The sequence below is a fragment of the Streptomyces sp. NPDC050504 genome (assembly GCF_044458065.1).
Lineage (GTDB): Bacteria > Actinomycetota > Actinomycetes > Streptomycetales > Streptomycetaceae > Streptomyces.
The window spans coordinates 295,123-350,939 of sequence record NZ_JBITHO010000001.1 but is presented as its reverse complement, the minus strand read 5'-3'; the positions used below and the strand labels follow the sequence as shown (position 1 = coordinate 350,939).

At 71.9% G+C, this 55,817-nt stretch carries 52 protein-coding genes (2 of these 52 only partly in view); 21 read left to right on the top strand and 31 right to left on the bottom strand.

Annotation, left to right across the window (positions count from 1 at the left end; all coding sequences use genetic code 11):
- From ACIBNE_RS01525 to ACIBNE_RS01490, 8 genes are all read left to right on the top strand, one after another.
- Positions 1-43, top strand: the 3' portion of a protein-coding gene (locus ACIBNE_RS01525) for an SsgA family sporulation/cell division regulator (RefSeq protein WP_399268272.1). It extends 374 nt beyond the left edge of the window; only the last 43 of its 417 coding nucleotides appear in the window; its start codon lies off the left edge, out of view; the stop codon is at positions 41-43.
- Between the two features lie 278 nt (positions 44-321).
- The gene (locus ACIBNE_RS01520) at positions 322-1,965 is read left to right on the top strand and encodes an ABC-F family ATP-binding cassette domain-containing protein (protein WP_399268270.1); all 1,644 of its coding nucleotides are present in this window, start codon (positions 322-324) and stop codon (positions 1,963-1,965) included.
- A 91-nt stretch (positions 1,966-2,056) separates the two neighbouring features.
- Entirely contained in the window at positions 2,057-4,366 is a 2,310-nt protein-coding gene (locus ACIBNE_RS01515; protein WP_399268268.1) for an ATP-binding cassette domain-containing protein, read from the top strand.
- A 46-nt stretch (positions 4,367-4,412) separates the two neighbouring features.
- Positions 4,413-5,189, top strand: coding sequence for a dimethylargininase (ddaH, locus tag ACIBNE_RS01510; RefSeq protein WP_399268266.1), 777 nt, complete (start codon positions 4,413-4,415; stop codon positions 5,187-5,189).
- 76 nt (positions 5,190-5,265) lie between these two features.
- Entirely contained in the window at positions 5,266-5,496 is a 231-nt protein-coding gene (locus ACIBNE_RS01505) for a hypothetical protein (RefSeq protein WP_399268264.1), read from the top strand.
- Between the two features lie 272 nt (positions 5,497-5,768).
- Positions 5,769-5,906, top strand: coding sequence for a hypothetical protein (locus tag ACIBNE_RS01500; protein WP_399268262.1), 138 nt, complete (start codon positions 5,769-5,771; stop codon positions 5,904-5,906).
- A 130-nt stretch (positions 5,907-6,036) separates the two neighbouring features.
- Positions 6,037-6,216, top strand: a complete 180-nt coding sequence (locus ACIBNE_RS01495; RefSeq protein ID WP_399268259.1) for a hypothetical protein — start codon at positions 6,037-6,039, stop codon at positions 6,214-6,216.
- A 339-nt stretch (positions 6,217-6,555) separates the two neighbouring features.
- Positions 6,556-7,530 carry an acyl-ACP desaturase gene (locus ACIBNE_RS01490; protein WP_399268257.1) on the top strand — a complete coding sequence of 325 codons (975 nt, stop codon included), beginning with the start codon at positions 6,556-6,558 and terminating at the stop codon, positions 7,528-7,530.
- Positions 7,531-7,627: 97 nt separating this feature from the next.
- Here the strand turns inward: ACIBNE_RS01490 and ACIBNE_RS01485 are convergent, their stop codons facing one another.
- From ACIBNE_RS01485 to ACIBNE_RS01475, 3 genes are all read right to left on the bottom strand, one after another.
- Entirely contained in the window at positions 7,628-9,196 is a 1,569-nt protein-coding gene (locus tag ACIBNE_RS01485) for a GMC family oxidoreductase (RefSeq protein WP_399268255.1), read from the bottom strand.
- A 7-nt stretch (positions 9,197-9,203) separates the two neighbouring features.
- On the bottom strand, positions 9,204-9,482 hold the full coding sequence (locus ACIBNE_RS01480; protein ID WP_399268253.1) for a WhiB family transcriptional regulator: 279 nt from the start codon (positions 9,480-9,482) through the stop codon (positions 9,204-9,206).
- A 165-nt stretch (positions 9,483-9,647) separates the two neighbouring features.
- Complete coding sequence (locus ACIBNE_RS01475) at positions 9,648-11,102, bottom strand: phytoene desaturase family protein (RefSeq protein WP_399268251.1); 1,455 nt, start codon at positions 11,100-11,102, stop codon at positions 9,648-9,650.
- Between the two features lie 172 nt (positions 11,103-11,274).
- Between ACIBNE_RS01475 and ACIBNE_RS01470 the strand changes: the two genes are divergently transcribed.
- Entirely contained in the window at positions 11,275-12,273 is a 999-nt protein-coding gene (locus ACIBNE_RS01470) for a hypothetical protein (RefSeq protein ID WP_399268249.1), read from the top strand.
- Here the strand turns inward: ACIBNE_RS01470 and ACIBNE_RS01465 are convergent.
- Complete coding sequence (locus tag ACIBNE_RS01465) at positions 12,224-13,192, bottom strand: multicopper oxidase domain-containing protein (protein ID WP_399268247.1); 969 nt, start codon at positions 13,190-13,192, stop codon at positions 12,224-12,226. The genes ACIBNE_RS01470 and ACIBNE_RS01465 overlap by 50 nt on opposite strands.
- Positions 13,193-13,415: 223 nt before the next feature.
- Between ACIBNE_RS01465 and ACIBNE_RS01460 the strand changes: the two genes are divergently transcribed.
- Positions 13,416-15,878 carry a ThuA domain-containing protein gene (locus ACIBNE_RS01460; protein ID WP_399268245.1) on the top strand — a complete coding sequence of 821 codons (2,463 nt, stop codon included), beginning with the start codon at positions 13,416-13,418 and terminating at the stop codon, positions 15,876-15,878.
- A gap of 2 nt (positions 15,879-15,880) precedes the next feature.
- Positions 15,881-18,073, top strand: coding sequence for an OmpL47-type beta-barrel domain-containing protein (locus tag ACIBNE_RS01455; RefSeq protein ID WP_399268243.1), 2,193 nt, complete (start codon positions 15,881-15,883; stop codon positions 18,071-18,073).
- 81 nt (positions 18,074-18,154) lie between these two features.
- On the opposite strand, the gene ACIBNE_RS01450 is transcribed toward ACIBNE_RS01455, so the two are convergent.
- Entirely contained in the window at positions 18,155-18,505 is a 351-nt protein-coding gene (locus tag ACIBNE_RS01450) for a hypothetical protein (protein ID WP_399268241.1), read from the bottom strand.
- 101 nt (positions 18,506-18,606) lie between these two features.
- Here ACIBNE_RS01450 and legP point away from each other — a divergent pair, with 101 nt between their 5' ends.
- Entirely contained in the window at positions 18,607-20,466 is a 1,860-nt protein-coding gene (legP, locus tag ACIBNE_RS01445) for a Dot/Icm T4SS effector Zinc-dependent metalloprotease LegP (protein ID WP_399268239.1), read from the top strand.
- A 22-nt stretch (positions 20,467-20,488) separates the two neighbouring features.
- Here legP and ligD read toward each other — a convergent pair whose 3' ends face one another.
- Entirely contained in the window at positions 20,489-21,508 is a 1,020-nt protein-coding gene (gene ligD / locus ACIBNE_RS01440) for a non-homologous end-joining DNA ligase (protein ID WP_399268237.1), read from the bottom strand.
- A gap of 65 nt (positions 21,509-21,573) precedes the next feature.
- Here ligD and ACIBNE_RS01435 point away from each other — a divergent pair, with 65 nt between their 5' ends.
- Positions 21,574-22,638, top strand: a complete 1,065-nt coding sequence (locus ACIBNE_RS01435; protein ID WP_399268235.1) for an ATP-dependent DNA ligase — start codon at positions 21,574-21,576, stop codon at positions 22,636-22,638.
- A 61-nt stretch (positions 22,639-22,699) separates the two neighbouring features.
- Here ACIBNE_RS01435 and ACIBNE_RS01430 read toward each other — a convergent pair whose 3' ends face one another.
- The 3 genes from ACIBNE_RS01430 to ACIBNE_RS01420 are packed head-to-tail and all read right to left on the bottom strand — an operon-like array spanning position 22,700 to position 24,304.
- Positions 22,700-23,548 carry a helix-turn-helix domain-containing protein gene (locus ACIBNE_RS01430; protein ID WP_399268233.1) on the bottom strand — a complete coding sequence of 283 codons (849 nt, stop codon included), beginning with the start codon at positions 23,546-23,548 and terminating at the stop codon, positions 22,700-22,702.
- Between the two features lie 14 nt (positions 23,549-23,562).
- Positions 23,563-24,078 carry a DUF6879 family protein gene (locus tag ACIBNE_RS01425; protein WP_399268231.1) on the bottom strand — a complete coding sequence of 172 codons (516 nt, stop codon included), beginning with the start codon at positions 24,076-24,078 and terminating at the stop codon, positions 23,563-23,565.
- On the bottom strand, positions 24,050-24,304 hold the full coding sequence (locus tag ACIBNE_RS01420; protein ID WP_399268229.1) for a hypothetical protein: 255 nt from the start codon (positions 24,302-24,304) through the stop codon (positions 24,050-24,052). Before ACIBNE_RS01420 ends, ACIBNE_RS01425 begins: the two co-directional genes overlap by 29 nt.
- Before the next feature lie 187 nt (positions 24,305-24,491).
- Between ACIBNE_RS01420 and ACIBNE_RS01415 the strand changes: the two genes are divergently transcribed.
- Positions 24,492-24,698: a hypothetical protein gene (locus ACIBNE_RS01415; RefSeq protein WP_399268227.1), complete on the top strand. Its 207-nt coding sequence runs from the start codon at positions 24,492-24,494 to the stop codon at positions 24,696-24,698.
- A 32-nt stretch (positions 24,699-24,730) separates the two neighbouring features.
- The gene (locus ACIBNE_RS01410) at positions 24,731-24,925 is read left to right on the top strand and encodes a hypothetical protein (protein ID WP_399268225.1); all 195 of its coding nucleotides are present in this window, start codon (positions 24,731-24,733) and stop codon (positions 24,923-24,925) included.
- Here ACIBNE_RS01410 and ACIBNE_RS01405 read toward each other — a convergent pair.
- From ACIBNE_RS01405 to ACIBNE_RS01320, 18 genes are all read right to left on the bottom strand, one after another.
- Positions 24,902-25,462 carry a hypothetical protein gene (locus tag ACIBNE_RS01405; RefSeq protein ID WP_399268223.1) on the bottom strand — a complete coding sequence of 187 codons (561 nt, stop codon included), beginning with the start codon at positions 25,460-25,462 and terminating at the stop codon, positions 24,902-24,904. The two genes, ACIBNE_RS01410 and ACIBNE_RS01405, sit on opposite strands and share 24 nt — an antisense overlap.
- A 74-nt stretch (positions 25,463-25,536) precedes the next feature.
- Positions 25,537-26,871 (bottom strand): lytic transglycosylase domain-containing protein, encoded by a 1,335-nt coding sequence (locus ACIBNE_RS01400; protein WP_399268221.1) that lies wholly within the window; start codon positions 26,869-26,871, stop codon positions 25,537-25,539.
- 8 nt (positions 26,872-26,879) lie between these two features.
- Complete coding sequence (locus ACIBNE_RS01395) at positions 26,880-27,716, bottom strand: hypothetical protein (protein ID WP_399268219.1); 837 nt, start codon at positions 27,714-27,716, stop codon at positions 26,880-26,882.
- Between the two features lie 21 nt (positions 27,717-27,737).
- A complete protein-coding gene (locus ACIBNE_RS01390) occupies positions 27,738-28,262 on the bottom strand; it encodes a hypothetical protein (protein ID WP_399268217.1) in 525 nt (174 codons plus the stop codon).
- A gap of 14 nt (positions 28,263-28,276) precedes the next feature.
- A complete protein-coding gene (locus tag ACIBNE_RS01385; protein ID WP_399268215.1) occupies positions 28,277-28,948 on the bottom strand; it encodes a hypothetical protein in 672 nt (223 codons plus the stop codon).
- Positions 28,945-29,490 (bottom strand): hypothetical protein, encoded by a 546-nt coding sequence (locus ACIBNE_RS01380; RefSeq protein ID WP_399268213.1) that lies wholly within the window; start codon positions 29,488-29,490, stop codon positions 28,945-28,947. Before ACIBNE_RS01380 ends, ACIBNE_RS01385 begins: the two co-directional genes overlap by 4 nt.
- Entirely contained in the window at positions 29,487-30,722 is a 1,236-nt protein-coding gene (locus tag ACIBNE_RS01375) for an MCE family protein (protein WP_399268211.1), read from the bottom strand. Before ACIBNE_RS01375 ends, ACIBNE_RS01380 begins: the two co-directional genes overlap by 4 nt.
- Positions 30,722-31,972, bottom strand: a complete 1,251-nt coding sequence (locus tag ACIBNE_RS01370) for an MlaD family protein (RefSeq protein WP_399268209.1) — start codon at positions 31,970-31,972, stop codon at positions 30,722-30,724. The genes ACIBNE_RS01375 and ACIBNE_RS01370 overlap by 1 nt, the downstream gene beginning before the upstream one ends.
- Positions 31,969-33,090, bottom strand: coding sequence for an MCE family protein (locus ACIBNE_RS01365; RefSeq protein ID WP_399269999.1), 1,122 nt, complete (start codon positions 33,088-33,090; stop codon positions 31,969-31,971). Before ACIBNE_RS01365 ends, ACIBNE_RS01370 begins: the two co-directional genes overlap by 4 nt.
- Before the next feature lie 2 nt (positions 33,091-33,092).
- A complete protein-coding gene (locus ACIBNE_RS01360; RefSeq protein ID WP_399268207.1) occupies positions 33,093-34,124 on the bottom strand; it encodes an MCE family protein in 1,032 nt (343 codons plus the stop codon).
- A complete protein-coding gene (locus ACIBNE_RS01355; RefSeq protein ID WP_399268205.1) occupies positions 34,121-35,152 on the bottom strand; it encodes an MCE family protein in 1,032 nt (343 codons plus the stop codon). Before ACIBNE_RS01355 ends, ACIBNE_RS01360 begins: the two co-directional genes overlap by 4 nt.
- Complete coding sequence (locus ACIBNE_RS01350) at positions 35,149-36,396, bottom strand: MCE family protein (protein WP_399268203.1); 1,248 nt, start codon at positions 36,394-36,396, stop codon at positions 35,149-35,151. Before ACIBNE_RS01350 ends, ACIBNE_RS01355 begins: the two co-directional genes overlap by 4 nt.
- Positions 36,396-37,199, bottom strand: a complete 804-nt coding sequence (locus ACIBNE_RS01345; RefSeq protein ID WP_399268201.1) for an MlaE family ABC transporter permease — start codon at positions 37,197-37,199, stop codon at positions 36,396-36,398. Before ACIBNE_RS01345 ends, ACIBNE_RS01350 begins: the two co-directional genes overlap by 1 nt.
- A 3-nt stretch (positions 37,200-37,202) precedes the next feature.
- A complete protein-coding gene (locus ACIBNE_RS01340) occupies positions 37,203-38,090 on the bottom strand; it encodes an MlaE family ABC transporter permease (protein WP_399269997.1) in 888 nt (295 codons plus the stop codon).
- Positions 38,091-38,305: 215 nt separating this feature from the next.
- Positions 38,306-39,313, bottom strand: coding sequence for an ABC transporter ATP-binding protein (locus ACIBNE_RS01335; RefSeq protein ID WP_399268199.1), 1,008 nt, complete (start codon positions 39,311-39,313; stop codon positions 38,306-38,308).
- Between the two features lie 525 nt (positions 39,314-39,838).
- Positions 39,839-40,822 carry a hypothetical protein gene (locus tag ACIBNE_RS01330; protein ID WP_399268196.1) on the bottom strand — a complete coding sequence of 328 codons (984 nt, stop codon included), beginning with the start codon at positions 40,820-40,822 and terminating at the stop codon, positions 39,839-39,841.
- A 66-nt stretch (positions 40,823-40,888) separates the two neighbouring features.
- Complete coding sequence (locus ACIBNE_RS01325) at positions 40,889-42,400, bottom strand: DUF6801 domain-containing protein (protein ID WP_399268193.1); 1,512 nt, start codon at positions 42,398-42,400, stop codon at positions 40,889-40,891.
- 142 nt (positions 42,401-42,542) lie between these two features.
- A complete protein-coding gene (locus tag ACIBNE_RS01320; protein ID WP_399268191.1) occupies positions 42,543-43,175 on the bottom strand; it encodes a hypothetical protein in 633 nt (210 codons plus the stop codon).
- 931 nt (positions 43,176-44,106) lie between these two features.
- On the opposite strand from ACIBNE_RS01320, the gene ACIBNE_RS01315 reads away from it, so the two are divergent.
- Positions 44,107-45,333, top strand: coding sequence for a helix-turn-helix domain-containing protein (locus ACIBNE_RS01315; RefSeq protein WP_399268189.1), 1,227 nt, complete (start codon positions 44,107-44,109; stop codon positions 45,331-45,333).
- Positions 45,334-45,437: 104 nt separating this feature from the next.
- Here ACIBNE_RS01315 and ACIBNE_RS01310 read toward each other — a convergent pair whose 3' ends face one another.
- A complete protein-coding gene (locus ACIBNE_RS01310; RefSeq protein ID WP_399268187.1) occupies positions 45,438-47,357 on the bottom strand; it encodes an AMP-dependent synthetase/ligase in 1,920 nt (639 codons plus the stop codon).
- 257 nt (positions 47,358-47,614) lie between these two features.
- Here ACIBNE_RS01310 and ACIBNE_RS01305 point away from each other — a divergent pair, with 257 nt between their 5' ends.
- The 3 genes from ACIBNE_RS01305 to ACIBNE_RS01295 are packed head-to-tail and all read left to right on the top strand — an operon-like array spanning position 47,615 to position 49,605.
- Positions 47,615-47,842, top strand: coding sequence for a hypothetical protein (locus ACIBNE_RS01305; RefSeq protein ID WP_399269995.1), 228 nt, complete (start codon positions 47,615-47,617; stop codon positions 47,840-47,842).
- Between the two features lie 42 nt (positions 47,843-47,884).
- Positions 47,885-48,349: an SCP2 sterol-binding domain-containing protein gene (locus tag ACIBNE_RS01300; RefSeq protein WP_399268185.1), complete on the top strand. Its 465-nt coding sequence runs from the start codon at positions 47,885-47,887 to the stop codon at positions 48,347-48,349.
- 5 nt (positions 48,350-48,354) lie between these two features.
- Positions 48,355-49,605, top strand: coding sequence for an acyl-CoA dehydrogenase family protein (locus ACIBNE_RS01295; RefSeq protein ID WP_399268183.1), 1,251 nt, complete (start codon positions 48,355-48,357; stop codon positions 49,603-49,605).
- 53 nt (positions 49,606-49,658) lie between these two features.
- Here ACIBNE_RS01295 and pip read toward each other — a convergent pair whose 3' ends face one another.
- On the bottom strand, positions 49,659-50,642 hold the full coding sequence (gene pip / locus ACIBNE_RS01290) for a prolyl aminopeptidase (RefSeq protein WP_399268181.1): 984 nt from the start codon (positions 50,640-50,642) through the stop codon (positions 49,659-49,661).
- Between the two features lie 67 nt (positions 50,643-50,709).
- Between pip and ACIBNE_RS01285 the strand changes: the two genes are divergently transcribed.
- Entirely contained in the window at positions 50,710-52,767 is a 2,058-nt protein-coding gene (locus ACIBNE_RS01285) for an MDR family MFS transporter (protein ID WP_399268179.1), read from the top strand.
- Between the two features lie 106 nt (positions 52,768-52,873).
- Here the strand turns inward: ACIBNE_RS01285 and ACIBNE_RS01280 are convergent, their stop codons facing one another.
- A complete protein-coding gene (locus ACIBNE_RS01280; protein WP_399268177.1) occupies positions 52,874-53,848 on the bottom strand; it encodes a 2-dehydropantoate 2-reductase in 975 nt (324 codons plus the stop codon).
- Positions 53,849-53,929: 81 nt separating this feature from the next.
- The gene (locus ACIBNE_RS01275) at positions 53,930-54,400 is read right to left on the bottom strand and encodes a YchJ family protein (RefSeq protein ID WP_399268175.1); all 471 of its coding nucleotides are present in this window, start codon (positions 54,398-54,400) and stop codon (positions 53,930-53,932) included.
- A gap of 125 nt (positions 54,401-54,525) precedes the next feature.
- Between ACIBNE_RS01275 and ACIBNE_RS01270 the strand changes: the two genes are divergently transcribed.
- Positions 54,526-55,817 carry the 5' portion of an FAD-dependent oxidoreductase gene (locus ACIBNE_RS01270; RefSeq protein ID WP_399268173.1) on the top strand. 490 nt of this gene lie beyond the right edge of the window, so the window shows 1,292 of its 1,782 coding nt (coding positions 1-1,292); its start codon is at positions 54,526-54,528; its stop codon lies beyond the right edge, outside the window.

Sequence of the window (55,817 nt, the reverse complement as noted above, 5' to 3'; positions counted from 1 at the left end):
CATCGACGAGAACCTGGCGGCGCTGCTCCGCGACGCGTACTGACCCTCCGCGCCCGCCCCTCACCACCGCCACCGCCACCGCGTCGGACAAATCACGTTGACCCGCGCCCACGGCGTTCCGTACGGTGTTCGACGTCCTGTTGTCGTCGATCGGAGACGGACGTTGCTCGTCTGAGGTCCTGAGACACCGTGCCGCACGGCCTTCGGCCGCGCGTTCCGTGTGTGACCTCGGCGTTCACTGCCGTCCTCTCCCGACCGGGATTCCGCGTCCGGTGTCTCTCCACGTTGCCCCCTCTTCCCTCCGCGCAACAGGAGACCGCCATGTCATCCACCGTCCCCGGACACCTCACCAGCACCGCCCTCTCCTTCTCCTGGCCCGACGGCACCGAGGTCTTCCACGACTTCCGGTTCGCCTTCGGCCAGGGCCGTACCGGCCTCGTCGGCGTCAACGGCTCCGGCAAGTCGACGCTGCTCAAGCTCATGGCCGGACAGCTCACGCCCACGTCCGGCAAGGTCACGGCCACCGGCGGGATCGGCCACCTCCCGCAGAACGTCGTGCTCGACACCTCGCTCCGGGTCGACCAGGCCCTCGGCATCGCCACCAGGCGGGCGGCCCTGCACGCCATCGAGGCGGGCGACGCGAGCGAGGAGAACTTCACCGCGATCGGCGACGACTGGGACGTCGAGGAGCGGGCCCGCGCCACCCTCGCCCAGCTCGGACTCGACGGCATCGGCCTCGACCGCACCATCGGCGAGGTGTCGGGCGGCGAGTCGGTGCTGCTGCGGCTCGCCGCGCTGCTGCTGGCCCGGCCCGACGTGCTGCTGCTCGACGAGCCGACCAACAACCTCGACCTGTACGCGCGCACCCGGCTGTACGCGGCGGTCGCGGCCTGGCCCGGGACGCTGGTCGTGGTCAGCCACGACCGCGAACTGCTCGACCTGATGGACCGGACCGCCGACCTGCACGACGGCGAACTGCACTGGTACGGCGGCAACTTCACCGCGTACGAGGAGGCGCTCGCCGTGGAGCAGGAGGCCGCGGAGCGCATGGTGCGGGCCGCCGAGGCCGATGTGCACCGGCAGAAGCGGGAACTCGCCGAGGCCAGGCTGAAGATCGCGCAGCGCAAGCGGCAGGGCCAGAAGGTACAGGACAGCGGGAGCCTGCCGAAGATCCTCGTGGGTGCCCGCAAGCGGTCCGCCCAGGTGTCGGCGGGCAAGCTGCGCACGCTGCACGAGGACCGGCTCGCGGAGGCGAAGGAGCGGCTGAACGAGGCGGCGGACGCGGTGCGCGACGACGCCGAGGTGCGGATCGAGCTGCCGCACACCAGGGTCCACCCGGGCCGCGAGGTGCTGCGCCTCACGGACCTGGAGCTGCTCCACGGGGCGCGGGTCGACGGCACGTTCGAGGTGCGCGGTCCCGAGCGGATCGCGCTGGTGGGGCGCAACGGCGCGGGCAAGTCGACGCTCCTGCGCACCCTGGCGGGCGAGATCGAGCCGGCGGCGGGCGAGGCCGGGGCGCAGGTGCCCCTGCGCTTCCTGCCGCAGCGCCTCGACCTGCTCGACGAGACCCTGAGCGTGGTGGACAACGTGGCGCGGTTCGCGCCCGGCGCGACCAACAACCACATCAGGGCCAGGCTCGCGCGCTTCCTCTTCCGGGGGGCCCGCGCGGACCAGCTCGTGGGGACGCTCTCGGGCGGCGAGCGGCTGCGCGCTGCGCTCGCCGCGCTGATGCTGGCACAGCCCGCTCCCCAGCTCCTGCTGCTCGACGAACCGACGAACAACCTGGACATCGCGTCGGTGCGGAAGCTGACGGCGGCCCTGGAGGCGTACGAGGGGGCGCTGGTCGTGGTCAGCCACGACCTGCCGTTCCTGGAGTCGATCGGGATCACCCGCTGGGTGCTGCTCGACGGGGAGCTGCGGGACACCTCGGCGGACGAGGTGCGCGCGGGGCTGCCCGCGCGGTGAGGCCGGCCCCGGACACGACGGGACGGGACGCGACGGGCCGCGACGGAAATACCGACAAGAGGTGTCCGGTATCCCTCCTAGCGTGCCCGTCATGGCTCAGCACATCACCATCACCGGCGCGCGCGAGAACAACCTCAAGGACGTCTCGCTCGCGGTCCCCAAGGGCGGCATCACCGTCTTCACCGGCGTCTCGGGCTCCGGCAAGTCGTCGGTGGTGTTCGACACCATCGCCGTGGAGTCGCAGCGCCAGCTGAACGAGACCTTCACCTGGTTCGTCAGGAACCGGCTGCCGAAGTACGAGCGGCCGCACGTCGACGCGATCGACGACCTGTCGGTGGCGATCGTCGTCGACCAGAAGCCCATCGGCGGCAACGTCCGCTCCACCGTGGGCACCATGACCGACATCCACGCCACGCTCCGGGTGCTCTTCTCGCGCTGCGGCACCCCGAGCGCGGGCCCGGCCGCCGCGTACTCCTTCAACGACCCGGCCGGGATGTGCCGGGTCTGCGACGGCGTCGGCCGCACCGTCAGGCTCGACCTGGACAAGGCCGTCGACCGGTCGCTGTCGTTGAACGGGGGCGCGCTGCGGCTGCCCGGCACGTCGGTGGGCAGCTGGCAGTGGAAGCTGTACGCGCACTCGGGGCTCTTCGACGCCGACAAGCCGGTCGGCGCGTACACGGAGGCCGAGCGGCGGACGCTGCTGCACGGCACGGGCGGCGCCGGGCTCAAGGTGCGCCTGGAGCTGAAGTCCGGCTCGGCCGACGTGGAGTTCGAGGGCCTGGTCGACCGGTTCGAGAGGCTGTACCTCAAGCGGGACACCGCCGGGCTCTCCGACTCCTACCAGGAGGCCGTGCGGCGCCTCACCCGGCAGGGGACCTGTGAGGCGTGCGGCGGGGCCCGGCTCAACGAGGCGGCGCTCGCCACCCGCGTCGGCGGTCTCTCGATCGCCGACTGCGCGCGCATGGAGGCCGCCGACCTGGTGGAGGTGCTGCGGCGGATCGACGACCCGGTGGCCGCGCCGATCGCGGCGGCCGCGCGCGAGCGCCTGGAGCGGATCGTCGGCATCGGGCTCGGGTACCTCTCGCTCGACCGGGAGACGACGACGCTCTCGGGCGGCGAGGGCCAGCGCCTGAAGATGGTGCGCCACCTCGGTTCTTCGCTGACCGGGCTGACGTTCGTCTTCGACGAGCCGAGCGTCGGGCTGCACCCGCGCGACGTGGGGCGGCTCAACGACCTGCTGCGGCGGCTGCGGGACCGGGGCAACACCGTGCTGGTCGTCGAGCACGACCCGGACGTCATGGCGATCGCGGACCACGTCGTGGACATGGGGCCCCGCGCGGGCAGGCACGGCGGGCGCGTGGTGTACGAGGGCCCGCCGGGGGCGCTGCGGGACGCGGACACGCCGACCGGGCGGGCGCTGCGGCGGCGCACGCCGCTGAAGGAGGTGCCGAGGACGCCGGGCGGCTGGCTGCCGGTGAAGGGCGCGGACCGGCACAACCTCAAGGGGGTGGACGTCCGCTTCCCGACCGGGGTGCTGACGGTGGTGACCGGGGTGGCGGGGTCGGGCAAGTCGACGCTGGTGGCGGGCGAGTTCACCGCCGCACACCCGGAGGCGGTGGTCGTCGACCAGGGGGCGATCACCGCTTCGGTGCGCTCCACCCCGGCCTCGTACCTGGGGATCATGGACGTCGTCCGCAAGGTCTTCGCCCGGGAGAACGGCGTCCCGGCCGGCCTGTTCAGCTTCAACTCGGCGGGCGCGTGCGCGAAGTGCGCGGGGCGCGGGTTCCTCCACACCGACCTGGCGTTCATGGATCCGGTGACCACGGTCTGCGACACGTGCGAGGGGCGGCGGTTCCAGGACTCGGTGCTGCGGCACCGGGTGCGCGGCAAGTCCATCGTGGACGTACTGGACATGACGGCCGATCAGGCACTGGAGCTGTTCGACGACGCGGGGGTGCTGCGCGGGCTGCGGACGCTCAACGAGGTCGGGCTGACGTACCTGACGCTGGGTCAGCCGCTGTCCACGCTCTCCGGCGGCGAGCGCCAGCGCATCAAGCTCGCCACCCAACTGCACCGCACCGGCAGCGTGTACGTGCTGGACGAGCCGACCACCGGACTGCACATGGCGGACGTGGGCACGCTCGTCGCGCTGCTCGACCGGCTGGTGGACGCGGGCAACAGCGTGGTCTGCGTGGAGCACAACCTGGACGTGGTGAAGCGCGCGGACTGGGTGATCGACCTCGGACCCGACGGCGGGAAGCACGGCGGCGAGGTGGTCTTCGAGGGGACGCCGGGACAACTGCTGTGCCACGACAGGTCGTTCACGGCCCAATACCTGCGCCGGGACCTCGATGTCCAGACCTCCGGCGGTCTGGAGGTGGGGCGGGCGGCCGGGTCATGATGGTCACCGCCCGTCCCGTCCGCCCCTCCTCGATCAGGAGTCGCCCGTGCCCAGCAGAAGAGCGCTGGTCCGCCGCCCGAGCCCGCGCCTGGCCGAAGGGATCGTGACCTTCGTGGAGCGCGTGCCGGTCGACGGGACGCTGGCGCTGCGGCAGTGGCAGGAGTACGTGGCGGCGCTGGAGGCGCACGGCTGGCGGACCGTGGAGGTGCCACCGGCCGACGACTGCCCGGACGCGGTGTTCGTCGAGGACACCGTGGTCGCCTTCCGCAACGTCGCGCTGATCACCCGGCCGGGGGCCGAGGCGCGGCGCCCCGAGACCGCCGCGGTCGAGGAGGCGGTGGCCGGGCTCGGCTGCTCGGTGAACTGGGTCTGGGAGCCGGGCACGCTGGACGGCGGCGACGTGCTCACGGTCGGCGACACGGTGTACGTGGGCCGGGGCGGGCGGACCAACGCGGCGGGCGTCCAGCAGCTGCGCGCGGCCTTCGAACCGCTCGGGGCGCGGGTGGTGGCGGTGCCGGTCTCGCGGGTGCTGCACCTGAAGTCGGCGGTGACCGCGCTGCCGGACGGGACGGTGATCGGCTTTCCGCCGCTGGTCGAGAACCCGTCGCTGTTCGGCCGCTTCCTGCCCGTGCCGGAGGAGACCGGGGCGCACGTCGTGGCGCTCGGCAGCGGGAAGCTGCTGGTGGCGGCGAGCGCGCCGAAGACGGCGGAGCTGTTCGCGGACCTGGGGTACGAGCCGGTGGTGGTGGACATCAGCGAGTTCGAGAAGATGGAGGGGTGCGTGACCTGCCTCTCGGTACGCCTGCGGGGCCTGTACGCGTAGCCCTGCGGCGGCCCCCTCCCGAACGGCACCTTCCGGCCGTACCGTGGGGCGCACGGCGAAGACACGGGGGTCGACCATGCGCACCGCGAAGAAGAAGAGGCTCGTCCACACGGCCTCGGCCGCCCTGCTGGCCGCGGCGGCGCTCGCGTTCACCGCGGGCCCGGCGTCGGCGATGGGCTGGATCCCCGACTATCCGAACGTCGAGAACGCCGCGCCCGCGACCGTGGAGTGGCCCGACTTCCTCCGGGGCGCGCCCGCCAACACCCCGGCGGCCGCAGCGCCGTTGGACGCCGTCTTCTGCTGCTGACGGTCCGGCAGGGCCCAGTGGATCATCGGTGCGAACCGTCTGGAAGAGTGACCGCATGGTCCTCACAGGCGATCTGCCCACACGCGTCCGCGGCCCGCGCCGCAAGAACCTCGTCCTGGCCGCGGCGGTCGCGGCGGCCGTGCTCGTCGCGGCCGCCTGGGCGCTCGTCTCGCGGTTCAACGACCACCCGGTGTGGTCCGGAGAACGTCGCCTACGAGGCCGGGTACTACCGGGGCCAGCAGGTCCGCAAGCTGGACCGCACGGGCGACAGGGTGCGGGAGGCGAAGGCCGGGGGCTGTGAGCGCTGGGCGGCCGACGGGGGCAAGAAGGCCGACGATTCGCCCGCCGCGTGGGTGCGCGGCTGCCTGGACGCGGTGAACGCCCGCCCCAGCAACCCGAACAACGCGTGACGCCGCGCGGGACGCACCGCCAACGGAGCACCACGGCTCGGTGACCGCGCCCCGGACACGGCCCTGTACTGCGGGGGATGTCACACCGCGACCGGCCGTGAACGCCGTGTAGGCCGCCTAAAATGGGCTCATGCCCTCAACTTCCGCTGACAGTAATGCCGCGCGCCCCATGGCGCCGCGCGCGGCTGCGGTGATCAACGAGGAGATCCGGGACCTCGTCGAGGGCGGGCGCGTGGGCAGCGAGGCGTACCTGGAGCTGCTGGTCGAATGGGCCGCCGCGGTGCGCACCGAGGTCGTCGAGGCGGCCTGACGCCTCCCGCCGCGTCCCGCACCCGGAGATCCACCGAAGATCACCGCTCCACCTCCGCCGCCCGCATCGCGGGCGGCTTTTTCTTTTGGTCATGTTTTGGGCACGTTACGTGCCGGTAGGGGCGCATTCCGTCGATGCCCAGGAGACATCCTTCCGGGACCGATCCATTGAATTCCCCCCAAACAATCACCAACTGATCTTGCGCGGCGCCCTCTTCCCGCCGCACCTCCCCGCTCCCCCGCTGGTCAGCGAGTGTTGCGACTTACCCCGCGCTTAACCTACGGTGTCGTAACCTACGTAGGCGTAGGTAGCCAATGCTTCCCGTCCCCAGGAGCCCCAGTGACGATCACCTCACCCAACCTCGGCAGTTCCGCGGCGTGGACCGACGCCAAGCTGCTGTACGCGCTGGAAGAGGTCGTGGAGAAGGAGCTCAACCGGCACCTCAAGGTGGCCAAGGACTGGATGCCGCACGAGTACGTGCCGTTCGGCGACGGGCGGAACTTCCCCGGGATCTTCGAGGACGGCGAGGCGTGGGAGCCGGGTCAGTCGAAGGTCACCGACATCGGCCGGATCGCGCTCGTCGTCAACCTGCTGACCGAGGACAACCTGCCCAGCTACCACCACGAGATCGCCAGCCTCTTCGGCCGCGACGGCGCCTGGGGCACCTGGGTGCACCGGTGGACCGCCGAGGAGGGGCGGCACGGCATCGTGATGCGCGACTACCTGCTGACGTCGCGGGCCGTGGACCCGGACAAGCTCGAACAGTTCCGCATGGAGCACATGAGCGAGGGCTTCGAGTCCGACAACCGGCACTCGATGCTGCACTCCGTGGCGTACGTCGCCTTCCAGGAGCTGGCCACCCGGATCTCGCACCGCAACACGGGGCACCAGTCGGGCGACCCGGTCTGCGACCGGATGCTCGCGCGGATCGCCACCGACGAGAACCTGCACATGGTCTTCTACCGGAACCTGCTGGGCGCCGCCTTCGAGATCGCGCCCGACCTCACCATGCAGGCCGTGCGCGACGTCGTCGTCAACTTCCGGATGCCCGGACACGGCATGCCCGGCTTCGAGCGCGCCGCCGCGCAGATGGCGATCGGCGAGATCTACAACCTGCGCATCCACCACGACGACGTGCTCCAGCCCGTGCTCCGCTTCCTGAAGGTCCTGGACATCGACGGGCTCGGCCCCGAAGGCCTCCAGGCCCAGGAGGAGTTGGGGATGTACATGGGCGGACTCGACGCGGAGGCGGCCAAGTTCGACGTGAAGCTGGCGGCCCGCAAGGCCCGGATCGCCGCGCGGGCCCAGGCCTGACCAAACCGCGGCGCCGCCTGACCGACCCGCGGCGCCGCCGCAGGGGCGACCCGCACCGCGCCGCCGCCGGGGCTACCCGGCGGCGGCGCGACGGCGTTCACGCCTCCGTGATCAGCTCCACGGCCCGCTCCGCGATCGCCACCGTGGGCGCGTGAGTGTGGCCGCGGGTGATCCTCGGCATCACCGAGGCGTCCACCACCCGCAGCCCCTCGACGCCCCGCACCCGCAGCGCGGGGTCCGTCACCGAGGCCCCGTCCGTGCCCATCCGGCAGGTGCCGACGGGGTGGTAGAGGGTCTGGGAGGACCGCCGGACCGAATCGGCCAGCGCCTCGTCGTCCGTGACGCCCGGGTACGGGCCCAGCGGGCCCGCCGTGCAGGCCGCCAGCGGGCCCGTCGCGAACAGTTCCTCGGCCCGCCGGACCCCCGCCAGGAGGCGCGGGAGGTCGGCGTCGGCCGTGAGGTACGCCGGGTCGATGCGCGGGCCGCCGCCCTCGCCGGGCGCGGGCAGGGTGATCCGGCCCTCGCTCTCCGGCTGGAGCAGGATCACGCCGATCGTCAGCCCGTGCTCGGTCGGTGCCTCCAGGCCGTGGTCGACGAACGGCACGGGCGCGAAGATGAGTTCGATGTCGGGCGCGGCCAGCTCGGGCGAACTGCGCAGGAAGGCCACCGCCTCGCCCACGTTGGACGTCAGCGGGCCGCGCCGCGCCAGGAGGAAGCGGGCGAGGTTGGGCAGGGTGTCGGCCCCGGTGAGCGTGACCGGGTCGGGGCAGCGCATCACCACCGCGTACGACAGGTGGTCCTGGAGGTGGCGGCCCACGTCGGGGGAGGCGGCGACGACCTCGACGCCCGCCGCCCGCAGGTCGTCCGGCGCCCCGATCCCCGACTGGAGGAGCAGCTGCGGCGAGCCGACGGCCCCCGCGCTGAGGATCACCTCGCGGCGGGCCCGCAGCACCCCCGGCCGGCCTTCGGCGCGCACGCCGGTCGCCCGCACTCCGTCGAACTCGACCCGGCTCACCCGGACTCCGGTGAGCACGTCGAGGTTGGGGCGCCGCTTCAGCGGCTTGAGGTAGGCGTCGGCCGCGCTCCAGCGGCGCCCGCGCCGCTGGTTCACCGGGGTGAGCGCGCAGCCCTGAGGCTCGGGGACGTTCAGCTCGGGGAGCCAGGGCAGCCCCGACTCGCGGCACGCGCGCACGAACGCGGCCGTGACGCGGTGCGGCGAGCGCGGCGGCGAGATGGTGAGCGGCCCCGCGGTGCCGTACACGGAGTCGGGGCCGCGCTCGCCCGTCCAGCCCTCCGCCCTGCGGAAGTACGGTTCGAGCGCGTCGTACGACCAGCCGGGCCCCGCCGCCTCGCCCCACGCGTCGTAGTCCGCGCGGTGGCCGCGCACCCACATCATCGCGTTGAGCGAGGACGAGCCGCCCAGGGTGTGGCCCCGCGGCCAGAAGAGTTCGCGCCGGGCGAGGCCGGGCTGTTTCACCGTGGAGTACGCCCAGTCGTAGGGCGACTTGAAGAGTTTCGGGAACGCCGCCGGGATCGCGATCTCCGGCTTGCGGTCGGGTCCGCCCGACTCGACCAGCGCGACCCGCACCGAGGGGTCGGCGGAGAGTCCCGCGGCGAGCACACAGCCCGCGGACCCCGCGCCCACTACGACGTAGTCGTACTCCATATATGGATCAGCCCCTTCTCAGCTGCTGCCTCTCCTTCTCCGAGAGGCCTCCCCAGACTCCGAACCGCTCGTCGTTGGCGAGCGCGTACTCCAGGCAGGCGCGCCTGCCCTCGCATGCTCCGCAGAGCTGCTTGGCCTCGCGGGTGGAACTCCCGGGAGCCGGAAAGAAGAACTCCGGCCCGGCCTGCGCGCACAGCGCCGTCTCCTGCCAGGAGAGGTCGGTCGCGGCGCCGTCCTGGACGGTGGTGCGGGTGATGCCGGTGATCGAGGTGGTGGTGATCGACATGACGGACACGCTCCCCCATGGCGATAAACACCAGCTCAACGAAAGGTCAATGGGGCGTTTTCGTGACGAACCATCACGTTCGGTGACGACGCATGGCGGTCGCGGACCCGCTTCCACTGCCTCACGGATACCAGTGTGCCCGCTGTTCGCCCGTCGCGTGGGCCGTTACCGATAAGTACGCGAGGTGCTCGACGCGCGCGCGATGCCGCGCAGCGCGGACTTCGCGGCGTTGTGCCCGCACATGCCGTGCACGCCCGTCCCCGGCGGGGTCGCGGCCGAGCAGAGGTACACACCGGGGATGCCGGTGCTGTACGGGTCGAGGGCGGGGCGCGGGCGGACCGCGAGCTGGAACGGCGTGCAGGCCCCGGTGATGATGTCGCCGCCGACGTAGTTGGCGTTGTACAGCGGCAGTTGGGCGGTGGTGCGCACCGCCTTCGCGACGACCCGCTCGCGCGTCCCCGGCGCGAACCGCTCGAACTGGTCCAGCACGGCCTCGGTGGCGTCGCCCCGGTAGCCGTGCGGGACGTGGGCGTAGGCGTACACCGGGTGGACGTCGCCGCGCGAGCGGCCGGGGTCGGCGAGGTACTGCTGGGCGACGAGGACGAACGGGCGCTCGGGCATCCGGCCCCGGCCGATCTCCCGCTCGGTGCGGGCGACTTCCTCGGCGCTCCCGCCCAGGTGCACGGTCCCGGCCGAGCGGCACGCCGCGTCGCGCCAGGGCACGCCGCCCTCGACGGCGAGGTCGACCTTGAACGCGCCGGGGGCGTGCCGGAAGCGCGCGTACGCCCGGCGGACCCGGGGCGGCATCCGGTCGCCCGCGATGCGGACGGCGGCGCCGGGCGCGACGTCGAGCAGGACGGCGTCGCAGGGCGGGAGTTGGCCGAGGTCGTCGATCCGCACGCCGGTCTCGACCGTGCCGCCGCGCTCCTTGAGCGCCAGCACCAGCGCGTCGGTGACGGCCTGCGAGCCGCCGCGGGCGACGGGCCAGCCGTGCCGGTGCCCCGCCGCGATGAGCATGAGGGCGATCGCGCTGGTCAGCGGGGCGTGCTGGGGGTGGAAGCCGTGCGCGGCGACGCCCGCGAAGAGCGCGCGGGCGGCCGGGGTGCGCCAGCGGCGCAGCTGCACGGAGGCGGGGACGGCGGCACGGAGCCCGTATCCGGCGAGCCGCAGCGGATGGCTGGGCAGGTGGGCCAACGGGCGCATGAGGTCGGTCATCAGCGCGTCGAAGCCCTCGGTGAGCGGCCCGAACAAGCGGCGCCAGGCGGGGCCGTCGGGGCCCAGCCCGTCGGCCGTCGCGGCGAGCGAGCGCCGCATGACGCCGGGCGCTCCCGCGCCCGCGTCCAAGGGGTGGACGAGATCGACCTCGGGCCAGGCCCATTCGAGTCCGTACCGGCTAAGGTCGAGCGCACCCAGGAAAGGCGAGCCGACCCCCATGGCGTGCACCGCACAGCAGTGGTCGTGGACCAGGCCCGGGAGGGTGGCCTCGCCGCTGCGGCAGCCGCCGCCGATCGCGTCGGCGGCCTCCAGGACCGTGACCCGCACCCCCGCTTCGGCCAAGGTCACCGCCGCGGCAAGGCCGTTGGGGCCCGATCCCACGACCACCGCGTCCGCATCCACCATGGAGCCCACTCTAGAACGCGTTCAAATCCGTTGCGCCCGGGGCCTCCCTTCGGCAAAGATCGCCAGGCTCACCCGCGCGCACGGCCGCGCACGCGGGCGCATGCCCATCCAGGGAGTGTATCGAATATTCCTTACCTTCATAAATTTATGAACATTCAGTATTGTGAGCGTCATGCTGCCCCAGCTGAGTACGGACCTGCTGCTCGACCCGCGGCTGATCGTCGCCGTCGCCCTGATCGCGGTGATCGGTGACGCCCTGCTGCCGGTGCTGCCGAGCGGCACCCTCGTGCTGGCCGCGGCCGTGTGGGCGGCGCCCAGCTGGGCCGCCGTGCTCGTGTTCGGCTCCGCCGTGGCCCTCGCCTCGATGCTCGGGGACGTCGTCGTGCTGCGGCTCGCCCGGCGCCTGCACCGGCGCCACCCGGGGCTCGAAGCCGCGGCCCTGCGGCTGCGCGGGGCGCTGGCGGACCGGCTGGGGCGCACGACGGTCGCCGCGCGCTTCGTGCCGGGCGGGCGGCTGCTGGTCGGGCTCGCCGTCAGCGCGTCGACCGCGTCGCAGCGCCGCTACCTCTGCTGGTCGGCGCTGGCGGGCGCGGTGTGGTCGGGCTACCTGCTGGCGATCGCGACGCTGGGCAGCCTGTGGTTCGACTCGGGGTGGCTCGGCCTCGCCGTCTCCACTGCCGCCACCGTCACCATAGGCACCTGCCTCGCCAGGGCCCTGCGCAACCGCGAGGACCCGGCGACCGGGGCCGTCGGGGGCGGTCGCGAGCCGGTCCTTGAGTCGACCCAGGAGCCGGTCCTTGAGTCGGTCCGGTCGGCCCGGGAGCCGGTCCGGGAGTCGGCCCGGGGCGAACTCCGTGCGCGTACGGCCCCGCAGGTGCGGCCCGGACCGCGCGCGGCGGACCTTCGGGGCCCGTGGGTCCGGTCCGGGCCGCCGTCCCCGCAGGGGCGCGATCCGCGCCCGCGCGACGCGCGGCGCCCCGTCGAACGGCGCCCGCGGGCGCGTCGTCCCGCCCGGCGGCGGCCCCGCCGGGCGGGGGTGCGGACCGCGCGGGGCGCGGCGCCGGCCCGCGAACCGCCCGCGCGAACCGCGTCCGCCCTCCCGGACCCCGCCACCGGCCGCCTCAGTGGTGCGGGTCGTACCCCGGGATCGTCCCGTCCGGCTTCGCTATGAGCAGCAGCCCCGCCATTCCCATGTCGGAGTGGCTCTGGACGTGGCAGTGGTACATCCAGGCACCCGCGCCCGCCAGTTCGCCCGCGACGAACTGGAATCCGAAGGAGTCGGCCGGGCCCGTGATCTTGTTGTCGATCACCGGGCTCGGGTCGTCGGGCCCCGACAGCAGGCCCGTGCGGTTGTCCGCCCAGCGATGACCGTGAACGTGGAACGTGTGGTAGTACTCGCCGTGCGTGATCATGACGATCTCCAGCCGCTCCCCCACCGTCGCCTCGAAGTTCGGGCTCTGGTGCCCCGGTCTGTTGTTGATCGTCATGTCGTTGAAGACGATCGTGAACGTCCTGTCGGGCAGGACGTCGCCCTCGCGCCGCACGATCACCCCGCCGTACAGCCCCTTGCGGATGCCGCCCGTGCCGTGGTCCGTGCCCACCACGTGGTCGTGGTAGTGCCAGTAGCCCGCGCTGCCGGGGCGCCAGGTGCCGTCGGCCCGCCTGCCGGGCCGGTGCGTGCGCCAGGTGTACGTACGGGTGGCGCCGGGCTCGACGTGGCTGCGGTTCATGCGGGTGCCGTCGTTGGCGATGTCGTAGTCCAGGCCGTGCACGTGCAGGCTCGCCGCGACGTCCAGGGTGTTGGTGAACTCGATGTGCAGGGTGTCGCCCTCGTTGACCTCGATCAGCGGCCCGGGGACCGTCGCCTTCCCCGGTTCGAGCCCGTAGCCGAGCTGCCCGTCGGCCAACTTCTCGGCGTACATCCGCAGATGGCGCACGGCGCCGCCGGCCGGTGCGGTCTTCGGCGGGGTCGCCGCGGCCGGAACGCCCGCCGCCGCCACGGGCGGCAGAGCGGCCGCCGATAACGATGTCAGGCCCGCCGCGGCCGCGCCGCCCGCGAGCATCCGTCGGCTGAAGTGCCGCCTGTCCATGCCGAACTCCCCACTGCCGTACGGAGGATGACGGGTCGACCGAGGTGCGTGCGCCCTCTGACGCGGCCTCACGGTAGCCGCCGGGCACCTGTTTATCCACGCTCAGGACAAAGTTCATGGCATTCCGGTCATACCTATTGGCGAGCCGTCGAAAGAGGTCTAGCTTCAACCGCTGCGTGTGACGGAACCGAACCGAACTGCTCGATGAGGGGTGGGTGAACACATGCACCACATGCGCGCGGTGGCGGCGGCCCTGGGCTCGACCGCCCTGGCCGCATCCCTGCTCGGCGGCACCACGACGGCATCGGCCAGACCCTATCCGGACGGGCCCAATGCCCGATCGACAACGTTGTCCCTGCCGTCGCCGCCCGGCGGCGCGAACGTGAAGGTGCTGGTCTTCCACGCGTCGGCGACCGAGGAGCCGCCGACCGTCGACGCCGGGATCGCGGCCGTCGAGCAGATCGGCCTGACCGGACCGGCCGCGGGGCGGTTCAAGACCGTCGCCACCGACGACGCCGGGGTCTTCACCGACGCCCGGCGCCTGGGCACCTTCAACGCCGTGGTCTTCCTGACCGGCGGCGGCGACGTCCTCGACCCCGACCAGGAAGCGGGCCTGGAGGCCTACATGGAGGCCGGCGGCGGCTTCCTCGGCATCCACGACGCGGCGCGCACCGAGCCGTACTCCGACTGGTTCACCGGCCTCGTCGGCGCCCGCCCCGCCGCCTCGCCCGCCACCGCGCAGCGCGCGGTCGTCGAGGTCGGCGACCGGCGGCACCCCGCGACCAAGGGCCTCCCGCTCCAGTGGAAGCGCCCCGACAAGTGGCTGAACTGGGCCGAGAACCCGTCCGGTGACGTCCACACCGTCGCCCGCGTCCGGGAGTCGACGTACGAGCCCGGCGCCGGTGCGAACGGCTGGGACCACCCCGTCTCCTGGTGCCGCGACTACGACGGCGGCCGTTCCTTCTACACCGCGATGGGCGGCACCGCCTCCTCCTACGACGAGACCGACTTCCGCGACCACCTGCGCGGCGCCCTCGCCTGGACGACGCGGCTCTCGCAGGCCGACTGCCGGGCGACGATCACCGCCAACTACACCGCCGAGCGGGTCACCCGACCCAACAAGCCGGGCCTGAACGACCAGATCGGCGAGCCGCACGGACTGGTGACCGCCCCCGACGGGCGCGTGCTCTACATCGGGCGCGGCGGCGCCGACTCCTCCCGGCCCGTCGTCACCGACTGGAACGACCCCAACGTCGGCAAGGGCACCGGCGAGGTCCACGTCTACGACCCGAAGACCGGGCAGGTCACCTACGCGGGGGGCCTGAGCGTCTTCGGCAACAAGGGCGGCAGCGACGAGCTGACCAAGAACGAGGAGGGCCTGCTCGGCATCGAGCTGGACCCGGACTTCCTCTCCAACGGCTGGGTGTACCTGCACTACACGCCGCACTCCAGGATCAACCGCGAGACGCACACGGCCGAGCGGTACGTCTCCCGCTTCACCCTCGACCTCGCCACCGACAAGCTCGACCTGGCGAGCGAGAAGGTGCTGCTCAAGTGGCCGGTGCAGATCCACAGTTGCTGCCACGCGGGCGGCGGCATGGCGTGGGACTCGAAGCGGAACCTGTACATCGCGACCGGCGACAACAACTCCTCCGGATTCAGCGGGGGTTACTCCGGCAACAACCCGCAGCCGAACTTCAAGGGCCTCTCCTTCGCCGACGCCCGGCGCACCTCGGGCAACACCAACAACCTCAACGGCAAGATCCTGCGCATCCATCCGGAGGCCGACGGGACGTACACCCTCCCCGCGGGCAACCTCTTCACCGGCGAGGAAGCCGACGAGGGCGGCGGGAAGACCCGGGGCGAGATCTACGTGATGGGGGTGCGCAACCCGGCGAGGATCTTCGTCGACAAGTCGACCGACGTCCTGTACGCGGGATGGGTGGGCCCGGACGCCGGCGCCCCCTCGACCACGTGGGGTCCCGCGAAGTACGACACGTTCGCGGCGATCACCGGGCCGGGCAACCAGGGCTGGCCGTACTGCATGGGCAACAACCAGCCGTACCGCGACCGGAACCTCCCCGACCCGTCGAAGCCGCTGGGCTGGTACGACTGCGCCGCGCCGAAGAACGAGTCGCCCAACAACGACGGCCTGGTGAACCTGCCGCCCGTCACGCCCAACACCATCTGGTACTCCCCGCAGGGCGGCGGCCCCGACTTCCCGCGCGACGCGAACGGCGTGCCGAGCTACCGGCTCGACGAGCAGAAGCTGCTGCTGCCCTGGCTCAAGGGCGGCGGCCAGGCGACCATGAACGGCCCGGTCTACCGGTACGACGCGAACACGGCGGCGCCCGGCAAGTGGCCCGCCTACTGGGACGGCAAGTGGTTCGTCGGCGACTTCTACGACGGCGACCAGCCGCGCCACGCGGTGCTCACCGATCCCAGGACGGCCGGCAGGGGCGGGCTGCCGGTGCACGCCGAGTCGCTCAAGAGGATCGTTCCCGTGGGCGCGGGCGGCATCCGCAACCTCATGGACTGGAAGTTCGCGCCGGACGGCTCGCTCTACGTCCTGGACTACGGCCGCGGCTTCTTCACCTCGGACGCCGGGTCGGCGCTCTGGCACGTCACGTACAAGGGCGGCGGGCCGACCCCGGCGGCCGGTCAACTGGCCAGGAAGGGGGCGTGAGGATGCGCGGGCACGGACCCCTGACCCTGTGGACGGCGCTGACGGCCGCGCTGCTGCTGATGCTCGGGCCGACCTCGACCGCCGCGTACGGCCGGAGCGACGACCGGGTGGCACAGCAGGTGCTGACCTGGACGGCGGGCGATCCGATCGACCGCTACCTGACGTTCCCGACGACCGCGACGGCCGGGAAGACCACGATCGTCTTCGAGAACAGCACGGCGACGGGGAACACCACCTCGATGCCGCACACCCTGACGTTCGACGTCTCCGACCCCGAGTACAACAGCGACGTCCGGCTGAACGTGCTCGCCAACCCCGGTGACGACCAGGGCGGGAAGCACACCGCCGAGGTGACGCTCACCCCGGGCCGCTACCGCTTCCACTGCACGATCCCCGGGCACGGCGCGATGCAGGGCGTCCTGACGGTGACGGACGGCGGCGGCTCCGACACCACCGCTCCGGACACCTCGGTGAAGGTGGAGGGCGAGCGGGACGCGGACGGCGCGTACGTCGGCATGGCGCACGTGACCGTGACGGCGACCGACTCCGGTTCGGGCGTCGACCGGGTCGAGTACGCGCTGGACCAGGGTGCCTGGCAGCCGTACACCACGGCCGTGATGGTCCACCAGGTGGGCGCCCACACCGTGCGGTACCGGGCCACGGACAGGGCGGGCAACACCGCCGCCGAGAAGTCGGCGGCCTTCACCGTCGTCGCCCCGCCGACCGACGACCAGACGCCGCCGGAGACCTCGGCGACGGTCTCGGGAGAGCGCAACGACCAGGGCGAGTACGTCGGGGCGGCCACGGTCACCGTGAGCGCCTCCGACACCGGCTCGGGCGTCGACTCCGTCGAGTACGCGCTCGGTCCGGGAGCCTGGACGGCGTACACGAGTCCCGTGGCGGTACGTGAACCGGGCGCCCGCACCGTGCGGTACCGGGCCACGGACAGGGCGGGCAACACCGCCGCAGAGAAGTCGGCGGCCTTCACGGTCGTCGCCCCGCCCGTCGAGGACCGCACGCCGCCCGTGACCACGGCGGCGGTCACCGGGAGCAGGAACTCCGACGGCGCGTACGTCGGCGCCGCGAAGGTGACCGTCACGGCGTCCGACGCGGACTCGGGCGTGGCCGAGGTCGAGTACTCGCTGGACGGCGGCCCCTACCTCGCGTACACCGCCCCGCTCGTCGTGGACCGGACCGGCCACCACACGGTGGCACACCGGGCGACCGACAGGGCGGGCAACACCTCGGAGGCGAGGAAGGCGTCGTTCGCCGTCGCGCCCGGAGGTGGCGTACCGTCCCCCAACTGCCCTGAGTACGACGAGCGGTTGACGGTCTTCGTCGGTACGGTCGGCACGGGCGTGCCGAACCGGATGACCCGCTCGCGGTGCACGGTGAACGAGCTGATCGAGGACGAGAAGGACTGGTCGTCGCACGCGCTGTTCCTCAAGCACGTGGACGGCGTGCTCGACCGGCTCCTCGCCGAGGGCGTGCTGGACGCGCGCGAGGTGCGCGCGGTGTACCGGGCGGCCAAGGAGTCGGGCATCGGCAGGCCGGGGCAGACCACGGGCTACCGCGACCTGTTCGACGGCACTCCGGCGTCCTTCGCCAGGTGGAGCCACGTGGGCGGCGGTTCGTTCGCCCTCAACCCGGACGGGTCGATGACCAGCTCCACTTCGGTGCCCGGCATGGGCATGCTGTGGTTCCCGCAGCGCAAGTACGGCGACTTCTCGCTGAAGCTGCGCTGGCGGGACGACGCGCCGGGCACGGGCAACGCCAACGGCGGCGTCTTCGTGCGCTTCCCCCAGGTCCACGACCACCCGGAGGAGCCGCGCCCCGAGTGGGTCGCCGTCAAGTACGGCCACGAGCTGCAGATCCTGGACCGGCCCGACGGCGACGCGTACAAGTCGGGCTCGGTGTACGGCTTCGACCGCGTCGGCCTCGGGGGCGCGGGCGTCACGCCGAAGGGCACCTGGAACGAGTACGAGATCAGGGTGGTCGGCCAGCACTACTCGGTGCTGCGCAACGGCGTCCTGATCAACGAGTTCGACAACGCGGGCGGCCAGGAGTTCAGCCCGCCGCGCGCGGACGACCCGGGCACGGACGGGCGGCGGTACGCCTCCGGCTACCTCGGGCTCCAGGTGCACGGCACGACGGACGTGATCTCCTACCGGGACGTCCGGATCAAGGAGTTGTGACGTCGGGCGGGCGGGGCGGTGCCCGCGGGGCGCCGCCCCACCCGTTGCGGTACGCCGCCCCGCCCGTTGCGGTACGCCGCCTCACCCGTTGCGGTACGCCGCCGAGAGCTCCACCTCCACCGCGTCCCCGTGCCCGTGCGTCAGCACCGGGCACGCGCGCGTGGTCACCAGGTCCTCCCGCGCCACCGTCCCCGATCCGTCGAGGTCCGCGTGGACCCGCACGGTGTAGCGCGCCCGGGGGTCGGGCGGCGGCACCCGGAGCCGTAACACCGCCCCCGCGGCGAGGTCCGCGTCCCGTACCGAGGTCTGGGAGACCACCCTGGCCCTGGCGTCGGCCGCGGTGACCTCCTCCACCCGGGCCCGCAGGGTCACGGGCGCGCCGGGCACCGGGGCGCCCGGCGCGAGACGGACGGCGATTTCTACGTTGCGCATACGCTCACCGAGCCCTTGTTGCCCGTCGGTTCCCTCAGTACTTTCCGCAAAATAGCGCTCGCTCCGCGCGGGCGGAATCACCGGGACGAGGGGGAGTTCGCATGTCCGGAACAGAGTCCAGTGTTGCGGGTGAGGGGCACGGTGAATTCCGGTCCTCGCGCGAGGTGAGGACCGCGCTGATCGAGGGCGTCAGTTTCGCGGCCAAGCCCGTCCAGTACGTGGAGATCGACGGTCTCGCGATATTCGAGGGCGACATCGTGCTCGGAAAGACCGACCTGGTCGACGAGCGCACCAGGGAACTGCGCGCCGAGTCGGAGGGAAAGGTCCCGCAGTCGGCCGTGGCGATCTCGGGCAAGCAGTTCCGGTGGGCGGGCGCGCTGGTGCCGTACGAGATCGACGCGGGGCTGCCGAACCAGCAGCGGGTGACCGACGCCATCGCGCACTGGGAGGCCCGCACGCGGATGCGGTTCGTGCGCAGGACCCCGCAGAACTCGGCGCAGTTCCGCGACTTCGTGCGCTTCGTGCCGGGCGGCGGCTGCTCGTCGTTCGTGGGTCGTCAGGGCGGCGCGCAGAACATCACGCTGGGCCCCGGCTGTTCGACGGGCAACGCCGTCCACGAGATCGGCCACGCGGTCGGGCTGTGGCACGAACAGAGCCGCGAGGACCGCGACAGGTTCGTGACGGTCGTCTGGGCGAACATCACCGACGGCTTCGCGCACAACTTCGACCAGCACGTGTCGGACGGCGACGACATCGGCCCGTACGACTACGGCTCGATCATGCACTACCCGCGCGACGCCTTCTCCAAGAACGGCCAGGACACCCTCGTACCGACCGTGCAGGGCGTGACGATCGGCCAGCGCACGGGGCTGAGCACCGACGACATCGCCGCCGTGCACGCGCTGTACGGCCCGTCGGCCGCGTCGGGGCCCGCCGTGTCGTGGGAGTCCGACCGGCTCGACCTGTTCGGGATCGGGACGGACTCCGCGCTGCACCACAAGTGGTGGCAGGGCGCCTGGGGCCCCGGAGTCACGCAGTGGGAGTCGCTCGGCGGGACGTGCCTGAGCAGGCCGACCGCGCTGGCCTGGTCGCACGACCGGCTGGACGTGTTCGTGACGGGCACGGACTCGGCGCTGTTCCACAAGTGGTGGGACGGGAACGCCTGGGGTCCCGGCGTCAAGGACTGGGAATCGCTCGGCGGCATCTGCACGAGCGATCCGGAAGCCGTCTCGTGGGGTCCCGACCGGCTCGACCTGTTCGTCACGGGCACGAATTCCGCGATGTTCCACAAGTGGTGGGACGGAAAGGCGTGGGGGCCGAGCCTCAAGGGCTGGGAATCCCTCGGCGGCATTTGTCTGGGCCGCCCCGTGGCCGTTTCCTGGGGCGCGAACAGGATCGACCTCTTCACGGTCGGCACGGATTCCGCGCTGTACCACAAATGGTGGGACGGAAACGCCTGGGGACCGAGCGTCCAGGTCTGGGAATCCCTCGGCGGTATCTGTACGGGGCAGCCGGTCGCGGTTTCCTGGGGACAGAACCGGCTCGACCTGTTCGTCGTGGGCACGGATTCCGCGCTCTACCACAAATGGTGGGACGGAAACGCCTGGGGGCCGGGCCTCAAGCAGTGGGAATCGCTGGGCGGGGTGTGCCTGGGGACGCCCGCGGCGGTCTCCTGGGAGCCGAACCGGCTCGACCTGTTCGTCGTCGGCGCCGACTCGGCGCTGCACCACAAGTGGTGGGACGGGAAGTCCTGGGGTCCGAGCACGGTCGGCTGGGAGTCGCTGGGCGGGATCTGCACGGGCAATCCGGCGGCGGTGTCCTGGGAGCCGAACCGGCTGGACGTGTTCGTGACGGGCACGGACTCGGCGCTGTTCCACAAGTGGTGGGACGGCAAGGCGTGGGGGCCGAGCGTGAAGGGCTGGGAGTCGCTGGGCGGCGTCCTGACCCGGTTCACCGACTGAGCCCCTTCGCGGCGGGGCCGGATCAGGGCGCGTCCGGCTTCTTCGCCCGGCTGGGCTGTACCCGCTTGGGCTCCCCCGGCATCTTGGGGTAGTCCGGCGGGTACGGCAGGTCCCCGAGCCCGCGCTCGTGCTCGTCCTCGTCGGCGAGCGCGAGCAGCGCCTCCAGGCCGAAGGCGTGGTCCTCGATGTCCGCGTGCACGTCGCCGAGTTCGGCGTACCGGCCCGGCACCGTCGCCAGGTCGAAGTCGCGCGGGTCGGCCGCGTCCAGTTCGTCCCAGCGCAGCGGCGCGGACACCTGGGCGCGGGGGTGGGCGCGGAGCGAGTACGCCGACGCCATCGTGCGGTCGCGGGCGGCCTGGTTGTAGTCGACGAAGATCCGCTCGCCGCGCTCCTCCTTCCACCAGGCGGTGGTGACCCGCCCGTCCATGCGCCGCTCCAGCGCGCGCCCGGTGGCGATGACGGCCCTGCGGACCTCCGTGAAGGTCCATTCGGGCCTGATCGGCACGGAGACGTGCAGGCCCCGGCCGCCGGAGGTCTTGGGCCAGCCGCGCAACCCGTGCTCGTCGAGGAGGGCGCGCAGCTCGTGCGCGGCGGCGACGGCGTCGTGGAAGTCGGTGCCGGGCTGGGGGTCGAGGTCGATGCGCAGCTCGTCGGGGTGGTCGGGGGCGGCGGCGCGCACGGCCCAGGGGTGGAAGGTGAGCGTGCCCATCTGCACGGCCCACAGCACGGCGGCCGGTTCGGTGGGGCGGATCTCGTCGGCGGTGCGGCCGCTGGGGAAGGCGATGGTGGCGGTGGGGATCCAGTCGGGGAGGTTCTTCGGGGCGCGCTTCTGGTAGAAGGACTCGCCCGCGAGGCCGTCGGGGAAGCGCTCCAGGGTGGTGGGGCGGTCGCGCAGCGCGCGCAGGACGCCGTCGGCGACGGCCAGGTAGTAGTGCGCGACGTCCAGCTTGGTGAAGCCGCGCTCGGGATAGACGACCTTGTCGGGGCTGGACAGCCGTACGGCCCGTCCGCCCGCCTCCAGCTCGATCGCGGTTGCGCCCATGCCCGCCACCGTAACCCCGGAACCGACCGGGCGCACATATGCCACATATCGGTCAGACTCGTCTCATGGACCTCCCGGTGATGCCGCCCGTGAAGCCGATGCTCGCCAAGCCCGTGAAGAAGATCCCGCCCGGCATGCAGTACGAGGCGAAGTGGGACGGCTTCCGGGCGATCGTGTACCGCGACGGCGACGAGGTGGTGCTCGGGTCGCGCACCGGGAAGGAGCTGACCAGGTACTTCCCCGATCTGGTCCCCGAGGTCCTGAGGAGCCTGCCCGCGCGGTGCGTGATCGACGGCGAGATCGTGATCGCGCACGGCGGGCGGCTCGACTTCGAGCGGCTGACCGAGCGGATCCACCCGGCGGAGTCCCGGGTGCGGCTGCTCGCGGAGCGGACCCCGGCGAGCCTGGTCGCCTTCGACCTGCTGGCGCTCGGCTCCTCGTCGCTCCTGTCCGTGCCGTTCGACCGGCGCAGGGCGGCGCTGGTCGCGGCGCTCGCGGACGCGGCGCCGCCGGTCCACCCGGCGCCCGCGACCACGGACCCCGAGCTGGCCCGTGAGTGGTTCGAGAAGTTCGAGGGCGCGGGGCTCGACGGGGTGGTCGCCAAGCCCCTGGACCTCCCCTACCGGCCCGACACCCGCGTCATGTACAAGATCAAGCACGAGCGGACGGCGGACGTGGTGGTGGCCGGGTACCGCCTCCACAAGAGCGGCCCCGTGGTCGGCTCGCTGCTGCTCGGCCTGTACGACTCCGAGGGCGTGCTCCAGCACGTGGGGGTCTGCGCGGCCTTCACCGCGAAGCGCCGCGCGGAGCTGGTGGAGGAGCTGGAGCCGCTGCGGATGGATTCGGCGGCGGGCCACCCGTGGGCCGACTGGGCGGACGGGAGCGCCCACGAGACGGCGCGGCTGCCGGGCGCGGTCAACCGCTGGTCGGCGAAGAAGGACCACTCGTGGGTGCCGCTGCGCCCGGAGACGGTCGCGGAGGTCGCGTACGACCACATGGAGGGCACGCGCTTCCGCCACACGACGCAGTTCCGCAGGTGGCGCCCGGACAGGGGACCGACGAGCTGCACGTACGAGCAGCTGGAGGAGGTGGTGGGGTACGACTTGGCAGAGGTGCTCGCGGTGTCTTGAGGGGGTGGGGCGGGGGCGGGGGGCCGGGGGGCCGGGGGGCCGGGAGGGTCGGGGGTGCCGGTCACCCCAGGGACGCAAGGGCCTCCGCCACTACGGCGCGGGCCGCCGCGCCCCTGACGGCCGCCTGCGCCTGCCCCTCGAAGGCCTTGGCGTACAGCTCCACCTGGCTCGGCTGGGTGAGGGTGGACGCGGCGTCCAGCGTGTCCGCGTGCACCCTGGCGTTGTCGAAGATCGTGAAGGTGGGCATGGGCCAAACGGTCCGCCGCGTCGCGAACGGCACGATGCCCACGGCGACGTTCGGCAGGCTCATCACCCCGAGCAGATGGCCCAGTTGCGCCGCCATGGCCTCCTCGTCGCACAGCCGGTACCGGAGCACCGACTCCTCCAGGACGAACGAGAAACGCCGGGCGCCGTCGGTCAGCACCGCGTTGCGCTTCACGCGCGCGGCGACGGCCTCGGCCACGTCGTTCGGGATTCCCCGGAACTCCGCGATGCCGGAGAGGAGGGCGGTGGCGTAGTCGGGCGTTTGCAGGAACCCCGGGACCACGTCGGAGACGTAGACCCGGAACCTCCTCGTCTGCTGGTACACGTCTCCCGCGGACTGTTGCAGTCGGCGCAGACCGCTGCGCTGGAGGCGCTTCCACTGCACGTGGGCGTCGGCGGACTGTCTGCTGGCCGCGATCAGATCCGCGATCTGGTCGACGGCACCGCACGCTCGACACCACGCCCTGATGTCGCCGTCAGAAGGCGGTGTCTTGGCGTTCTCGATCCGCGAGGACTTCGACTCCGACCAGCCGCACCGCGCGGCCAGTTCCCGCCCGGTGAGCTCCGCGTCCCGTCTGATCGCACGAAGGCTGCTCGCGAGCTCTTCGCGCGCCTTCTGAACAGTGGAAGAAGGGTGGGGAGGCATGGATCCGGCCGTTGTCAGACCTGGTACAGGTGGTGCGGGACCGCCCGGTCCCAGACCGCCGCGAACGCGGTGGAGCACAGTTTCACGGTGGTTGGGTCGCTGGTGATCTCGTCCTCCACCACCACGCCGTCACCTGAGAAATGATGAACGCGGAGCAGCGCGTCGTCGAACAGCCAGAAGTCGTTACCGGGCAGGGGGATGTCAGTGGCCCGTTTCCTTGGCAGCCACCGCACTTCCTCGCCGGCCGTGACGTTGGCGTGAGTGACGTAGTGCTCCCAGCGGATGTACTCCGACACGGGCTCGGAGACCACACGGGCCCTGCGCACGGACACGCCCCGCGCGACCGTGTCCCTGATCAACTGGTCGTACGGATGCCACCAGGAATCCCGCTCTTCCCAGTTGATCCGGTCGCCGCGCCGCCACGCGGCAAACCTCTCGGTGGGGGCGTACGAGTCGCGCAGTTCCAAATGGACGGCGGACCGCTCACACCGCCCCAGCAACTCAGCGAAACCGGGCCCGTTCGACGGCATCGCACGCCTCCCTGATCATCGGAATCATCCGGGCCGGAATCCTGACGATGGCTTCGTCGTCGGGTACCGGTCCATTCGCGGGGCTGGTCGCCTCGCACCCAATCCGAGTCTCGGGGCTGGGCTTCCACCCTTGCAACAAGATCTCCTGAGCTTCCGCGTCCGCCCACACGGTGGGGCAGTGGTCCCTGTCGGTGTTGGGGTCGATCCCGACGAACTCCAAGGCCATGGAAGCCTCCTCGGTCGAAGTGATTGCTCGGACTTGCACCAGCTTCACCAGCAGGCCAGATGGCGTCAACACCGCCTGCCGACACAGGAATTGCCGCGCAAACTCGTGCAAGTTCCTGGAACGTCGGGCAGCCGACTCCTAGCGTCGCCAACAGAACGAGAACGCCAAGCACCGCAGGGAAGCAACGATGACGAACAAGACGTACATGGACCCGCCCGTCCACCTCCGCCTGCCCCGACCGACGCCCAAGCCCGTGCAGGGCTGCTCCGCCTGCTTCGCCTTCGGGGCGTTGCGCGCGGCGGCGCGCGCCCGCGGGGACCTGTCCCGGGTCTCCGACTGCAACGTCGAGATCGAGAACCACCCGGACCACGGCGAGTGGGCCCGCCCCGAGTGACCGGCGCAGCACCCCGCAGGAAGGGACCCGCCATGATGTCCGTGCCGAACCCCGGCTCCCCCTACTACTCCAGGCGCCCCGAGCCCCGGCCCGCCCGGCCGGTCAAGGCCGCGCTGCGGTGCGTGGAAGCTCCCGCGACCGCCGCGCCCGACGCCGTCCCGCCGGACCACCCCCGCGAGCCGCGCGGCGAGCGCTCGGCGCCGCTACCCCAGGAACGGGGTGACTAGCCGCTCCCCCACCAACCCGTTGAGCCGGTCCGCTTCCGCCTCCGTCAGGAAGTAGAGCGTCATCGCCTGGCCGTTGCGCCTCGCGTAGAACCGGTGCCCGTCGCCTTCCAGGTCGTCCATGACGTAGCCGACCGTCATCAGGTCCGCCCAGTCGTCCCTGACCTCTATGTCCCAGCGGCGCTCCCGGCCCCCGGCCCGGTACTCGATCCACGCCTCCTCGGCGCCCAAGTCCACGTGGTCCCGCACGTCGGTCAGCGCGTCCTGGCGGCCGGCTGTCCGGCACAGTTGGCCGACGATCGCGACGTACGACCCCGCGCCGCGCACGCACTCCGTGTCGAAGTGCCACGCCCGGTCGCAGAACCGCCGCCCCCACGGTTCGGCCTCGACCTCGCAGCCCAGCACGTACAGCAGCACGTCGAACGGCTTGTCCTCGTACGACTCCCGCGGCCAGGAGTACAGCAGTTCGTCCACGGTCCTGCCCGCCGCGAGCGGCAGGCCCAAGTCGGCCAGCCCGGCGAGTTGCGCCTCAAGATTCATGGCCGTGATCGTAGCCCGCTGCCGGACGGCCACCGGGGGCCGACCGGGGGTTCGACCGGGGGGGCCGTCCGCGATCAGGTGCCCGTTCCCGGTGCGGGGCACGGGGTGCCCGGCGGGGGGTCCGTCGGGGCGGTCGTGTCCGTCGGGTCGGGCGTGGGGGCCGGGGTGCAGGGCGGGTCCGTCGGCGGGGTCGTGGGCGGCGTGGTCGGGGGATCCGTCGGCGGGGTGGTCGGGGGCGTCGTCGGAGGCGTCGTGGGCGGCGTGGTGGGCGGAGTGGTCGGAGGCGTCGTGGGCGGGGTCGTCGGTGGGGTCGTGGGAGGCGTCGTGGGGACCGTGGGGCGGGTCGACGGCTTCGGGGGTTTGACCACCGGCTTCGACGGGCGCGCCGAGGACGAGGGCTGCGGGCCCACCACGATTCCGCCCTTCCCGTTCCCGTTCCCCTTCCCGTTCCCGTTCCCCTTCCCGTTGCCCTTGCCCCCGCCGCCCTCGCCCACCGGCCGCACCGGCGGCGTGGAGCCGCCCGCACCCGGGCTGAGCGGGACCACGCCCGTGCCGTCCGCGACCGGGTGCGTGCCCTTGCGGTAGAACTCCAGCCAGGCCAGCACCGTGCTCAGGTACACGTCCGAGCGGTTGTAGCTCAGGATCGCCCGGTCCAGGTCCGCATCGACCGTCAACTGCCGCTGCCCCGCGCAGAGATAGCGCCCGGCCGCGAGCGCGGCGTCGTAGATGTTGTTGGGGTCCTTGCGGCCGTCGCCGTTGCCGTCCTGGCCCCAGGCCGCCCAGGTGGAGGGGATGAACTGCATGGGCCCCACCGCCCGGTCGAACGCCGTGTCGCCGTCGTACGCGCCGCCGTCCGTGTCCCCGATCCGCGCGAAGCCCGCGCCGTCCAGGACCGGGCCCAGGATCGGGGTGAGCGTCCTGCCGTTCGCGTCGACCCGGCCGCCGCCCGCCTGCCCCGACTCCACCTTGCCGATGGCCGCGAGGAGTTGCCACGGCAGCCCGCAGGACGGGTCCGTGCCCGCCACGGCCGACTCGGCCCTGCGGTACGCGGCGAGCACCGTCGCCGGAATGCCCGCCTGCGACCACGCCCGCACCTGGAGCGCCGCCTTGGGCCCCGGCATCTCGCCGGGGCGGTCCCCCACCGGCTTCGGCGAGACGAGCGGCGGGAGTTCGGTGTGGTACGAGTCGTCGTTCGACACCTCCGTCGCCTCCGGCACCCCGGAGGCGCCCGCCACCCCCTCGACGGGCCTCGGGTAGTCGAGCGTGAATTCGGGGGCCTGCGAGGCCGTGAGGGCCGCCATCGCGAAGACCGCGACGCCCGTCCCGGTGAGGCCGCGGCGCACCCGGCCCGGCCGGAGCGGACGACCCGGCCGGAGCGGTCGGCCGGAGCGGCGCTGTTTGCCTGTCATCGTGCTCCTCACCCCGTGAAGGTGTCGATGTTGGCGATCCGCCAGGTGCCCTTCTCGCGGACGGCGTCCACCGCGAACATCGCGGCGGCGTAGCTGGTCTCGCCCGCCTTGCCACCCTTGGCCGCGGTACGGGTGTTGCTCTGGTCCGCGTAGACGAGCAGCCGCGCCCGGTCGCCGTCGAGGAGTTCGACGCCGCTCTCGGTCACCACCGTCGTCAGTACGAGCTTCTGCGCGGGCCCCTGCTCCCGTACGGCCGCGAGCATCGCCTTGTGCTGCCCGACCGCCTTGCCGGTGAGGTGACCATCCGCCGTCCGCTGCGACGCGGCCGGATCGGCGAAGTTGTACGAGAACACGGCGGACACCGCCTTGCCGATCTGCCCCTTCACCTCGCTGGTGCGGGCGATGTCGGTGAGCGCGGTGTTGCTCGTGGACGGGTCCTCGCGCAGGTCGCCCGCCTGGCCGAACGCGAAGGCGGCGAAACCGCCGAGCAGCACGGTCAGGGCGCCGAGCACCACCGGCAACCGGGCCCTGCGGCGCGACGCGGAGGGGGTGACGGGGGTGACGGGAGCGGCGGGAGCGTCTTCAGGGGCGGTGGCACCGTCATTGGCATCCGGCCCGGCTTCCACGGCCTCGGTGACCTCCGCGGCCTCCGGAACTGCCGTCCCGTCCGGCTCCACGGCCGCCTCGGGCCCGGCCGTCGCGGCGGGCGCCCCTTCCGGACGGGTCGCCGTGGCCGTCCCGCTCCCCCCTGGCGCCCCCGAGCCGCCCGAGCCGCCCGAGGCGCGCTCCGGGGGCTTCGTGGCCAGTCGGCGCTGACGGTTGATGAGGTGGCGTGTTGTCGACATGCGTACGGGCTCCTTCTCCGGTCAGGCCGGGTTGTTGCCGACCGGCGCCTGTCCCAGCGCGCTGAGCTTCCAGCCGTCCGGCGTGCGCGTCAGCTCGCCGAGCATCCGGCTCTCCTTCGCCGCGGGCTTGCCCTTCGGCGCCGTGACCGTGATCCGCAGGGCGACCATCACCCGGGCCCGGCCGGCCCGCTCGTCCAGCTCGGTCACCGCTCCGGACAGCACCCGAGCCGTCGAGACCGTCCTGGCCTGTTCGATCTGCTTCTCGAACTGCGGTCGCCCCTGCGTCAGTTGCTTGTGCAGCTCGCCCGTCGTCGAGTCCTCCCAGCGGTCCAGGCCGCTGCGCAGGTCCTTGTGGTCGAGCGTGTTGAGGTTCTGCACCGCCTGCTCCCCCGCCGCCCGCACGTCGTCCCTCGCCCGCGCGTAGTCGGCCGAGTCGTCGTGCGCCGCCGCGTACCAGGACCAGCCGCCCCAGCCCGCGCCCCCCGCCGCCAGCAGCGCCAGCGCGGCCGCGGCGACGACCAGCGGGTTGCGTACCTTCCGTGCCATGTGACCCGTCCCGTCTAGCGCGATGTGATGTCGACGATCCGCCAGTGGCCGCCGTGCAGTTCGGCCGTGACCGAGAGCTGCGCCGCCACCGTGGTCGCCGGTCTGCCCTGCCGCTCCGCGACCTGGTCGAGGAAGACCAGGAGGTGGGCCCCGCGGTCGGTGAGCCGGGTCACCCCGGCCCGTACGACGTGCGTGGTCAGCGTCAGTTTCTGCTCGGCGGCGCGCCGCTCGACCTGCCCGAACAGGCCCTCGTACTGCCGCGCCGCCTTCCCCGCGAGCAGGCCGCGCGCGGCCTTGCGGGTGCCTGCCGTGTCCTCGGGCGTGTAGCTGAAGACCGTGGACAGGGCGCTGCTGACGTCGCCCGAGACCCGCTCGGTGGCCGCCGCGTCGGTGAGCGCGCGGTTGCCCGCCGCCGGGTCGTCGCCCAACTCGTCCGCCTTGAGCAGGAGTACGGCTCCGCACGCGATGAGGACGAGGACCAGCAGCCCGGCGACCCTGGCGGGCCAGCGGCGCGCGGTGCCGTCCTCCTCGTCGGCCCCCGGAGCACCGGGCCCGCCGCCGGCGTCCGCGTCCGGCGCGGCGTCCACGTCCGGCACCTCCGCGTCCGACATCTCCGCGTCCGGCACCTCCGGGTCCGCGGCGGCGGCCTTGTCGACGGCGTCCGCCCCCACCGAGTCGAGGCTCATGACGCACCTCCCAGCGGTACGGCGGTGAGCGACTGGACCTTCCAGCCGTCCCCGGTCCTGGCCAGCGTCGCCTCGAAGCGCTTGCGCTCCGGCGCGGCGGCGCCCTTCACCTGCACCCGCACCGTCGCGATCAGCTCGGCGGTCCCCGCTCGCTCGTCCAACGCGGTGAGCGCCGCGTCCGTCACGGTGCCGCGCGCATCGGTGCCCGCCTTGCGCAGCTTCGCCTCGCTGGCGGCCCTGGTGCGCCGCAGCTCCTCGTTGAGCGCGCCGGTCGACGCGTCCAGCCACCGCTCGACCGCGGCGTCCGGCTGTGTGCCGTCCGCGCTGCTGAGCCGGGCGACGTGCGCCCTGCCCGCCGTCAGCACCCGGTCCCTGGTCTGGGCGAACGTCAGCTCCTCGTCACCGTCGGCCGCCGCGTACGACCAGCCGCCGAAGCCGCAGAAGACCGCCGACACCACGAGCGCCGCCCCCCAGGCGACGGCCCGTCGACTCACCGTACGACTCGCCTCACGAATCCCAGAACCGCTCCCCGAACCGCTCATCGGCCGCCCTCCAGCCCCAGCAGCGCCGCCATCGGGTCCGCGCCCTTCGGGGCCGCGCCGACGTCCGGCAGGCCCAGCGCGCCCGGCAGGAGCGACCCCGGCTTCGCCGGTACGGGGGCGGGTCCGCCGCTCGGCGCGTGCGCGCTGCCCCGTACGTTCAGTCCGCCGCTCGCGGGCGAGGCGCAGCGCGCCTTGGTGTTGAGCCGCTTGGCCGGGGAGACGTCCTGACCCGGGCGGTACTCCGTGCCCTCGTACCCGGCCGTGCAGGGCAGCGGGTCGAAGAACGTCACCGCCATGCCGAAGTTCGCGCCCTTCGGGGTGATCGCGGTGGCGCCCGCCGAGACGACGGCCGGCATCTTCACGAAGAACTCCTCCAGGCCGCGCTGCCGGGTCACGGCGACCTCCGACGTGGTGAGCAGATTGGCCAGCACCACGCCGAAGCCCGGTTCGACGTCCCGCAGCAGCGCGGTGACCTGGCCCGCCGCCTCGGGCGCCGCCGCGATCAGCTTGCGCAGGTCGGTGTCGGAGCTCTTGAGCTGTCCCGCCAGCTCCTTGGCGCCGGTGGCGAACTCCCTGATGGCGCCGGACTGTTCGGCCTGGGTGCGCAGCACGGTCTCCCCGTCGATCATCAGCTGGGTGTTGGTGGGCAGCGCCTTGTCGGCGGCCTGGACGAAGTCGCTGCCGCTGTCCAGCAGCAGCTGGAGGTCCTCGCCCCGGCCGGCGAACGCGGTGCCCAGCTCCTCGACGACGGTGCGCAGCGCGCCCAGGTCGACGGAGGCCGCGAGGTCGTTGATGCCGGTCAGGACCTTGGTCACGGGCGCGGGCACCTGGGTGTACTGCTGCTCGATGACCGATCCGTTGCCGAGGTAGGGCCCCTCGTCCCGTACGGGGCGCAGGTCGACGTACTGCTCGCCGACCGCCGAGAGGTTGGCGACGACGGCCGTCAGCTCGTCGGGGATGTCCGGCGCGGAGTCCTTGATGCGCAGCTCGGCGACGACCCCTTCCTCGGTCAGCTCGATGGGTCCGACGCGGCCCACGGAAACGCCCCGGTAGGTGACGTTGGAGTGGGTGAACAGGCCTCCGGTCTGGGCGAGTTGGAGTTTCACGGTGTAGTAGTCGCGCATGCCGACGTAGCGGCCGAGGTCGGCGTAGCGCACGCCGAGGTAGCCGAGGACGAGCACGCCGATGACGAGGAACGCGAGGTTCTTCAGGCGGGTGGCGAGGGTCAGCATCAGCGGGCACCCCCGACCGGGGGGAGCGGCAGCGGCAGGGACTCGACGGCGGTTCCGGCCGGGCCCGTGCCCTGCGTGGTCCCGGGCGCCTTCGGCGGTTCCAGCGCGGGGATGATCTGGGTGCCGGGCACGGCCGTCGCGTCCAGGTACACGTTGAGGTAGTCGCCCTTCACGCCGCGCATCACCTCGTCGGTGAACGGATAGGTGAACAGCACCTGGAGCGAGTCGGGCAGCGACTTGCCGGAGTCGGCGAGCGCCCTGAGGGTCGGGGCGAGTGCCTTGAGGTCGGCGATCATGTCGGCCTTGCTCTTGTTGACCGTGTCGACGGCCACGGTGGACAGGGCGTCCAGGGAACGCAGCATGGTCAGCAGCGAACCGCGCTGTTCCTCAAGGACCTTGAGGCCGGGGCTGAGTCCGGTGAGGACCTCTCCGACGGCCTGCTTGCGGGTGGCGAGCGTGGCGGAGAGCCGGTTCATGCCGTCGAGGGCGCGGGTGATGTCGCCCTTGTGGGTGTCGAGGTTGGTGACGAGGGTGTCGATGCGCCGCAGTGTGGCCTTGATCTCGGGCTCCTTGCCGTGCAGCGCCTTGCCCAGCTCGGTGGTGATGGTCTTCAGCTGGCTGACGCCGCCGCCGTTGAGGAGCATGGACAGGGCGCCGAAGACCTCTTCGACCTCGGGGTTGCGGTTGGTCCTGGCGAGCGGGATGTGGGAGCCGTCCTTGAGCGGGCCGGCGGCGGGGGCGGTGGCCGCGACGGTCTGGAGGTCGCCGGGCTCGGTGAGGTCGTCGGGGCGGACCGGGTCGCCCGGCTTCCCTCCGCCCGGCTTCCCCTCGCCGGGCTTTCCGCTCCCGGGCTTGGGGGGCGGCGCGAGCTGGACGTACTTCTCGCCCAGCAGGCTGGACTGCTCCAGGCGGGCGTAGGCGTCGGCGGGCAGCTTCACCTTGCCGTTGATCTTCATGGTGACCTTGGCGGTCCAGCCGTCGTCGGACAGCTTGATCCTGGTGACGCGGCCGATGGCGACGTCGTTCACCTTCACCGCGGACTGCGGTACGAGGCTGAGCACGTCGCCGAACTCGGCGGTGACCGTGTAGGGGTGGTCGCCCAGGTCGGCGCCGCCGGGCAGCGGCAGCTGGTCGATGCCGGAGAACTCGGGCATCTCGGCGCCGCTGACGATGACGGTGAAGGCGGACACCACCGCGACGGCGGCCGCCAGTCCCGTACCCCTCTTGATGCGCGTGGCGCGGCTGCTCATCGCGCACCTCCTGACGTCGTGCCCGGCTTCCCGGTCCGGTCCGGCGTGCCGTACACCGTGCCGACCGGCGGCAGCGGCAGTACGGGCAGCGCCTGTCTGCGTCCGGCGTCGACCGGGGCGAGTCCGGCGAGCGCGGAGGCCGGGACCTGCGGGTCCTTCAGCGCGCTGATCTCCAGCAGGTTGGTCCGGCCGTCGATGGTGCGGTGCACGGGGTCGTACGCGTTCAGCACGTTGCCCGCGGCGAGCGGCGCCGCGTCCATGGCCTCCGCCAGCGCGGCGCGCTGGTCGACCAGCGTCCGGGTGATCGGCACGAGCGCCTCGACGTTCTTCTTGATCTCGCCGCGGTTCTTCTGGATGAACCCCTTGACCTGGGCGAGCGCCTTGCCCAGCTCCTTGAGCGCCGCGCCCAGGTTCTCCTTGTCCTGGGCGAGGAAGGTGGAGACCTGGCCGAGCCTGGTCTGTGCGGTGCGCACGCCCGCGTCCTTGTTCTTCAGCATGCTGGTGAAGGTCTGGAGCTGGGCGAGCGTGTCGAACAGGTCCTTGCTGCTGCCGTTGAGGGTCCTGGTGGCCTTGCCGAACTGCGCGATGGAGTCGCCGATCGCCTTGCCGTTGCCGTCCAGGTTCTTGGCCCCGGTCTCGAAGAGCCCGGTCAGCGCGCCCTTGGAGTTGGCGCCGCCCGGCCCGAGCGCCTCGGTCAACTCGGTGATGGAGGCGTAGAGCTGGTCGACCTCGACCGGGGTGGAGTTGCCCGCCGCCGGGAGCACGGCGCCGTCCTCGATCTCGGGCCCCGAGGTGTAGGCGGGCGCCAGCTGGATGTACCGGTCGGCGACGACGCTGGGCATGACCACCACGGCGTGGGCCGCCTTGGGGACCTTCACGCCCTCGTCGAGCAGCAGCACCACCTTGACCTCGTCGCCCTGGGGCTCGACGGAGTCGACCGTGCCGACCTTCACCCCGAGGATCCGCAGGTCGGACCCCTCGTACACGCCGGTGGCGCTGGGGAAGTAGGCGGTGATCACGGTCGAGTCGGAGTCGTCGAGCGCCATGACGCCGGTGGTCGCCACGGTGGCGATCAGGGCGATGCCGGCCCCGATGGCGACGGCGCGCCGTCTCTGCACGGTCACTCGCCCCCCTTCTTGTTCGGGTTCTTCGGCCTCTTCGGCGGGATGCAGTCGGTGGTCCGCGGTTCCGTCTGCGACAGGTACTCCTTGGGGACGAGCCCGCAGACGTAGTTGTCGAACCAGCGGCCGCTGCCGAGGGTGTTGCCGACCAGCCGGTAGTACGGGCCCGCGAGGTTCAGCGCCTTGTCGAGGCTCGCCCGGTTCTTGTTGAGGACCTTGGTGACCTTGCCGAGCGCGACCAGCGTCGGCCTCAGCTGGGCCTCGTTGTCGGCGACCAGGCCGGTGAGCTGGACGCCCAGGTTCCTGGTGCCGGTGAGGAGGGCGTGGATGGCGTCCCGGCGCGCCTTGATCTCGCCGAGCAGCAGGCTGCCGTCGTCGATGAGCGTCTCGAAGCTGCTCTTCTTGTCGGCGAGGGTCGCGGTGAGCTGCTTGCTGCTCTTGAGGAGGGTCGCGAGCTGCGCGTCCCGCTCGGAGATCGTCTTGGAGAGCGCGGAGAGCCCGGTCGCCGCGGAGCGCACGTGCGGCGGCGAGTCCTTGAAGGCCGCCGAGATGGTCTCGAAGCTCTGGGCGAGCTGCGCGGTGTCGATGGCCCCGACGGTGTCCCCGAGGTCGCTGAACGCCTGGGTGACGTCGTACGGGGACGTGGTGCGGCTCTTGGCGATGCGCCGGCCGGGGTCCTGGGCGCCGGTGCCGAGCGGGTCGAGCGCCAGGTACTTCTCGCCGAGCAGCGTCTTGATGGCGATGGAGATCGTGCTGGCGTCGCCGACCCAGGCGTCCTTCACCTTGAAGGTGACCTTGACCTTGGGGCCGTCCAGGGCGACCCCGGTGACCTCGCCGACCTTGACGCCCGCCACGCGCACCTCGTCGCCCTCGTCGAGCCCCGCGGCCTCGCTGAAGTCGGCGGTGTAGGTGGTGCCGCCGCCGATGAAGGGCAGCGAGTCCGCGCGGTAGGCGGCGAGGCCGACGAGCGCGAGCACCAGCAGGCCGACCAGGCCGACGGCGACGGGGTTGCGGTCCCGTACGGGCTTCATGCGCGGCACCTCGATTGCGTGATCGCTATCCCGGTGGGCGGGGCCGAGCCGTCGGAGGTCGTGACGCCGCGGATCTTCGCCTCGCAGAGGTAGAGGTTGAACCAGGAGCCGTACGAGGAGAGCCGGGTCAGCGCCTCCATCTTGGCGGGGGTCTTCTTGAGGAAGGCGTCCAGCTGCCCGGAGGCGTCCGCGAGGTTGCCCGAGGCCCTGCCGAGCTGCTTGATGCTGTCCTTGAGCGGCGCGCGGCCGTCCTGGAGGAGGTCGGCGGTGACGGTCGTCAGCGCGCCCATCGACTCCACCGCTTCGCCGAGCGGCTTGCGGTCCCCGGCGAAGCCCGTGACCAGCTGCTGGAGCGTCACCACGAGGTCGTTGAAGCCCGCCTCGCGGGCGTTGATCGTGGTCAGCACGGTGTTCAGGTTGGTGATCACCTCGCCGATGACCGCGTCCTTGTCGGCGACGGTCGTGGTGAGCGAGCCGACGTGCTGCATGACGCTGTCGACGGTGCCGCCCTCGCCCTGGAGCACCTGGACGAGCGAGCCCGCGAGCTTGTTCATCTCGGCCGGGGCCAAGCCCTTGAAGAGCGGCTGGAAGCCGTTGAAGAGCTGGGTGAGGTCGAGTGCGGGGCTGGTGCGGGCGAGCGGGATCGTCGAGCCGGGGGCGAACACCTGGCCGACGGTGCCCGCGCCCCGGTCGAGGTCGATGTAGCGCTGGCCGACCATGTTGAGGTACTTGACGGCCGCGGTCACCGACCCCGGCAGCTCGCGTCCCTTCTGGACGGAGAAGTCGACCTCGGCGATCCGCCGGTCCACCACCCTGATGGAATCGACCTGGCCGACCTTCACCCCGGCGATCCGGACGCTGTCGCCCTCGACGAGCCCGGTGACGTCGCTGAAGCGCGCCTTGTACCCGTAGGTGTCGCCGACGCCCGTGTTGGCGATGCTGAACGCGAGCACGGTCGTGGAGACGGCGGTGACCAGCACGAAGACCAGTGACTTGACGAGCGGTCCGGCTATCGAGCGGCGTTTCACTTCAGCTTCACCTCCGCGCCCCGGAACGCGGGGCCGAGCAGCAGGCTGCTCCAGTCGGGGAGTGACTGCGGGCGCACCTTGAGGTCGGGCGCGAGGAGTTCGTTCACGAGCTGGTTCTCCTGCGGGGAGTTCGGCAGCCCGAGCCCCTTGTCGACGGCGGGGACGGCCATCGGCGCGGAGCGGCCGTTGTAGGGGACGGAGTAGCACTGCGGTCCGCCGCTGGCGGTGTACGCCGGGGCGTCCTTGCCCGGCAGGTACTTGCCGCGCGAGGGCACGGCCTTGACGTTGACGTGCAGGCCCGGTTCGTCGGTGCCCTTGCCGAGCGCCTTGTCCATGGCCGGGACGAATCCGGCGAGGGTGCGCAGGGTGCAGGGGAAGGACGGGGAGTACTCGGCGAGCAGTTCGAGGGTGGGGCGGCTGCTGGCGGAGAGCCGGATGATGTTGTCCTTGTTGTTGCGCAGGAACGTGGTGAACTCGTTCGCCGTTGCCGTCGTGGAGCCGTACGCCTCGACCAGGTCGGCCCGCTCGTCGACCAGCGTGGAGCTGGTGGTGGTGAAGTCGGTGAGCGCCTGGAGTATGTCGGGCGAGTTGTCGCCGTACACCTTGGTGACCTTGACCAGCTGCTGGATGTCGCGGTTGAGCGTGGGCAGTTGGGGGTTGAGCTTCTCCAGGTGGTCGCCGAGTTCGACGAGGGTGGTGCCGAGCTTGTCGCCGCGCCCTTCGAGCGCGGTGGCGACCGCGGTGAGGGTGGCGGAGAGCTTCTCCGGCTTCACGGCGGTGAGCAGCGGCAGGACGTTGTCGAGCACCTGCTCCAGCTCGATGGCGTTGCTGGAGCGGTCCTGGCTGATGGTGTCGCCCGCCTTGAGCGCCCGGGTGCCCGCGCTGCCCTCCGGCGGTACGAGCGCCACGAAGCGCTGTCCGAAGAGGGTGGTGGGCAGCATCTGGGCGGTGACGTCGGCGGGGACGCTGCCGATCTTGTCCCGGTCCAGGGCGAGGGTGAGGCGGGCGCCGTTGCCGTCGGGGTCCGCGGTGATCTCGCGGACCTGGCCGATGACGACGCCGCGCAGCTTGACCTCCGCGTTGCGGTGCATCTCGTTGCCGACGGCGCCGGTGTGCAGGACGACTTCCGCGTCGTCGCTGAACTCCTTGTCGTACACGGCGACGGAGAGCCAGACGAGCAGGGCGGGCACCGTCAGGAAGACGACTCCGGCCAGCCGGGTGCGCAGCTTCTTCGCGTCCGCCATCAGCCGGCCACCTTCACGGTCGTGGTCGCGCCCCAGATCGCCAGCGACAGGAAGAAGTCGGTGACGGCGATCAGCACGATGGCGTTGCGCACGGAGCGGCCGACGGCGACGCCGACGCCCGCGGGTCCGCCGGTCGCGCGGAAGCCGTAGTAGCAGTGCGCGAGGATCACCATCACGCTGAAGACCAGCACCTTGAAGACGGAGAGGATGACGTCGTTCGGCGAGAGGAACAGGTTGAAGTAGTGGTCGTAGGTGCCCGCCGACTGGCCGTTGAACAGGACGGTGATCCAGCGGGAGGCCAGGTAGGAGGAGAGCAGCCCGATCGCGTACAGCGGGATGATCGCCACGACGCCCGCGATGATGCGGGTGGTGACGAGGTACGGCATGGAGCGCACGCCCATCGCTTCGAGCGCGTCCACCTCTTCGTTGATGCGCATGGCGCCGAGCTGTGCGGTGAAGCCCGCGCCGACGGTGGCCGACAGCGCGAGGCCCGCGACGAGCGGGGCGATCTCGCGGGTGTTGAAGTAGGCGGAGACGAAGCCGGTGAAGGCCGCGGTGCCGATCTGGTTGAGCGCGGCGTAGCCCTGGAGGCCGACGACGGTGCCGGTGGCGAGCGTCATCGCGATCATCACGCCGATGGTGCCGCCGATGACGCCGAGGCCGCCGCTGCCGAAGGCCACTTCGGCGAGCAGCCGCTGGACCTCCTTGGTGTAGCGGCGCAGGGTGCGCGGGATCCAGAGCAACGCACGCACGTAGAACGCGAGTTGGTCGCCCGATCGGTCGAGCCAGCTGAGCATGGACATTCCTCAGCCACCCTTCGCCGGGACGATCTGGAGGTAGATCGCCGTGAGGACCATGTTCACGAAGAACAGCAGCAGGAAGGTGATGACGACGGACTGGTTCACCGCGTCGCCGACGCCCTTGGGGCCGCCGCGCGGGTTGAGGCCGCGGTAGGCGGCGACGATGCCCGCGATGAAGCCGAAGATCAGCGCCTTGATCTCGCTGATGTACAGGTCGGGCAGCTGGGCGAGCGCGGAGAAGCTGGAGAGGTACGCGCCCGGGGTGCCGTCCTGCATGATCACGTTGAAGAAGTAGCCGCCGAGGGTGCCGACGACGGAGACCAGGCCGTTGAGGAGCACCGCGACGAACATCGTCGCGAGGACCCTGGGCACCACGAGGCGCTGGATGGGCGAGACGCCCATCACCTCCATGGCGTCCAGCTCCTCGCGGATCTTGCGGGAGCCTAGGTCGGCGCAGATCGCGGAGCCGCCGGCGCCCGCGATGAGCAGGGCCACGATGAGCGGGCTGGCCTGCTGGATGACCGCGAGGACGCTGGCGCCGCCGGTGAAGGACTGGGCGCCGAGCTGCTGGGTGAGCGAGCCGACCTGGAGGGCGATGACCGCGCCGAACGGGATCGAGACGAGCGCGGCGGGCAGGATCGTCACGCTGGCGATGAACCAGAACTGCTCGATGAACTCCCGCACCTGGAACGGCCTGCGGAAGATCGCGCGCGCGACGGTCGCGGCGAGCGCGAACATCTGGCCGGTCTGGCGCAGCGGCGCGAGCGCCTTGAGCGGCTGCGGCTCGCCGGGGGGCGCGGTGTCCGCGCCGTCCCACGGGTGGTCCGCGTCGCCCTGGGCGCGCCGGCCGGGGGTCCCCGCGTTCTTGGTGAGGTTCGCGGTGAGCGTGGGCACGGTGGCGATGCGGCCGGGCGCGGGGGTGCCGGGCGGGGCCGCCGCGGCGGGGGGCGGTGCGGGGTGATTCGGCGCGGCGTGGGGCGGCGCGGGGTGGAGCGGCGCGGCGTGGGGCGGTGCGGGGTGGTTCCGTGTGGGCCCGCCGCCCGGCGGCGTGCCGCCGGACCCCGGGGCGCCCTGCGGCGGCTCGGGGGACGGCGGGGGCAGCTGGGCGGTCACCGAACGGCCCCGCCGTTCACGGAGACCGCGGGGCCCGTCCCCGTCTGGCCGTAGCTCTGGGCGATCGCCGCGCGGGCGCCCTCCGGGAGCTGGCCCATCATCGCGAGCACGCGCTCGCGGCGGCGGAGCACGGCGCGCCGCTCGGGCATGCCGGGCGAGGGCTCCAGCTGCGGTACGACCACGCGCGGTTCGTCACCGAGGGGGCTGCCGTTCAGCTGCTCGGCCGCCAGCGTCGCGGCGTCCTTCTCCTCGGACATCCCGATGGGGCCTTCCTTGCGCCCGGCGAGGAACTGCGAGACGACCGGCTCGTCGCTGGTGAGCAGCACCTCCCTCGGCCCGAAGGTGACGAGCTTGCGGAGGAAGAGCATCCCCATGTTGTCGGGGACGGTCGCCGCGATGTCGAGGTTGTGGGTGACGATCAGCATCGTCGCGTCGATCTGCGCGTTGAGGTCGATCAGCAGCTGCGAGATGTAGGCGGTGCGCACCGGGTCGAGGCCGGAGTCGGGCTCGTCGATGAGGATGATCTGCGGGTCGAGCACCAGCGCGCGGGCGAGCCCGGCGCGCTTGCGCATGCCGCCGGAGATCTCGCCGGGGAGCTTCTCCTCCGCGCCGAGGAGGCCGACGATCTCCATCCGCTCCATGACGATGCGGCGGATCTCCGACTCCTTCTTCTTCGTGTGCTCGCGGAGCGGGAAGGCGATGTTGTCGAAGAGCGTCATCGACCCGAAGAGCGCGCCGTCCTGGAACATCAGGCCGAACAGCTTGCGCGTCTCGTAGATGGCGCGCTCGGAGCCGCGCACCATGTCCACGCCGTTGACGAGGACGCGGCCGCGTTCCGGCTTGAGCAGCCCGACCAAGGACTTCAGGAACACGGTCTTGCCGGTTCCGGACGGCCCGAGCATCACGCTGACTTCACCCGCGGGCAGGGTGAGCGTCACGTCCTGCCAGATGTTCTGCTTGCCAAAGGACTTGGTCAGCCCTTCGACGACAACTTCGATTCCCATCTCACCTCCTGGAGCACTAACGAAGTGACAGAAGCGCACCGAGGGGCGCACGTTAAGTTGGCCGGACCCGCCGGGACAAGCCGTTGTACAGGGAAATCCATCAAGATCCAGGGATTTGTCATCGGATGACAAACACCTCCGACGACTTTGTGTGCCGGTGAGCACGCGGGGCCTTCCGGAGCGGGACCCCGTGGCCCAGGGGGGCCGGGTCACGGGGTCCCGACAGGGGTGCTTCCGCCCGAAATTGGAGGGTTCGGAGCGGGAGCCTCCCCGATGCGGACCCCGGACGGGGAGAGCGCTTCCGGGGTCCCTTTTTTACGGCTCGCGAAGGCCGAGTTGCCTGCACAGCGGACGTTACGACCGGGTAACCTGCCTTAGCAATACCGGTTCCGGAACTTTTGGCAAGCCCCACTGTTCTTGTTTCCCGATGAGTACCGGGCGGATTCCCTTTGTCATCCGATGACAATGCCGCGACAAGGAACGGGGGCCATCCCGTCGGGACGGCCCCCGTGTTTTCGCATTGCGTCAGGAAGTCTGCGCCGAGTGCCAGTTCTGGGAAAGCACCTTGCCCGCGTCGGGCAGTACGCTCGCGGGCGAGGTCAGTCCGCCGCTGTACGTGGACGTGTTGTTCAGCAGCAGGCTGTTCGCACCCGAGGGCGAGGGCAGCCCGGTCTTCAGGTCGATGGCGCCGTTGAGGATTCCACCGAGCCCGCAGCCGCTCGCCTTCGGCACGGTGAAGGTGCTGTCGCCCTGGTTCTTCTCGGTCAGCGCGAACCGCAGCATGGAGCCCGCGGTGTTCGGCGTGCCGTTCCCGTCGAACCGCTGGACGGCGACCTTCGGGAAGGCCAGGTTCTGCGGCTTGAGCAGGATCGGGGTGGCGTTCGACCCGATGTAGCACTTGTCGCCGAGGAACGGGTTCTCCAGCTTGATGCGGATCGGCACCGTGACGATCGGCTTGCCGTTGCCGTATCCGGCGGTGAGGTCGTAGTCGCGCGGGGCTCCGGCGGACTCGACCTTGGCGACGACGCGGTTGAGGGTGTTGTCGGTGAGCAGCTCGCAGATGCCCGTCACCACCGGCACGTCCGGCGGGCAGGCGAGCCCGAGGAGACCGCCGGGGATCTCGGCGGGGGCCGCGAGCAGCGAGCCGGCGGGCGCCGGGACGACGGTGAACGTCTTCTCCACGGTGTTCTGGATGACGCCGAACTGCAGGTCGGTCCAGGTGGTGGGCGTGGTCGTCCTGCCGAGCTTTATGGAGCCGCTCGGCGAGTAGGACGAGACGCAGGTGGGAATCAGCGTACGGCCGTCGGCCGCGAGCATCGCGGGGTCGTCGACCGGACAGCGGCTGAACGGTGCCCAGTGGCCGCCGAGCTGGACGGCCGCGGCCTGGACGGCCTCATCGGGCGCGGCGGTCCCGGCGTTCGCGGGCGCGGTCGCCAGGGGGACGCCCAGGGCGATCGCGGAGAGTGCGCCCACCATGGCCGTGCGCGTCCTCGTCGAGGCAAGTCTCATCGCTCCCTCAGTCCTTTCCGGTTCTTGGGGAGTTGCGGGGGAAAGTGCGGTGGTGCGGGCGCCGGGTCAGCGCCTCGGCTGGGGGATGTCCACCGGTTCCTTCGTGGGGGTGCAACCGCTGCCGTTGCCAGGGGCGCACGGCCTCCCCTGGACCTGCTTGACGAATCCGGGGACCCCCGAGATCGCCGCGGTGAAGATCTTGTCCAGGTCGTCGCTCCCCGAAGCGCAGCCGGAGAACGGCGGGACGGTGACGGATCCGGTGAGCACTCCTCCGTCGCTCAGCTTGTACTGGTTCGACTTGTCGGGGTTGGTGCTGTCCGCGAGCCCCGTGAGCTCCAGCGTGAAGGGCCTGTCGCTACGGCAGTTCGGGCCGACGTCGAGCGGAACGCCGTTCACCTCGACGTCGTACAGCCTGAGCGAGAGCTTCAGGGTGATGGTCGTCTTCGTCGTGTACTTGACCGAAGGCCTGAGCTGCATCCGCATGTCGGAACGGATGTTGTACAGCGGGTTGCCGTCCTCCCCCACCCCGGGCGGAAGCTGGGTCATCTCCATCTTCGCGGTGGTCGGCATGAAGCCGAACGTCAGGAACGTCGCGGTGGCCGGCGGAAGCTGCGGCTTGCCGTAGTGGTCGAGCACGACGGTGGAATCCTGGAGCAGGTGCTTCACGAGGGGGTCCACCTCGTCGGGGACTATCTTGCTCGGCCCTTGCTCGATCTGCGCGCAGGCCACGGGCAGCAGGGCCGCGCCCTTGAGCTTGGTGACGTTCGAGTACCCGGCGGCATAGGCGTTCAGGGCCCGGCCGTTGGAGGCGTCACCCACGCACGGCGGTGCGGTGCCCGTCCCGGGTCCCGGCTCGTCCTTGATCTCGGGCAGCACGTCGGGGCCCTTCTCCCGGGGCTCGGCGGCGGGCCGCGAGGGATCCGCGCCCGGCGCCGACGGGGACGGGGACGGCTCGGCCGGTTCCTCGCCCCCGGTGACCTCGACGGTCCCCAGGAGCAGGTCCTGTCCGGGCATCGGGGTGCAGGAGAACGCCACCGGACCCGTTTCGACGGGCGTCCCGTCCTCCTTGGCGGGGACGAGCTCGCCGGAGAGCGCGCCCGCGGTGAAGGTCAGATCGCCTCCGGCCTGTCCGGTCACGGAGGGAACCGCGCCCGTGGCGAGGAGCGCGAGGTCGCCGGCGGCCGGAACGGGGGACGGCGCGGTGACCGTGCCCGCCCAGACGGCCTCGGCCTTCTCCTCGTTCTGCGCGACCTCGGTGGTGAGCCGGGTGGTCGCGGAGAGGGCGGCGGCCCCGGTCTTGGCGAGTTCCGCCAGTACGGACCCGGGCAGCGTCAGTTCCGTCTCCACGTCGGCCGGTTCGACGGCCTGCCCGGCCGCCGCGCTGCCGGGGAGCTTCGCCGAGACCCGTACCTTCACGGACTCCTTGCCCGGAGGCAGGTCGCACGTGTAGGACAGCTCCGCGTCGACCCGCTGGTCCCCCTCGGCCGCCCGCGCGCCGGGGATCATCCCGGCGAGCAGCACCGCGGCCGCGACGGCGGCGCCCTTGGCCGTCGTACGCGTCCGTGCTCCAGCGACCATGCCGTGCCTCATCCCGCTCGGCTCCCCTTCTTCCGGTTCTTCCGGTCTTCAGGTCTTCGGGTCTTTCGGCCGTCCGACGGGTCGCGCGGCGGGTGGCCCCGCCGCGCGACCCTCGTTCACGCGGGTCGGAACCCGCAGGCCGTCAGGAACCGACGATGGTCGGGATGACGTTGCCCGGGGCCTTCGCGAGGAACGAGCCGGTGAACGTCGGGTGGTCGCCGTTGGCGACGATGCCCGCGCACGCGGCGGAGGCGCCCGAAACCGTCAGCTGGTTGCCGCTGCCGGCGACCGGCGCGAGCGCCAGCTTGCCCGTGGAGTTGGTGTAGGTGCCGTCGACCGCACCCGTCACGGTGAAGGAGCAGGTCAGGACCGTGAGGCTGGCCTTGATGCCGTCGATGCGCCCGGTGGTCTTACCGCTCGCGTAGTTGACCGCCTTGAGCTTCCAGGGCGTGGACGTGTCGGTGACCGGGGTCACCGAACCCAACGGGCTGTCACAGGGCTGGGTGGCGCTGCCGAACTTGACCGGCGCGATGTTCCCGACGATGGCCGGGTTCCCGGTGGCACTGAACATGGAGCCACCGGCCGTGGCGATCGGACAGGTCAGCGGGATCCCGTTGACCTCCAGGACGGTGTCCGTGGAGCTGGCCGTGAAGGTGGCTCCGCTGGGGGTGACGGTCCAGGTGCTCGGGAGCGCCATGGCGGGCGTGGTGGCGACGACGACGGCGACGGTGGCGGCGCCTGCGGCTACGGCGAACTTTCTGACGGCATTACGCACAGCGAATTCCTCCGGGTTTGGCAGTGCGGGGGTCGGCGGTGCATGGAGCGAGAATCCCACGACGGCGATTCAGCCACGTTCGAACGGTGACAAGGCGTGACGTTACTTGCGAGAAACTTCACGACACAATGGCGGTGCCGAAGATTCTTTCCGGAGAGCTCGGTTCTCGTTCCGGCGTAAGTAACGCGCCGATTTCCTTTGTCATGGAGTGAGTACGCAGGCGGCACCGGGGCCGAATCCACCGCCGCCGCCCGGCGCCGCCGGGTCGCGCGCCGCGCGCGCGACGGGCGGGATCCCCACCGGTGGCGGGCGCACGTCCCGTGCCACCGGCGCGACCGGCAACCCCGACGCGGTGCGCACAGCCCTCTCCTCCCCGCCGCGAACCGAATGCCCGGACACTCAGTGACCACGCCGGGGCCGACCCGACGCCATCTACGGGAAACCTATCCCGATCCCGCCGCACGGCACCTTTCCGCCACGCGCTCGAATTCCTGTCAGCGGGCGAGCAATTACATCCGTGAAATCTGTCATCGGGTGAGTAATTTTATCCTGCATCACAAAATCCGTACGGCTGGGCGCCGTCACACACCTTGCGCCACCCTCGCTACGTACCAGTAACCTGACGGGTGCGATGCTGGCCATTTCGCCACCTTGCCGACCCCTTACCCGCGGTTACCTTTTGTCTCGTCCTGAGCATTCGGTCCGGATCTTTTGTCCGGAGGTGAGCAGCTTGCCCCCGCCCGGCGCCGGCCGCCCGGCCCGCCCGCTTTACGTGCCCCCTGCAACTCACCTTGTGACAAGTGGTGTGCAGGAGGCTCCGGTTGGTCTATGTTCAGCACCCCACGTTGGTACGCACCTGTCGGTCCGTGGGAGCGCTCCCCATACGCCCCAACCCCCACCGGACTCCTGAGAGATCGAGGGGACACCACGCATGCCCAGAGTCGTGCAGCCGTCGGAGACAGGAGAGACCCTCGGACCGCTGCCCCAGGAGTTCGCCGCCATCATGCGGCCCGAACTGCCCAGCCTCATCAAGGAGATAGGCGTCGAGGTCACACGCGCCTACCCCGAGTACGCGCGGCTCCTCAACGGCCCCTACGGGCAGACCATGCGCATCGGGGTCGAGCAGAGCCTCTCCGCCTTCGTGGACCAGGTGGCCGAGCCGTCGACGCCGACCGCACTGCGTGACGACCTCTTCCGCAAATTTGGCCGGTTCGAGGCTTACGAGGGACGCAACATGGAGCCCCTGCAAGGGGCTTACCGCCTCGGCGCCCGGATCGCGCTGCGCCGCGCCAAGAAGGTGGGCCGCCGCTACAACCTCTCCCCCACGCTCATGCTCAGCTTCGCCGACGCCCTCTTCGCCTACATCGACGAGCTGGAGTCGCTGTCGCGCGAGGGCTTCCTGGAGGCCCAGGCCCAGCCCGGCGAGCACGCCGACATGCTGCGCCGCCGGCTCCTGCACCTCATGCTCGCCGGGCCGCCCGCCCCCCGCACCGCCATCGCCGAGCTGTGCGAGCAGACCCGGTGGGCGCTGCCCGCGCAGGTCACGCTGGTCGCGCTGCGCACCCCCGCCTCGGTGGAGCGGGGGGATCTGGACAACGATGTCCTCGCCGACCTCAGCGATCCGCTGCCGCACTTCCTGGTCCCCGGGCCGCTTACCGACGAGCGGAGGCGCACCCTCGGCGCCGGGCTCCTGGGCAACCGCGCCGCCATCGGCCTCACCGTGCCCCTGGCCGATGCCTCCCACTCGCTGCGCTGGGCGCGGCGCGTCCTCGAACTCATCGACGCCGGGGTCGTCCCGGACGGGCCGCTGGTCCGCACCGAGGACCACCTCACGACCCTCTGGCTGCTCTCGGACGCGGCGCTCATCGACCACATCGCCGCGCGCGAGCTGGCGCCCGTCGCGGGCCACACCCCCACCCGGCGCGACCGCCTCGTGGAGACCCTGCGCACCTGGCTCGACACCCGGGGCACGGCGGCGCAGATGGGTGAGCTGCTCGACGTGCATCCGCAGACCGTGCGGTACCGGATGCGGAGCCTGGAGTCCATCTTCGGCGAGCAGCTGACCGATCCCGAGCGGAGGTTCACCACCGAGGCGGTGCTGCGGGCGCTCCAGCTGCGCGGGCGGGCGGCGAAGGGCGGCGAGACCTCGTTACGGTGACCGGCCCCGGTGCGGTGCGTTTCGCCCGCGGCGGGCCGCACCCCGCCCCGCCGCGGGCGAAGGGCGGCGCCCCTGGGCGACGCGCACCGGTCCGGCGGCGCCCGCTACTCCCGGTACAGCTCCTCGATCTCCTTCTCGTACGCCGCCGCCACCGCGTGCCTCTTCACCTTCAGCGAAGGCGTCAGCATTCCGTTCTCCTCCGTGAACTCCCCCGTCACCACACGGAACTTGCGGATCGACTCCGCTCTGGACACCGCCTGGTTGGCGTAGTCCACGGCCAGTTGCACGTCCGCCCGCATCCCGGGGTCGTCGCACAGCTCCGCGATCGACGCGCGGCGCCCCCGCACCGAGAGCCAGTGCGCGACGGCCTCCGGATCGAGCGTGACCAGGGCAGCGACGTAGCTGCGGTTGTCGCCGACCACCATGCACTGGCCCACCGGCGGCCGGCTGCGCAGCCGGTCCTCCAGGACCGCGGGCGAGACGTTCTTGCCGCCCGAGGTGACGATGAGGTCCTTCTTGCGGCCCGTGATGGTCAGGTACCCGTCGGAGTCCAGCGACCCGATGTCCCCCGTGGCGAACCACCCGTCGTCGAGGACCGCGTCGGTCGCCTCCGGGTTGTTCCAGTACGCGCCGAAGACGATCCCGCCCTTGATCAGCACCTCCCCGTCGTCCGCGATGCGCACGGAGGTGCCGGGCACGGGCAGTCCGACGGTGCCGGGGCGCGGGCTGAGCGGCGGGATGATGGTGGCCGCCGCGGTGGTCTCGGTGAGCCCGTACCCCTCGTAGATGTTGATGCCCGCCGCGTAGAAGAAGAGGTTCAGTCCGCGGTCGAGCGGGGAGCCGCCGCTGATGGCGTAGCGCAGGTTCCCGCCGAGCTCGTTCCTGATGCGGCGGTACACGAGGAGTTCGTAGAGCCCCCAGGCCGCGGCGAGGCCGACGCCCGGCCCCTTGCCCGTGCCGAGGAACTTCGCGAGGTACGCCTCGCCGAAGCGCACCGCGATCCGGTCGGCCCGCTCGAAGGACGCGCCGCGCCCCATGCGTTCGGCCGTGGCCCGCCCCGAGTCGTGGATCTTCTCGAAGAGGTACGGCACGCCCACGATGAACGTCGGCTTGAACTTCCGCAGCTCCGGGCGGAGTTCGTCGGTCTTGATGCTGGGGAAGTGGCCCAGCTCGATGCGCGCCATGAGGCAGGCGATCTGGATGGCCCTGCCGAGAATGTGCGCGAGCGGCAGGAAGAGCAGGGTGGACGCGGTCTGTCCGGTGACGGCCTTGAAGACGGGGTGCAGCAGTTCGACGGTGTTGGCCGCCTCGGCGTGGAGGTTGCCGTGGGTCAGCACGCAGCCCTTGGGCTTGCCGGTGGTGCCCGAGGTGTAGCAGACCGTGGCGATGGAGTCGTGGCGCAGCGCGGCGCGCCGCTCGCCGACTTCACTGTCCGTCACTTCGCGTCCGAGCGCGGCGAGTTCGTCGAGCGCTGCGCGCGCTTCGCCCGCGGGTTCCACGGACCAGACGCGGACCCGGTCGCCGCCCGCGCCGCGCACGAGGTCGGCCAGGTCGGCGTTCTCGGCGAAGGCGAAGCGGGTGCCCGAGTCGCCGAGGATCCAGTCGAGCTGGTCGGCCGACGACGTGGGGTAGACGGGGACGCTCTGGCCGCCCGCCGCCCAGACGGCGAAGTCCAGGACGGCCCATTCGTAGGAGGTGCGGGACATCAGGGCGACGCGGCCGCCGGGCTGGAGCCCCGCCGCGATCAACCCCTTGGCCGTGGCGGTGACTTGGCGGGCGAACTCGACAGAGGTGACCGGGTTCCAGCCGTCTTCGCCGCGGCGCCGCAGCACCACGGAGTGAGGCGCCTCATCGGCGTTGACGAACGGGATGTCGGCCACCCGCCCTCTGCTCGATTCCGTCGCGAGCGGCGCCGCGCGCACTTCCCGTACGACACCCCCACCGTCGCGTATCAGTTCGATCTGGGCTCGTTGGGCGAGGTCAGCCCGCCGTTTCGCCCTCTTCAGATCCTTGCGCACGCCCATGGTCGGCTCCTGTTCGCGGCTCGCGGGCGGGAAAATACCGGGATCTCGGCACCTAACCGGGGGGTCAACTTACTCCCGCGTAACGTGACTCGTAAACGGTTGCCGCACAGAGACGTACCCGGCGAGAAACCCGGAAGCGCATCCCGTACTTATAGATGTGCGGACCGCCGAACGCCGAGGCGGCCACCGGAAGAGAAGGAAAGACCGTGAAGACCTCGCCCCTCGTCCCCGTCCCGATCCCCGACCGCGTCGCGGTGATGATCGGCGCCTGCATCCCCGAGCGCGTCCTGCGGGCGGAGTACGAAGCCGAGTGCGCGGCGCGCGAGGTGTACGGCTTCCGCGGCATCCGCGGTCCGCTCGGCGCCGAGGACCGGGCCGACCGCGAGAGCGCACTCGCCGAGCTGGCCCGCGCCAACAAGGTGCTCGCCGCGCACAACCCCGGACTGGTCGTCAGGCCCCTTGCCCGGCGCGGCGGGGGCCTCTAACCTGACTCGCAAGTAAGCTTACTTGAGAGTAAGGAATGTTCCATGGCTGACGACGCGGCAGGCGGCATCGCCGGACTCGACTTCGCCTCGGTCTCCCCGGCCGAGTTCGCGAAGATCGTCAAGGGCCTCTCCGCCCAGGAGATCGACGAGATCATGCGCGGAGAGCTGCGCGAGCGGATCCTCGGTGAGATCTTCGGCCGGATGAAGCAGCAGTTCAGGCCGGACAGCGCGGGGTCGCTCGACGCGACGATCCGCTGGAAGGTCACCGGCGAGTCGGACGCGTACTTCGAGACGACGATCGCCGACGGCGCCTGCACGGTGCGCGAGGGCAAGGACGAGAGCCGCGAGCCGCGCACCACGCTGATCATGGCCGACGCCGAGTTCCTCAAGCTCGTCTCGGGCAACAGCAGCCCCGTGACCATGTTCATGATGCGCAAGGTGAAGGTCGCGGGCGACGTCGCGCTCGCCTCCGGACTCACCCGCTACTTCGACATCCCGAAGGCCTGAGCGCGATGGGCCCCTTCTCCCTCGGGCTGACCGAGGAGCAGCGGGACCTGCGGGACTGGGTGCACGGCTTCGCCGCCGACGTCGTGCGCCCGGCCGCCGCCGAGTGGGACGAGCGCGAGGAGACCCCCTGGCCGGTGATCCGGGAGGCCGCGAAGATCGGGCTGTACGGCTTCGAGTCGCTGGCCGACATGTACGGCGACCCGACGGGGCTCTCCCTGCAGATCGCCAACGAGGAGCTGTTCTGGGGCGACGCGGGGATCGGCATGGCCCTGTTCGGCACGTCGCTCGCGGTCGCCGGGATCTTCTCGGCGGGCACGCCCGACCAGCTCGCCGAGTGGGTCCCGCAGTGCTACGGCGACCAACAGGACCCGAAGGTCGCCGCGTTCTGCGTCTCGGAGCCCGACGCGGGCTCGGACGTCGCGGCGATGCGGACGCGGGCGCGGTACGACGAGGCGCGCGACCAGTGGACCCTGTCGGGCCAGAAGGCGTGGATCACCAACGGGGGCATCGCGGGGGTCCACGTGGTGGTCGCGTCCGTCGACCCGGCGCTCGGGGCGCGCGGCCAGGCGGCGTTCATCGTCCCGCCCGGCACTCCCGGGCTCGAAGGCGCCCGCAAGATACGCAAGTTGGGGCTGCGCGCCTCGCACACGGCGGACGTGTTCCTGGACGACGTACGGGTGCCGGGGCACTGCCTGCTGGGCGGCGGGGAGAAGCTTGAGGCGCGGCTGGCACGGGCGCGGGAGGGCGCGGCGGAGCGGCGGGGTCCGGGCGGTACGGGCCCGGGGCGCGCCAAGTCCCAGGCGGCGATGGCCACGTTCGAGGTGAGCCGGCCGACGGTGGGCGCGCAGGCGCTGGGCATCGCGCGCGCCGCGTACGAGTACGCCCTGGAGTACGCCGACGGCCGCGTCGCCTTCGGCCGCCCCATCGTCGAGAACCAGTCCATCGCCTTCGCCCTGGCGGACGTCCGCACGGAGATCGAGGCGGTGCGGCTGCTGATCTGGCAGGCGGCGTGGATGGCCCGCGACGGCCGGACGTTCGACGCGGGCCAGGGCTCGATGGCGAAGCTGCGCGCGGGCGAGCTGGCGGTGTCCGCCACGGAGAAGGCGGTGCAGGTGCTGGGGGGCGCGGGGTACAGCAGGGAGCATCCGGTGGAGCGGATGTACCGGGACGCGAAGATCTACACGATTTTCGAGGGCACGAGCGAGATACAGCGCCTGGTGATCGCTCGGGCGATCACGGGGCGGCAGATCCGGTGAGCGGTGCGGGCGGGGGTTCGACCGCGCAGGCCGACCCCCGCCCGCACCGCCAGTCAGGCGTCGGCGGGCTCCTGGGCGAACGCGTTCAGGGCGGTCACGATCTCCGACGTGACCGTCGCGCTGCCCTTGTGGCCCGCGTCGTCCACCACGATGAGCTTCGCATCGGGCCACGCCTTCGCCAGGTGCCAGGCCGTGTCCACCGGGCCGCTCACGTCGTGGCGGCCGTGGATCAGGACCCCGGGTACGCCCGCCAGCCGGTGCGCGCCGCGCAGCAGCGCGCCCTCCTCCAGCCACGCGCCTTCCGCGAAGTAGTGGGACGCGATGCGGACCAGGGCCAGGCGGCCCGCCGTGGGGCGGTCCGCGTACGGGGTGGCGGAGCCGCTGGGCTCCATGGAGAGCACCGCGTCCTCCCAGGCGCACCAGTCGGCCGTGGCCCGCGCCCGCACCTCGGGGTCGGGGTCGTCGGTGAGGCGGGCGTACGCCGCGATCACCTCGCGCGGCCCGCCCCCGCGCGCCTCCTCGGGGACCCCGGCCAGGAAGCGCTCGTACGCGGCGGGGAAGAAGCGGGACACCCCGCCGTACAGCCAGTCGATCTCCACGCGGCGCGTGGTCGTGACGCCGGAGATCACGATCTCCGAGACCCGCTCGGGGTGCTCCTGCGCGTACGCGAGGATCAGCGTCGAGCCCCAGGAACCGCCGAACAGCAGCCACCGGTCGACGGCGAGGTGCTCGCGCAGCCGCTCCATGTCGGCGATCAGGTGGTGCGTGGTGTTGTGCCGCATGTCGGCCGCCGCCGGATCGGCGACGTGCGGCGTCGAGCGGCCGCAGCCGCGCTGGTCGAAGAGGACGATCCGGTAGCGCTCCGGGTCGAAGAGGGTCCGCGCGCCCGGCGTGCAGCCGGAGCCGGGGCCGCCGTGCACCACCACGGCGGGCTTGCCGCGCGGGTTGCCGCAGACCTCCCAGTACACGAGCTGGCCGTCGCCGACGTCGAGCATGCCGTGGTCGTAGGGTTCTATGGACGGGTAGCGTTCGGGCATCCGCACACCGTACGTCGTACGGACCTCAGCACGTGCGGGGTTTCCCGCCCGGTGTGAGGGTGCGAGAGTGACCACCACCAGCGAAGCCGCGCCGCCCGCCGCCCCCGCGCCGCCCGTGCTCGACCGGCGGCAGCGCAACATCGTCGTCGCGACGATCATGCTCGGGATGCTGCTGGCCGCGCTCGACCAGACCATCGTCGGCACCGCGCTCCCGACGATCGTCGCGGACCTGGGCGGCGCCGCCCACATGTCCTGGGTCGTCACCTCGTACCTCCTCGCGGAGACGGTCGCGACCGCGCTGGTCGGCAAGTTCGGCGACCTCTTCGGGCGGAAGGTGGTCTTCCAGGTCTCCGCGGTCGTCTTCATCACCGGCTCGTTCCTCTGCGGCCTGGCCACCAACATGACGCTGCTGATCGCCTGGCGCGCGCTCCAGGGCATCGGGGCCGGCGGTCTGATGGTCACCTCGATGGCGCTGATCGCGGACGTGATCCCGCTGCGCGAGCGCGGCAAGTACCAGGGCGCGATCGGCGCGGTGTTCGGCGTCTCGACGGTCGTGGGGCCGCTGCTCGGCGGCCTGTTCACGGACCACGCGAGCTGGCGCTGGTGCTTCTACGTCAACGTGCCGATCGCGATCGTGGTGGTCCTGGCGGCGGCGCGGACCATCCCCGCCGTGCGCTCGGTGGCCCGCCCCGTCATCGACTACCTGGGCATCGCGCTCGTCGCGGCGGGCGCGAGCGCGCTCATCCTGGCGACGAGCTGGGGCGGCAACGAGTACGCGTGGGGCTCGCCGGTCATCCTGGGGCTGTTCGCCGGCGGCCTCGTCGGGCTGGCGCTGTTCTGCTGGGCGGAGACGCGGGCCGCCGAGCCGATGCTGCCGATGACGCTGTTCCGCAACCCCGTCTTCACGGTCTGCTCGGTGCTCTCCTTCGTGGTGGGCTTCGCGATGCTGGGCGCGATGACCTTCCTGCCGACGTACCTCCAGTACGTCGACGGGGACTCGGCGACGATCTCCGGCGTGCGGACGCTGCCGATGGTGGTGGGGCTGCTGGGCGCCTCGATCTTCAGCGGCAACGTGGTCAGCAAGACCGGCAAGTACCGGATCTTCCCGATCGTCGGGACGCTGGTCATGGGCGTCGGGCTCTATCTGCTCTCGCTGATGGGCACGGGGTCCAGCGCCTGGCTCGAATCGCTCTACATGTTCGTGCTCGGCATCGGCATCGGCCTGTGCATGCAGGTCCTGACGATCGCGGTGCAGAACACGGTGGACTACGCGGACCTGGGCACCGCGACCTCGGGCGTCACCTTCTTCCGTACGCTGGGCAGCTCGTTCGGCACGGCGGTGTTCGGCACGATCTACGCGAACTCGCTGAAGCCCAACCTCGCGGAGGGCGTGGCGGAGTCGGTGCGGGCGAGCGGGGGCGACGCGGCGGCGGCGTCCGCCGTCGCCAGGGCGGCGCAGAGTCCGGAGGGGCTGCACGGGCTGCCCGCCGACCAGGCTGCGCCGATCGTGCAGGCGTACGCCGACTCGCTGCACACGGTCTTCCTGTGGACCGTGCCGGTCGCGGTCGTCGGGTTCGTGGTGGCGCTCTTCCTCAAGCAGGTGAAGCTGCGGGACTCCGCGCGGGAGGCGTCCACGGACATGGGCGAGGGCTTCGCGCAGCCGACGCCCGGTGACTCAAGGGAGCTGCTGGAGCGGGCCGTGGGACGGCAGATGCGGCGCGTCGGAGTCGACACGGCTCGGCAGATCGTCGCCGGGTCCGACACCCGGCTCGACGTCGCGGGGGCGTGGGCGGTGATGCAGGTCGAGCTGTACACGCGGATGGTCGGGTACGCGAGCCTCGGGCTGATCGCGGGGCGCCGGCGGATGCCGCCCGAGGTACTGGTGCCGGTCTTCGAGCGGATGGTGGACGAGGGGTACCTCTCGCGGGAGGGCCAGTTCTACGCCCACACCGCGGCGGGGGCGCGGGAGGCGGAGGCCGTGGGGGCGGCGTGGGCGCGGTGGCTGCACCGGCAGATCGAGGAGGACCGGGGGGAGGCGGGGGCGAGCGGGCCCGAGCTCCGGGCGGCGGTGGACGCGATCGCCAAGCGGCTGCTCGCGGAGGACCTGGCGGCGGCGGTGCGGTAAGGGGGCGGGGCGGCGAGCCCGCTCGGGGGCGGGGTGCGCACGGCGTGTGCCCCGCTCCCGCGAACCGCGCGGCGCAGCCGCACACCGGACACGGCCCCGCCCCCCTTCAAGGGCGCGTGGCCGCCGCCAGGCGGGTGAGACCCAGGAGCGTGTCCACCTGCGGGGTCGCTACGCCCACCGCGGCCCCGATCTCCCGTACCGCCCCCACCAGCGCGTCCAGCTCCAACGGGCGCCCCGCCCGCGCGTCCTGGAGCATCGAGGGGGTGAAGGCGCCCAGCTTGCGCGTGACCTCGCTGCGGTCCGCCGGGCTCTCCGCGATCGGGCAGCCGATCCGGGCCCCGATCTCCTGCGCCTCCGCCATCGCCGAATGGCAGAACTCCCGCACCAGTCCGTCGGCGAGGATGCGGTCCCCCGTCGCCCCGGTGAGCGCGGCCACCGGGTTGATCGTGAGGTTGCCCCAGAGCTTGTACCAGATGTCCTTCTGGATCTCCGTGGAGACGGTCGCGTCGAGGCCCGCGGCCCGCAGCAGGCCCGCCACCTCCCGCACCCGCGCGGACTCGGTGTTGTCGGGCTCGCCCACGATCAGCCCGGTCCCCCGGAAGTGGTGCACCAGACCGGGCTCGGGCGCGCTGCTGCTCATGTGGACGACGCAGCCCAGCACCCGCTCCGCCGGGACCGCCGCGGCGATGCGACCGCCGGGGTCGACGCTCTCCAGGGTGCGTCCGGCGCAGGGGCCGCCGAAGCCGCCCTGGAAGAACCACCAGGGCACGCCGTTCATCGCGGTGAGGACCGTGGTGCCGGGGCCCACCAGCGGGGTCAGCGAGGGCAGCGCGGCGCCGAGCGACTGCGCCTTGACCGCGAGGACCACCAGGTCCTGCGGGCCGAGCGAGGCCGCGTCGTCCGTCGCGCGGACGGGCGCGGTCGTGCGTACGCCCTCCGCGTCGTCCACCCGCCAGCCGTGCGCCCGCAGCGCGTCCAGCGTCGCGCCCCTGGCGACGGCCGAGGTCTCGGCGCCCGAGGCGGCGAGCCTGGTGCCGATGTACCCGCCGATCGCCCCCGCGCCCAGTACACAGATCCGCATGGTCGACTCCCCTCCCGTACCGCAGTGTTGCGGTGATCTTCGCGGTCGGGTCCGGGGCCTGTCCAGAGGAGTCGGGAGACGTCAGCCGCTGAGGTCGGGGAATTCTCCGTCCACGTACACCCACGCCCCCTCGACCCGCGCGAAGCGGCTGCGCTCGTGGAGCTCGCCCGGCTCGCCGCGCTCGGTGTAGTGCGCGCGGAAGGTGACCGTGCCGGTGGCGTGGAACGCGGTGCCCTCGCCGGTCTCCGTGATCTCCAGGCGCTGCCAGCGCAGCGACGGGTCGAAGTCGAGGGAGCCGGGCCGGGTGTCGGGGTGCCAGCTGCGCAGCAGGTACGCGGCGTCCTCGACGACGAACGCGGCGAACCGCGAGCGCATCAGCGCCTCGGCGGTGGGGGCCGTCGCGGGCCCCCGGTGGTAGCGGCCGCAGCACTCGCCGTACGCGGCGGGCAGCCCGCAGGGGCAGGGGGACGTGTCGGTGGTGCGGGGCGCGGCGGGCGCGGGGGCCTGCCTGGCGCGGGAGGTACGGGAGGTGCGAGGCGTGCGTCGGGACATGGGGGCCATTAAATCGCGCCATTGTGAAGCGCGGCTTCCGTGTGTCTTCCGGGGTCCGGGGGCCTTTCGTATAGTCCTGCGCCCGACAGCACGTTACCGCCGGTAAACCTCTCAGGGGGCAGGGCATGGACCGTACGGGCAACACGCGGCGCACCTTCATGGCGGGCGGCGCGGCGGTCGCCGGGGCCGTCGCGGCGGGAGCGGGGACGGGGGCGGCGGCGCACGCGGCGTCCGGGGCCGGGGCGGCCGCGGGCCGTTCCGTCGCGGTGTTCGGCGGCGGCGTCGCGGGCCTGACCGCCGCGCACGAGCTGGCCGAGCGCGGCTACGCGGTGACCGTGTACGAGCGCAGGGCGCTGGGCGGCAAGGCCCGCTCGATGGACGTGCCGGGCAGCGCGAAGGGCGGACGCAGACCGCTCCCCGGCGAGCACGGCTTCCGCTTCGTCCCCGGGATCTACCACAACCTCCCGGACACGATGCGCCGCATCCCCTTCCCCGGCAACCCGGGCGGCGTGTGGGACAACCTCGTCGCACCGCGCGAGATGAGCTTCGCGCGCACGGGCCGCGAGGACATCAGGATCCCGATCCCCTGGCCGGGCCATCAGCCGCCCGAGCTGAGCCTGGACGACATCAGGCGCGCGCTGACCGGCCTCATCGACACCGCGCTCAACCTCCCCGCCCACGAGGTGCTGTACTTCGTGAACCGCGCGCTGGTCTTCCTCACGAGCTGCGACGAGCGCCGCGACGACCAGTGGGAGCACACCCCTTGGTGGGAGTTCACCAGGGCGGACCGGATGTCGGCCGACTACCAGCGGATCCTGGTGGTGGGCGTGACCCGCAACATCGTGGCGACCAAGGCCGAGGAGGCGTCGACCCGTACGGTCGGCTCGCTCGGCGAGGCGTTCGTCTTCAACGCGCTCGGCCAGGGCGCGGACGGCCCGCCCGACCGCATCCTCAACCTCCCCACCAACGAGGCGTGGATCGACCCGTGGGTGACCCATCTGCGCACGCTGGGCGTGCGGTTCGAGCTGGGCTGGACGCTGCGCGAGGTGCGGTACGGCGCGGGGCGCGTCGAGGCGGCCCTGGTCGAGGACCCCTCGGGCGTACGGCAGCGGATCACGGCCGACCACTACGTGTCGGCGATCCCCGTGGAGCACGCCCGGCGCACCTGGCCGGCCGCGCTCAGGGCGGCGGATCCGCAGCTCGCGCGGTGCGACAGGCTCCAAACGGACTGGATGACCGGCATCCAGTTCTATCTGAACAGGCCGACGCCGATCCTGCACGGCCACCTCAACTGCGTCGACACGCCCTGGTCGTTGACCGCGATCGCGCAGGCGCAGCACTGGCCGGACCGGGACTTCCCCGCCGACTACGGCGACGGCGTCGCGGCGGACTGCCTGTCGGTGGACGTCTCGGAGTG

Excerpts from the sequence above, each read along its gene's own strand:
- ACIBNE_RS01345 (WP_399268201.1), bottom strand. The coding sequence starts at position 37,199 with ATGTCCATGCTCAGCTGGCTCGACCGATCGGGCGACCAACTCGCGTTC.
- ACIBNE_RS01420 (WP_399268229.1), bottom strand. The coding sequence starts at position 24,304 with ATGGCCTTGGAGTTCGTCGGGATCGACCCCAACACCGACAGGGACCAC.
- ACIBNE_RS01505 (WP_399268264.1), top strand. The coding sequence starts at position 5,266 with ATGCGCACCGCGAAGAAGAAGAGGCTCGTCCACACGGCCTCGGCCGCC.
- ACIBNE_RS01360 (WP_399268207.1), bottom strand. The coding sequence starts at position 34,124 with ATGAAGCCCGTACGGGACCGCAACCCCGTCGCCGTCGGCCTGGTCGGC.
- ACIBNE_RS01325 (WP_399268193.1), bottom strand. The coding sequence starts at position 42,400 with ATGGTCGCTGGAGCACGGACGCGTACGACGGCCAAGGGCGCCGCCGTC.
- ACIBNE_RS01495 (WP_399268259.1), top strand. The coding sequence starts at position 6,037 with ATGCCCTCAACTTCCGCTGACAGTAATGCCGCGCGCCCCATGGCGCCG.
- ACIBNE_RS01430 (WP_399268233.1), bottom strand. The coding sequence starts at position 23,548 with ATGCCTCCCCACCCTTCTTCCACTGTTCAGAAGGCGCGCGAAGAGCTC.
- legP (WP_399268239.1), top strand. The coding sequence starts at position 18,607 with ATGTCCGGAACAGAGTCCAGTGTTGCGGGTGAGGGGCACGGTGAATTC.
- ACIBNE_RS01295 (WP_399268183.1), top strand. The coding sequence starts at position 48,355 with ATGGGCCCCTTCTCCCTCGGGCTGACCGAGGAGCAGCGGGACCTGCGG.
- ACIBNE_RS01460 (WP_399268245.1), top strand. The coding sequence starts at position 13,416 with ATGCACCACATGCGCGCGGTGGCGGCGGCCCTGGGCTCGACCGCCCTG.
- ACIBNE_RS01480 (WP_399268253.1), bottom strand. The coding sequence starts at position 9,482 with ATGTCGATCACCACCACCTCGATCACCGGCATCACCCGCACCACCGTC.
- ACIBNE_RS01370 (WP_399268209.1), bottom strand. The coding sequence starts at position 31,972 with ATGAGCAGCCGCGCCACGCGCATCAAGAGGGGTACGGGACTGGCGGCC.
- ACIBNE_RS01415 (WP_399268227.1), top strand. The coding sequence starts at position 24,492 with ATGACGAACAAGACGTACATGGACCCGCCCGTCCACCTCCGCCTGCCC.
- ACIBNE_RS01390 (WP_399268217.1), bottom strand. The coding sequence starts at position 28,262 with ATGGCACGGAAGGTACGCAACCCGCTGGTCGTCGCCGCGGCCGCGCTG.
- ACIBNE_RS01410 (WP_399268225.1), top strand. The coding sequence starts at position 24,731 with ATGATGTCCGTGCCGAACCCCGGCTCCCCCTACTACTCCAGGCGCCCC.
- ACIBNE_RS01470 (WP_399268249.1), top strand. The coding sequence starts at position 11,275 with ATGCTGCCCCAGCTGAGTACGGACCTGCTGCTCGACCCGCGGCTGATC.
- ACIBNE_RS01435 (WP_399268235.1), top strand. The coding sequence starts at position 21,574 with ATGGACCTCCCGGTGATGCCGCCCGTGAAGCCGATGCTCGCCAAGCCC.
- ACIBNE_RS01275 (WP_399268175.1), bottom strand. The coding sequence starts at position 54,400 with ATGTCCCGACGCACGCCTCGCACCTCCCGTACCTCCCGCGCCAGGCAG.
- ACIBNE_RS01310 (WP_399268187.1), bottom strand. The coding sequence starts at position 47,357 with ATGGGCGTGCGCAAGGATCTGAAGAGGGCGAAACGGCGGGCTGACCTC.
- ACIBNE_RS01400 (WP_399268221.1), bottom strand. The coding sequence starts at position 26,871 with ATGACAGGCAAACAGCGCCGCTCCGGCCGACCGCTCCGGCCGGGTCGT.
- ACIBNE_RS01405 (WP_399268223.1), bottom strand. The coding sequence starts at position 25,462 with ATGAATCTTGAGGCGCAACTCGCCGGGCTGGCCGACTTGGGCCTGCCG.
- ACIBNE_RS01380 (WP_399268213.1), bottom strand. The coding sequence starts at position 29,490 with ATGAGCGGTTCGGGGAGCGGTTCTGGGATTCGTGAGGCGAGTCGTACG.
- ACIBNE_RS01515 (WP_399268268.1), top strand. The coding sequence starts at position 2,057 with ATGGCTCAGCACATCACCATCACCGGCGCGCGCGAGAACAACCTCAAG.
- ACIBNE_RS01465 (WP_399268247.1), bottom strand. The coding sequence starts at position 13,192 with ATGGACAGGCGGCACTTCAGCCGACGGATGCTCGCGGGCGGCGCGGCC.
- ACIBNE_RS01350 (WP_399268203.1), bottom strand. The coding sequence starts at position 36,396 with ATGGCGGACGCGAAGAAGCTGCGCACCCGGCTGGCCGGAGTCGTCTTC.
- ACIBNE_RS01280 (WP_399268177.1), bottom strand. The coding sequence starts at position 53,848 with ATGCGGATCTGTGTACTGGGCGCGGGGGCGATCGGCGGGTACATCGGC.
- ACIBNE_RS01395 (WP_399268219.1), bottom strand. The coding sequence starts at position 27,716 with ATGTCGACAACACGCCACCTCATCAACCGTCAGCGCCGACTGGCCACG.
- ACIBNE_RS01335 (WP_399268199.1), bottom strand. The coding sequence starts at position 39,313 with ATGGGAATCGAAGTTGTCGTCGAAGGGCTGACCAAGTCCTTTGGCAAG.
- pip (WP_399268181.1), bottom strand. The coding sequence starts at position 50,642 with ATGCCCGAACGCTACCCGTCCATAGAACCCTACGACCACGGCATGCTC.
- ligD (WP_399268237.1), bottom strand. The coding sequence starts at position 21,508 with ATGGGCGCAACCGCGATCGAGCTGGAGGCGGGCGGACGGGCCGTACGG.
- ACIBNE_RS01375 (WP_399268211.1), bottom strand. The coding sequence starts at position 30,722 with ATGCTGACCCTCGCCACCCGCCTGAAGAACCTCGCGTTCCTCGTCATC.
- ACIBNE_RS01520 (WP_399268270.1), top strand. The coding sequence starts at position 322 with ATGTCATCCACCGTCCCCGGACACCTCACCAGCACCGCCCTCTCCTTC.
- ACIBNE_RS01455 (WP_399268243.1), top strand. The coding sequence starts at position 15,881 with ATGCGCGGGCACGGACCCCTGACCCTGTGGACGGCGCTGACGGCCGCG.
- ACIBNE_RS01475 (WP_399268251.1), bottom strand. The coding sequence starts at position 11,102 with ATGGTGGATGCGGACGCGGTGGTCGTGGGATCGGGCCCCAACGGCCTT.
- ACIBNE_RS01425 (WP_399268231.1), bottom strand. The coding sequence starts at position 24,078 with ATGCCGTCGAACGGGCCCGGTTTCGCTGAGTTGCTGGGGCGGTGTGAG.
- ACIBNE_RS01305 (WP_399269995.1), top strand. The coding sequence starts at position 47,615 with ATGATCGGCGCCTGCATCCCCGAGCGCGTCCTGCGGGCGGAGTACGAA.
- ACIBNE_RS01300 (WP_399268185.1), top strand. The coding sequence starts at position 47,885 with ATGGCTGACGACGCGGCAGGCGGCATCGCCGGACTCGACTTCGCCTCG.
- ACIBNE_RS01485 (WP_399268255.1), bottom strand. The coding sequence starts at position 9,196 with ATGGAGTACGACTACGTCGTAGTGGGCGCGGGGTCCGCGGGCTGTGTG.
- ACIBNE_RS01315 (WP_399268189.1), top strand. The coding sequence starts at position 44,107 with ATGCCCAGAGTCGTGCAGCCGTCGGAGACAGGAGAGACCCTCGGACCG.
- ACIBNE_RS01385 (WP_399268215.1), bottom strand. The coding sequence starts at position 28,948 with ATGAGCCTCGACTCGGTGGGGGCGGACGCCGTCGACAAGGCCGCCGCC.
- ACIBNE_RS01450 (WP_399268241.1), bottom strand. The coding sequence starts at position 18,505 with ATGCGCAACGTAGAAATCGCCGTCCGTCTCGCGCCGGGCGCCCCGGTG.
- ACIBNE_RS01330 (WP_399268196.1), bottom strand. The coding sequence starts at position 40,822 with ATGAGACTTGCCTCGACGAGGACGCGCACGGCCATGGTGGGCGCACTC.